The sequence below is a fragment of the Cupriavidus sp. 01L43 genome (assembly GCF_056399925.1).
The window spans coordinates 222,894-277,824 of the sequence record NZ_JBFTSH010000003.1 but is presented as its reverse complement, the minus strand read 5'-3'; the positions used below and the strand labels follow the sequence as shown (position 1 = coordinate 277,824).

At 67.5% G+C, this 54,931-nt stretch carries 57 protein-coding genes (2 of these 57 only partly in view); 41 read left to right on the top strand and 16 right to left on the bottom strand.

What is annotated here, in order from left to right:
- From mrdA to AC1DP9_RS08210, 6 genes are all read left to right on the top strand, one after another.
- Window positions 1-994, top strand: the final stretch of a protein-coding gene (gene mrdA / locus AC1DP9_RS08235) for a penicillin-binding protein 2 (protein WP_477107025.1). 1,382 nt of this gene lie to the left of the window's left edge; only the last 994 of its 2,376 coding nucleotides appear in the window; the start codon falls outside the window, past its left edge; the stop codon is at window positions 992-994.
- A gap of 14 nt (window positions 995-1,008) precedes the next feature.
- Window positions 1,009-2,151 carry a rod shape-determining protein RodA gene (rodA, locus tag AC1DP9_RS08230; protein ID WP_454756722.1) on the top strand — a complete coding sequence of 381 codons (1,143 nt, stop codon included), beginning with the start codon at window positions 1,009-1,011 and terminating at the stop codon, window positions 2,149-2,151.
- A 49-nt stretch (window positions 2,152-2,200) separates the two neighbouring features.
- A complete protein-coding gene (locus AC1DP9_RS08225; protein WP_092291242.1) occupies window positions 2,201-2,872 on the top strand; it encodes a DUF484 family protein in 672 nt (223 codons plus the stop codon).
- 1 nt (window position 2,873) lies between these two features.
- Window positions 2,874-3,923 carry a tyrosine recombinase XerC gene (locus tag AC1DP9_RS08220; protein ID WP_477107024.1) on the top strand — a complete coding sequence of 350 codons (1,050 nt, stop codon included), beginning with the start codon at window positions 2,874-2,876 and terminating at the stop codon, window positions 3,921-3,923.
- A gap of 143 nt (window positions 3,924-4,066) precedes the next feature.
- Window positions 4,067-5,971, top strand: a complete 1,905-nt coding sequence (locus AC1DP9_RS08215) for a T6SS effector phospholipase Tle3 domain-containing protein (protein ID WP_477107023.1) — start codon at window positions 4,067-4,069, stop codon at window positions 5,969-5,971.
- On the top strand, window positions 5,971-6,651 hold the full coding sequence (locus AC1DP9_RS08210) for a T6SS immunity protein Tli3 family protein (RefSeq protein WP_477107022.1): 681 nt from the start codon (window positions 5,971-5,973) through the stop codon (window positions 6,649-6,651). Before AC1DP9_RS08215 ends, AC1DP9_RS08210 begins: the two co-directional genes overlap by 1 nt.
- Window positions 6,652-6,657: 6 nt before the next feature.
- On the opposite strand, the gene AC1DP9_RS08205 is transcribed toward AC1DP9_RS08210, so the two are convergent.
- Window positions 6,658-7,617, bottom strand: a complete 960-nt coding sequence (locus AC1DP9_RS08205) for a transcriptional regulator GcvA (RefSeq protein ID WP_092291246.1) — start codon at window positions 7,615-7,617, stop codon at window positions 6,658-6,660.
- Between the two features lie 195 nt (window positions 7,618-7,812).
- Here AC1DP9_RS08205 and AC1DP9_RS08200 point away from each other — a divergent pair, with 195 nt between their 5' ends.
- From AC1DP9_RS08200 to pcp, 9 genes are all read left to right on the top strand, one after another.
- Window positions 7,813-8,181: a DUF2917 domain-containing protein gene (locus AC1DP9_RS08200; RefSeq protein ID WP_477107021.1), complete on the top strand. Its 369-nt coding sequence runs from the start codon at window positions 7,813-7,815 to the stop codon at window positions 8,179-8,181.
- Window positions 8,182-8,299: 118 nt separating this feature from the next.
- Window positions 8,300-9,058 carry a lipoyl(octanoyl) transferase LipB gene (gene lipB, locus AC1DP9_RS08195; protein ID WP_477107020.1) on the top strand — a complete coding sequence of 253 codons (759 nt, stop codon included), beginning with the start codon at window positions 8,300-8,302 and terminating at the stop codon, window positions 9,056-9,058.
- Window positions 9,059-9,140: 82 nt separating this feature from the next.
- Entirely contained in the window at window positions 9,141-10,133 is a 993-nt protein-coding gene (lipA, locus tag AC1DP9_RS08190) for a lipoyl synthase (protein ID WP_092291252.1), read from the top strand.
- Between the two features lie 337 nt (window positions 10,134-10,470).
- Window positions 10,471-11,121: a 5-oxoprolinase subunit PxpB gene (gene pxpB / locus AC1DP9_RS08185; RefSeq protein WP_092291254.1), complete on the top strand. Its 651-nt coding sequence runs from the start codon at window positions 10,471-10,473 to the stop codon at window positions 11,119-11,121.
- Window positions 11,118-12,137 carry a 5-oxoprolinase subunit C family protein gene (locus AC1DP9_RS08180; protein WP_092291256.1) on the top strand — a complete coding sequence of 340 codons (1,020 nt, stop codon included), beginning with the start codon at window positions 11,118-11,120 and terminating at the stop codon, window positions 12,135-12,137. Before pxpB ends, AC1DP9_RS08180 begins: the two co-directional genes overlap by 4 nt.
- Before the next feature lie 34 nt (window positions 12,138-12,171).
- Window positions 12,172-12,912, top strand: a complete 741-nt coding sequence (pxpA, locus tag AC1DP9_RS08175; protein ID WP_092291258.1) for a 5-oxoprolinase subunit PxpA — start codon at window positions 12,172-12,174, stop codon at window positions 12,910-12,912.
- A gap of 66 nt (window positions 12,913-12,978) precedes the next feature.
- Window positions 12,979-13,719: a DUF969 domain-containing protein gene (locus AC1DP9_RS08170; RefSeq protein ID WP_092291261.1), complete on the top strand. Its 741-nt coding sequence runs from the start codon at window positions 12,979-12,981 to the stop codon at window positions 13,717-13,719.
- Window positions 13,720-13,722: 3 nt separating this feature from the next.
- Window positions 13,723-14,673, top strand: coding sequence for a DUF979 domain-containing protein (locus tag AC1DP9_RS08165; RefSeq protein WP_092291263.1), 951 nt, complete (start codon window positions 13,723-13,725; stop codon window positions 14,671-14,673).
- 18 nt (window positions 14,674-14,691) lie between these two features.
- The gene (gene pcp, locus AC1DP9_RS08160; protein ID WP_092291265.1) at window positions 14,692-15,354 is read left to right on the top strand and encodes a pyroglutamyl-peptidase I; all 663 of its coding nucleotides are present in this window, start codon (window positions 14,692-14,694) and stop codon (window positions 15,352-15,354) included.
- Window positions 15,355-15,370: 16 nt separating this feature from the next.
- Here the strand turns inward: pcp and AC1DP9_RS08155 are convergent, their stop codons facing one another.
- Genes AC1DP9_RS08155 through AC1DP9_RS08135 form a run of 5 tightly spaced genes read right to left on the bottom strand, consistent with a single transcriptional unit; the run spans window position 15,371 to window position 20,365 of the window.
- The gene (locus tag AC1DP9_RS08155; protein ID WP_477107019.1) at window positions 15,371-16,681 is read right to left on the bottom strand and encodes a VanZ family protein; all 1,311 of its coding nucleotides are present in this window, start codon (window positions 16,679-16,681) and stop codon (window positions 15,371-15,373) included.
- 21 nt (window positions 16,682-16,702) lie between these two features.
- Window positions 16,703-17,404, bottom strand: a complete 702-nt coding sequence (locus AC1DP9_RS08150; protein WP_477107018.1) for an ABC-type transport auxiliary lipoprotein family protein — start codon at window positions 17,402-17,404, stop codon at window positions 16,703-16,705.
- A gap of 50 nt (window positions 17,405-17,454) precedes the next feature.
- Entirely contained in the window at window positions 17,455-18,396 is a 942-nt protein-coding gene (locus tag AC1DP9_RS08145) for an MlaD family protein (RefSeq protein ID WP_177219855.1), read from the bottom strand.
- Complete coding sequence (locus AC1DP9_RS08140) at window positions 18,396-19,238, bottom strand: ABC transporter ATP-binding protein (protein ID WP_092291271.1); 843 nt, start codon at window positions 19,236-19,238, stop codon at window positions 18,396-18,398. Before AC1DP9_RS08140 ends, AC1DP9_RS08145 begins: the two co-directional genes overlap by 1 nt.
- Window positions 19,235-20,365, bottom strand: a complete 1,131-nt coding sequence (locus AC1DP9_RS08135; RefSeq protein ID WP_092291273.1) for an MlaE family ABC transporter permease — start codon at window positions 20,363-20,365, stop codon at window positions 19,235-19,237. The genes AC1DP9_RS08140 and AC1DP9_RS08135 overlap by 4 nt, the downstream gene beginning before the upstream one ends.
- Before the next feature lie 198 nt (window positions 20,366-20,563).
- Between AC1DP9_RS08135 and AC1DP9_RS08130 the strand changes: the two genes are divergently transcribed.
- Genes AC1DP9_RS08130 through AC1DP9_RS08120 form a run of 3 tightly spaced genes read left to right on the top strand, consistent with a single transcriptional unit; the run spans window position 20,564 to window position 23,169 of the window.
- Entirely contained in the window at window positions 20,564-21,472 is a 909-nt protein-coding gene (locus tag AC1DP9_RS08130) for a biotin--[acetyl-CoA-carboxylase] ligase (RefSeq protein WP_477107017.1), read from the top strand.
- On the top strand, window positions 21,469-22,299 hold the full coding sequence (locus AC1DP9_RS08125; RefSeq protein WP_477107016.1) for a type III pantothenate kinase: 831 nt from the start codon (window positions 21,469-21,471) through the stop codon (window positions 22,297-22,299). The genes AC1DP9_RS08130 and AC1DP9_RS08125 overlap by 4 nt, the downstream gene beginning before the upstream one ends.
- A 45-nt stretch (window positions 22,300-22,344) precedes the next feature.
- Window positions 22,345-23,169: an SPOR domain-containing protein gene (locus tag AC1DP9_RS08120; protein ID WP_477107015.1), complete on the top strand. Its 825-nt coding sequence runs from the start codon at window positions 22,345-22,347 to the stop codon at window positions 23,167-23,169.
- A gap of 13 nt (window positions 23,170-23,182) precedes the next feature.
- Here AC1DP9_RS08120 and rfaE2 read toward each other — a convergent pair whose 3' ends face one another.
- The 6 genes from rfaE2 to AC1DP9_RS08090 form a co-directional block, all read right to left on the bottom strand.
- Entirely contained in the window at window positions 23,183-23,677 is a 495-nt protein-coding gene (rfaE2, locus tag AC1DP9_RS08115) for a D-glycero-beta-D-manno-heptose 1-phosphate adenylyltransferase (RefSeq protein ID WP_211944262.1), read from the bottom strand.
- A 22-nt stretch (window positions 23,678-23,699) separates the two neighbouring features.
- Window positions 23,700-24,554 carry a ferritin family protein gene (locus tag AC1DP9_RS08110; protein WP_092291283.1) on the bottom strand — a complete coding sequence of 285 codons (855 nt, stop codon included), beginning with the start codon at window positions 24,552-24,554 and terminating at the stop codon, window positions 23,700-23,702.
- A gap of 217 nt (window positions 24,555-24,771) precedes the next feature.
- Window positions 24,772-25,962 (bottom strand): patatin-like phospholipase family protein, encoded by a 1,191-nt coding sequence (locus AC1DP9_RS08105; RefSeq protein ID WP_477107092.1) that lies wholly within the window; start codon window positions 25,960-25,962, stop codon window positions 24,772-24,774.
- Between the two features lie 70 nt (window positions 25,963-26,032).
- A complete protein-coding gene (locus AC1DP9_RS08100) occupies window positions 26,033-26,905 on the bottom strand; it encodes a PhaM family polyhydroxyalkanoate granule multifunctional regulatory protein (protein ID WP_477107014.1) in 873 nt (290 codons plus the stop codon).
- A gap of 59 nt (window positions 26,906-26,964) precedes the next feature.
- Complete coding sequence (locus AC1DP9_RS08095) at window positions 26,965-27,804, bottom strand: enoyl-CoA hydratase/isomerase family protein (RefSeq protein WP_477107013.1); 840 nt, start codon at window positions 27,802-27,804, stop codon at window positions 26,965-26,967.
- A gap of 88 nt (window positions 27,805-27,892) precedes the next feature.
- Entirely contained in the window at window positions 27,893-28,873 is a 981-nt protein-coding gene (locus AC1DP9_RS08090; protein WP_092291289.1) for a fumarylacetoacetate hydrolase family protein, read from the bottom strand.
- 114 nt (window positions 28,874-28,987) lie between these two features.
- Here AC1DP9_RS08090 and AC1DP9_RS08085 point away from each other — a divergent pair, with 114 nt between their 5' ends.
- The 4 genes from AC1DP9_RS08085 to AC1DP9_RS08070 all read left to right on the top strand — a co-directional run bounded on the left by AC1DP9_RS08085 (window position 28,988) and on the right by AC1DP9_RS08070 (window position 32,270).
- Window positions 28,988-29,860 carry an IclR family transcriptional regulator gene (locus AC1DP9_RS08085; RefSeq protein WP_092291291.1) on the top strand — a complete coding sequence of 291 codons (873 nt, stop codon included), beginning with the start codon at window positions 28,988-28,990 and terminating at the stop codon, window positions 29,858-29,860.
- Window positions 29,861-29,900: 40 nt separating this feature from the next.
- Window positions 29,901-30,905 carry a DUF3108 domain-containing protein gene (locus AC1DP9_RS08080; RefSeq protein WP_477107012.1) on the top strand — a complete coding sequence of 335 codons (1,005 nt, stop codon included), beginning with the start codon at window positions 29,901-29,903 and terminating at the stop codon, window positions 30,903-30,905.
- 36 nt (window positions 30,906-30,941) lie between these two features.
- A complete protein-coding gene (gene pcaD, locus AC1DP9_RS08075; protein WP_477107011.1) occupies window positions 30,942-31,772 on the top strand; it encodes a 3-oxoadipate enol-lactonase in 831 nt (276 codons plus the stop codon).
- 240 nt (window positions 31,773-32,012) lie between these two features.
- A complete protein-coding gene (locus AC1DP9_RS08070) occupies window positions 32,013-32,270 on the top strand; it encodes a BTH_I0359 family protein (RefSeq protein WP_092291295.1) in 258 nt (85 codons plus the stop codon).
- 84 nt (window positions 32,271-32,354) lie between these two features.
- Here the strand turns inward: AC1DP9_RS08070 and AC1DP9_RS08065 are convergent, their stop codons facing one another.
- Window positions 32,355-32,747 (bottom strand): rhodanese-like domain-containing protein, encoded by a 393-nt coding sequence (locus tag AC1DP9_RS08065; RefSeq protein WP_092291297.1) that lies wholly within the window; start codon window positions 32,745-32,747, stop codon window positions 32,355-32,357.
- A 205-nt stretch (window positions 32,748-32,952) separates the two neighbouring features.
- Here AC1DP9_RS08065 and AC1DP9_RS08060 point away from each other — a divergent pair, with 205 nt between their 5' ends.
- The 5 genes from AC1DP9_RS08060 (at window position 32,953) to AC1DP9_RS08040 (ending at window position 38,760) form a co-directional block, all read left to right on the top strand.
- A complete protein-coding gene (locus AC1DP9_RS08060) occupies window positions 32,953-34,026 on the top strand; it encodes a homocysteine S-methyltransferase family protein (protein ID WP_092291299.1) in 1,074 nt (357 codons plus the stop codon).
- Window positions 34,027-34,063: 37 nt separating this feature from the next.
- The gene (gene metH / locus AC1DP9_RS08055) at window positions 34,064-36,811 is read left to right on the top strand and encodes a methionine synthase (protein ID WP_092291301.1); all 2,748 of its coding nucleotides are present in this window, start codon (window positions 34,064-34,066) and stop codon (window positions 36,809-36,811) included.
- Between the two features lie 148 nt (window positions 36,812-36,959).
- Window positions 36,960-37,352, top strand: a complete 393-nt coding sequence (locus AC1DP9_RS08050) for a hypothetical protein (RefSeq protein ID WP_441591460.1) — start codon at window positions 36,960-36,962, stop codon at window positions 37,350-37,352.
- A gap of 316 nt (window positions 37,353-37,668) precedes the next feature.
- On the top strand, window positions 37,669-38,301 hold the full coding sequence (locus tag AC1DP9_RS08045) for a response regulator (protein WP_061956399.1): 633 nt from the start codon (window positions 37,669-37,671) through the stop codon (window positions 38,299-38,301).
- Window positions 38,302-38,355: 54 nt separating this feature from the next.
- Window positions 38,356-38,760 carry a response regulator gene (locus AC1DP9_RS08040; RefSeq protein ID WP_092291305.1) on the top strand — a complete coding sequence of 135 codons (405 nt, stop codon included), beginning with the start codon at window positions 38,356-38,358 and terminating at the stop codon, window positions 38,758-38,760.
- A 29-nt stretch (window positions 38,761-38,789) separates the two neighbouring features.
- On the opposite strand, the gene AC1DP9_RS08035 is transcribed toward AC1DP9_RS08040, so the two are convergent.
- Entirely contained in the window at window positions 38,790-40,190 is a 1,401-nt protein-coding gene (locus AC1DP9_RS08035) for a CHASE3 domain-containing protein (RefSeq protein ID WP_092292089.1), read from the bottom strand.
- 282 nt (window positions 40,191-40,472) lie between these two features.
- Between AC1DP9_RS08035 and AC1DP9_RS08030 the strand changes: the two genes are divergently transcribed.
- Both AC1DP9_RS08030 and AC1DP9_RS08025 read left to right on the top strand, forming a co-directional pair.
- Complete coding sequence (locus AC1DP9_RS08030) at window positions 40,473-40,637, top strand: DUF1328 domain-containing protein (protein WP_092291307.1); 165 nt, start codon at window positions 40,473-40,475, stop codon at window positions 40,635-40,637.
- A gap of 83 nt (window positions 40,638-40,720) precedes the next feature.
- Complete coding sequence (locus tag AC1DP9_RS08025) at window positions 40,721-41,152, top strand: ElaB/YgaM/YqjD family protein (RefSeq protein ID WP_092291309.1); 432 nt, start codon at window positions 40,721-40,723, stop codon at window positions 41,150-41,152.
- A gap of 164 nt (window positions 41,153-41,316) precedes the next feature.
- Here AC1DP9_RS08025 and AC1DP9_RS08020 read toward each other — a convergent pair whose 3' ends face one another.
- Window positions 41,317-41,637 carry a DUF1840 domain-containing protein gene (locus tag AC1DP9_RS08020; RefSeq protein WP_477107010.1) on the bottom strand — a complete coding sequence of 107 codons (321 nt, stop codon included), beginning with the start codon at window positions 41,635-41,637 and terminating at the stop codon, window positions 41,317-41,319.
- 190 nt (window positions 41,638-41,827) lie between these two features.
- Between AC1DP9_RS08020 and argS the strand changes: the two genes are divergently transcribed.
- From argS to AC1DP9_RS07995, 5 genes are all read left to right on the top strand, one after another.
- Window positions 41,828-43,636, top strand: coding sequence for an arginine--tRNA ligase (gene argS, locus AC1DP9_RS08015; protein WP_092291313.1), 1,809 nt, complete (start codon window positions 41,828-41,830; stop codon window positions 43,634-43,636).
- Window positions 43,637-43,741: 105 nt separating this feature from the next.
- Entirely contained in the window at window positions 43,742-44,491 is a 750-nt protein-coding gene (locus AC1DP9_RS08010; protein ID WP_477107009.1) for an SPOR domain-containing protein, read from the top strand.
- 115 nt (window positions 44,492-44,606) lie between these two features.
- Window positions 44,607-45,245: a thiol:disulfide interchange protein DsbA/DsbL gene (locus AC1DP9_RS08005; RefSeq protein ID WP_092291317.1), complete on the top strand. Its 639-nt coding sequence runs from the start codon at window positions 44,607-44,609 to the stop codon at window positions 45,243-45,245.
- A 100-nt stretch (window positions 45,246-45,345) separates the two neighbouring features.
- Window positions 45,346-46,158 carry an SDR family oxidoreductase gene (locus AC1DP9_RS08000; protein ID WP_477107008.1) on the top strand — a complete coding sequence of 271 codons (813 nt, stop codon included), beginning with the start codon at window positions 45,346-45,348 and terminating at the stop codon, window positions 46,156-46,158.
- Window positions 46,158-46,991, top strand: coding sequence for a helical backbone metal receptor (locus tag AC1DP9_RS07995; RefSeq protein ID WP_477107007.1), 834 nt, complete (start codon window positions 46,158-46,160; stop codon window positions 46,989-46,991). Before AC1DP9_RS08000 ends, AC1DP9_RS07995 begins: the two co-directional genes overlap by 1 nt.
- Before the next feature lie 23 nt (window positions 46,992-47,014).
- Here AC1DP9_RS07995 and AC1DP9_RS07990 read toward each other — a convergent pair whose 3' ends face one another.
- Entirely contained in the window at window positions 47,015-48,091 is a 1,077-nt protein-coding gene (locus AC1DP9_RS07990) for an MBL fold metallo-hydrolase (protein ID WP_477107006.1), read from the bottom strand.
- A gap of 193 nt (window positions 48,092-48,284) precedes the next feature.
- Here AC1DP9_RS07990 and AC1DP9_RS07985 point away from each other — a divergent pair, with 193 nt between their 5' ends.
- The 7 genes from AC1DP9_RS07985 to AC1DP9_RS07955 all read left to right on the top strand — a co-directional run.
- Window positions 48,285-48,710, top strand: coding sequence for a MerR family transcriptional regulator (locus tag AC1DP9_RS07985; RefSeq protein WP_092292091.1), 426 nt, complete (start codon window positions 48,285-48,287; stop codon window positions 48,708-48,710).
- Between the two features lie 101 nt (window positions 48,711-48,811).
- Window positions 48,812-50,005, top strand: coding sequence for an isovaleryl-CoA dehydrogenase (locus AC1DP9_RS07980; protein WP_441591451.1), 1,194 nt, complete (start codon window positions 48,812-48,814; stop codon window positions 50,003-50,005).
- A 76-nt stretch (window positions 50,006-50,081) separates the two neighbouring features.
- Window positions 50,082-51,905: a bifunctional isocitrate dehydrogenase kinase/phosphatase gene (gene aceK, locus AC1DP9_RS07975; RefSeq protein ID WP_477107005.1), complete on the top strand. Its 1,824-nt coding sequence runs from the start codon at window positions 50,082-50,084 to the stop codon at window positions 51,903-51,905.
- Window positions 51,902-52,573 (top strand): carbonate dehydratase, encoded by a 672-nt coding sequence (gene can / locus AC1DP9_RS07970; protein ID WP_092291329.1) that lies wholly within the window; start codon window positions 51,902-51,904, stop codon window positions 52,571-52,573. The genes aceK and can overlap by 4 nt, the downstream gene beginning before the upstream one ends.
- 37 nt (window positions 52,574-52,610) lie before the next feature.
- A complete protein-coding gene (locus tag AC1DP9_RS07965; RefSeq protein ID WP_092291331.1) occupies window positions 52,611-53,807 on the top strand; it encodes an acetyl-CoA C-acetyltransferase in 1,197 nt (398 codons plus the stop codon).
- A 40-nt stretch (window positions 53,808-53,847) separates the two neighbouring features.
- On the top strand, window positions 53,848-54,528 hold the full coding sequence (locus AC1DP9_RS07960; RefSeq protein ID WP_092291333.1) for an SDR family oxidoreductase: 681 nt from the start codon (window positions 53,848-53,850) through the stop codon (window positions 54,526-54,528).
- Window positions 54,529-54,549: 21 nt separating this feature from the next.
- Window positions 54,550-54,931, top strand: the 5' end (the start) of a protein-coding gene (locus AC1DP9_RS07955) for an acyl-CoA dehydrogenase family protein (protein ID WP_092291335.1). It continues 749 nt past the right edge of the window; only the first 382 of its 1,131 coding nucleotides appear in the window; it begins with the start codon at window positions 54,550-54,552; its stop codon lies beyond the right edge, outside the window.

Here is a 54,931-nt window from a genome sequence, read left to right as displayed (position 1 = left end):
GACCATCTCGCTGGGCATCGGGCAGGGCTACAACAGCTTCACGATCCTGCAACTGGCCAATGCGGTGTCGATCATCGTCAACAATGGCGCGGCGATGAAGCCCCACCTGGTGAAGGCGGTGGAGGATTCGGTCTCGCGCCAGCGGACGCTGACCGTGCCCAAGGAAAGCTATCGGATTCCGCTCAAGCAGGCCGATATCGACGTGATCAAGAAGGCCATGGTGGCCGTGACGCACTCGGGCACTGCCGCGCGCGTGTTCGCGGGCGCGGCCTACGAATCGGCCGGCAAGACCGGCACGGCGCAGACCTACACGCTGGCCAAGGGCGAGAAGTACAACCACCATGCCATCGACGAGCGCAAGCGCGACCACTCGCTCTATACCGCGTTCGCGCCGGCGGACAACCCGAAGATCGCGCTGGCGCTGATCGTCGAGAACGCCGGCTTCGGCGCGGCCGTGGCGGCGCCGATCGCGCGGAAGGTGATGGATTACTACCTGCTCGGCAAGTGGCCCGAGGAGTTGCAGGCCAACGCGCCGCCGCCGGCCGAGCGCGAGCGCGCGGGCGGCAAGCCGCCGGTGGACACGCCGAGCGTGTTCACCACCGGCCTGACGGCGAACGTGGCGACGGCCACGGTGATGGCCAATGCGCCGGTGAGCGCGGCCTCGGGCGCGGACGCCAGTGCTGCGGGGGCGAGTGCAGCCCTGGCGGGGGCTTCCGGCGCCACCGTGGCATCGGGCGCCGGCGCGCGCGGCGCGTCGGAATCGATCGCCGCACAGCTTGACCCGGCCGCCATCGCGCCGGCCTCGGCCGTGGCCACGCTCGACGAACGGATGCTCCAGGCGCTTGGCCACAGCAAGCCGGCCGCGCCGGCTCCGGTGCCGGCCCCGGCACCCGCCGCGCGCCCCGCACCCGCCTCGGCGCCTGCGCCGGCCAAGCCACGCGTCCGGCCGGTCAGCACGACGGCACCCGCCCCCCGTAACAATGCTTCAGAGTAAAGGAGACGGGCACCATGGATAAACGCCGCGTCGTGTCCGTGATCCGGACGGCCCTCACGGGCTTCGACAAGCCGCTGGCCCTGATCGTCTTCCTGCTGTTCGCCACCGGTATCGTGGCGCTGTACTCGGCCGCCATCGACATGCCGGGCCGCGTGGAAGACCAGCTGCGCAACATCCTGCTCTCGTACGCAGTGATGATGGTGATCGCCTACATGCCGACCCAGCTGCTGATGCGGGTCGCCGTCCCCCTATATACAGTGGGCGTGGCGCTGCTGATTGCCGTGGCGATGTTCGGCCTGATCCGCAAGGGCGCGCGGCGCTGGCTCAACGTGGGCATGGTGATCCAGCCGTCCGAGATCATGAAGATCTCGATGCCGCTGATGCTGGCGTGGTACTTCCAGAAGCGCGAGGGCGTGGTCAAGTGGTTCGACTTTGTCGTGGCGCTGGTCATGCTCGGCATTCCGGTGGGGCTGATCGCCAAGCAGCCTGACCTTGGCACGGCGCTGCTGGTGCTGGCCGCCGGCCTCTATGTGATCTATTTCGCCGGGCTGACCTGGAAGATCATCCTGCCGCTGCTGGCCATCGGCGTGGTGGCGGTCACGCTGCTGATCTCGTATGAAAGCCAGATCTGCGCCCCGGGCGTGAACTGGCCGATCCTGCACGACTACCAGCAGCACCGCGTCTGCACGCTGCTGGACCCCACCACCGACCCGCTCGGCAAGGGCTTCCACACCATCCAGTCGATTATCGCCATCGGTTCGGGCGGCGTGACCGGCAAGGGCTGGCTCAAGGGCACCCAGACCCACCTGGAATTCATCCCCGAGAAGCACACCGACTTCATCTTCGCGGTGTTCTCGGAGGAATTCGGCCTGATCGGCAACGCGGTGCTGCTGGTGCTGTACCTGATGCTGATCTTCCGCGGGCTGTATATTGCCGCCAATGCGCCGACGCTGTTCTCGCGGCTGCTGGCGGGTTCCATCACGCTGATCTTCTTCACCTACGCTTTCGTGAACATGGGCATGGTGAGCGGGATCCTGCCCGTGGTGGGCGTGCCGCTGCCGCTGCTCAGTTACGGCGGGACGGCGCTGGTGACACTGGGCATGGGGATCGGCATCCTGATGAGCATTTCGCGCCAGAAGCGGCTGATCCAGACCTAGCAGTGCCGTTTGCTACACTGCCATCCGAAAAATACTCCGGTAGAAGCTTATGAACGCCCAAGATGTCGCCGCCTGGCTGCAGAGCAATCCGCAGTTCTTCGAGGAACACGCCGAACTGCTGGCCGCGGTGCAGCTGACCAGCCCGCATAGCCATCGCGCCGTGTCGCTGCAGGAGCGCCAGATGGAAATCCTGCGCGAGAAGAACAAGGGGCTGGAGCTGAAGCTGGCCGACCTGGTCCGCCACGGGCACGACAACGACCGCACCCAGCAGCGCATGCACGCCTGGCAGCTCCGCCTGCTGGCCGAGGCCGACTCGCACGCGCTGCCGTACACGGTGCAGGACGGCCTGCAGCAGGTGTTCGACGTGCCGGCCGTGGCGCTGCGCGTGTGGAACGTCGGCGAAGCCTTTACGCACATCGAAGTGGCGCAGGGCGCCAGCGACGACCTGCGCCTGTTTGCCGAAGGGCTGCGCGCGCCGTATTGCGGCCCGAACAGCGGCTTCGAGGCCGCCGCGCTGCTCGAGCGTGATGACATCGCCTCGCTGGCGATGGTGGCGCTGCGCGTGCCGACCCGCCCGGACGAAGACGCGCTGGGCGCCACCTTCGGCCTGCTGGTGCTGGGCTCGCCCGATGCGCGCCGCTTCCACGAAGGCATGGGCACGGCCTACCTGGGCCAGATCGGCGAAGTCGCCGGCGCCGCGCTGAACCGCCTGCGCGACTGACATGTCCCGCCGCCCGCCATCGGATAGCGAGGCACCGGACCCCAAGCCGGTGCCCGATCCGCTGGTGGTGCGCTACCTCGACTGGCTGGCCACCGGCCGCAAGCTGGCCGAACACACGCTGGCCAGCTACGGCCACGACCTCTCCGTGCTCCAGACCCACGCCGCGCGCCACGCGCCGGGCGTGGCGCTGCTGGCGCTCGAAACCCATCACATCCGGTCCTTCGCCGCGCGCATGCACGGCGGCGGCCTGTCCGCGCGGACCATCGCCCGCACGCTTTCCGCCTGGCGCGGCTTCTACCTGTGGGCGGCGCGCCATGGCCATGGCGTGGCGGTGAATCCTGTCGATGGGGTGCGCGCGCCCAAGCGCGGCCAGCCGCTGCCCAAGGCGCTGTCGGTGGAGCATGCGGTGGCGCTGGTCGCCCATCGCCCCGGCGACTCGGCCGAGGCGCGGCGCGACCAGGCGGTGTTCGAACTGTTCTATTCGAGCGGGCTGCGGCTGTCGGAGCTGGTGCAGCTCGACCTGCGCTACACCGAGGATGGCGCGTACCGCTCGATCGGCTGGATCGACCTGGCGGGCGCCGAGGTCACCGTGATCGGCAAGGGCTCGCGCCGGCGCTCGGTGCCGGTCGGCAGCAAGGCGATGGAGGCGCTGCGGGCGTGGCTGGCCGTGCGCGACACGCTGCTGCGCCCCGGCGCAGCGCCCGAGGACGCCCACGCGCTGTTCCTCGGCACGCGCGGCAAGCGGCTGTCCGGGGCGACCGTGCAGTCGCGCATCCGCAAGCAGGCGCTGTCGGCCGGCGTGCCGACCCACGTGCATCCGCACATGCTGCGCCACTCATTCGCCACGCATATGCTCCAATCGTCAGGCGACCTGCGCGCGGTGCAGGAGATGCTCGGCCACGCCAGCATCGCCACGACGCAGGTCTACACCTCACTCGACTTCCAGCATCTGGCCAAGGTCTACGACCAGGCCCACCCGCGCGCGGGGCGTGCAAAGACTGCCGCCGCAAAGCCTGCGCCGACACCATCGGAAAAAGACGAAGAAAGCTGAGTCACCCGGCCGGACCCCATAGCCGCCAAGCCATCTTCGCCGACGCGAGTTTCGGCATTTTACGATTGTAGTGACCGGATCCTCGCTTCTAGCATGCCGAATACGCAGCTTTTCAGGCTGCGGTGGCATGGAAGCGAGGTCATATGGCTGATGTTTTTGAAGAGGACGATGGGCGGTCGGCTCAACCCGCGCCGGCTAACGAATCGAAGCGGAACAAGCTCAATATCGCCACGCGCGTCGTGCCGATGCAGATCGACGCGCAGGGACGGCCGTACTGGGAGTCGTTCCTGACACCGGAAAGCTTCGAGGTCCGGGCGGAAGCACAGATTCCTTCGCACCTGCCCGGAATTATTATCTTTGTGCACGGGGTCAATTCGGAAGGGGAGTGGTATGACGCGGCGGAAGGCGCGCTATGCGACGGGTTGAATCAGCGATTGAATCGCGCAGACCTCGAAGCAACCACCTACACGGCGGTTGATAGCGTAACAAAACAGCAGGATGGGCGCCGTGTCGTAACAGCAGGATATTCCCCCGTCATCCGCTTCTACTGGGGCTATCGAGCTCCCGATGGTCAGGAAGAAAACTATACGATCCCGCTACGAAATATCCGGGGCACTGATTACAGTGCGCCGCAATGCACGAGTCAGGGCGGGCCATGGTATTGGGGCGGTGGTCCTTTCCAGAACGGCACAAATAATCTTCAGCAACTCTGGAGCGAGGCCGGTTTCCGCCGGCATGTCCTGGGTGTGGATATGCAGGCGCTCAATACCGAGACGGAGCGCCAATTGCAGGACGCGCCGCCACGCACCTATTACGCCCATGCGGTGCAGCGTCTGGCCGGGCTGATCGACAAGATTCGCCGGCATTCGCCTAATGACACGATCTCGATTTGCTCGCACAGCCAGGGAACGATGATTGCCATGGCCGCCACGGCCTTGTGCGAGACGCGCGCGCCGGACGCGCTGTTCATCATGAATTCGCCGTTCGCACTCGACGACAAAATCACCGACTCCCTCACCTGTGGCAATGAACGACCTACCGAACGGGCAAGGGTCAATACTTTCCGCAATATCGCCAACCGGATCAAACAGGAAAAGCGGGCGCTCTCACCGGCGCAGATAAAGTGCTTGCAAGTCGGTGCGACCGAGGACATGAATTTCTGGCGCCCCGATCTCGAAAATCACTTCGGCATGCCCGAGCGCGACAACCATGGGCGGTTATACGTGTACTTCAGCCCCCATGACCGGGTGATGGGTTGCACGGCCTTGCAGAGTATTGGCTGGCAGGGCTTGGATGCCAATCTGCTGGCGGAGTTGGGCGATACGGTCAAACAAAGGATGCTGGCGCGAGGTACGCCTTGCGGCGACGCGCCGGGCGTCAAGAAGTTTGGGTCGCTACCGCCGATCCCGGATCCACCTCCCGGGGTCAAGTCCGACGATTTCTGGGACGGTAATCGCGGGGTACTGGGTGGATTGATGAAGCTTTGGGCGGTACCTGACAAGAACAAGACGGTGACGATCAACGCCGAGGCAGTGCCGAATCCATTGACGGCTGAGGAGGTGCAGCGCTTCGATAGGCCAAAACATACTGCCGCAAAATGGGGCGAGGTTGACCCGGAAACCGGTGAGCGTCTCGATACGACATTCTCATATCTCGCATCGATCTACGAGCCGGAGGAATACAGGGAAGAGCCAGACATCTACAACGATGGGCGACCCAATCGCAGAATTGAGACCCGGGAAGAGATGCGGAAGCGCATCGACCAATATCAACCCGAGCCGACGGATCACAGCAGCTTGCCTGAAAATGCCGAATTCATGAAGCGCGTGGTCGCCTATGACCTGCCCGTTGGCTTCTGCGATGCATATAAGGACCCCACATTCTGGACCCGATTGCTGCAGGAGGCCGATTGGACCTCCTTGCGGGACCCGTATTTCCTTACCGGCAACCTGATGAAGCCCGCCATGCCGTCGCTTATCGACGGCGAAACCGTGGCAGCTGAAATCACCCGCGCTCAGGCTGAAAAGATCAAACGGAGGGAATTCTGATGCGAAGCGCCATCACCGCCGCCGCACTGGGCGCCCTTTTGATTGCCGGTTGCGCCACGCCGCCCTCTTATGTCGGCCCACCGCTGGACGCCGTCTACGATGTGGCGCCACAGGTGATCTATCGCATCGACGACCATCGTTTTATGACACTAGAGAACTATTGGGATTGCCACCATGGGACGACGTACTACAACGACACGAAGCAAGGGATTCGCAAAAGACTTGGGCGCAACGGCATCGAGAACTTTCAGGGCAGGCTCATCAATGCGGATGCAACCGGCCTGAACCTTGTCATTCCGTCGTCCCAGCCGCCAGAACGGACGTGCAGCGACCGAGGCTGCTCCATCTCGTTGCTCTATTCGACCGATGGCGGCAAAACCTTCAAAGGCTGGCGCTATATGGTGAGCTTCGACCCATTCAAAGACTCGAAGCGGTTCACCATTGCGGCGACTGAAGACGCTATGTATATATCGAAATTGCACAGCGAGACTACCGGCAGAATTATTACCGCGCGATATCCGTTGATTCCCGGTTTTGTCTACGGCAAGGAAGACCTGCCCAATGGTCTGCGCATTGAGTTTGATACCAAATTGCCGTCTGGTCTCCGCTCCCCCACCGGTCAGGAACGCTTCTCCTGTGACCCGTCCATTCGCCCCACCAACCCTCCGGTTGTGAGGTAAGGGGTGCTAGTCAGACCACTGCGACAAAATGTTGCGAAAGCGCTCCATCTCGGGCAGCAGCCACTGGCGGAACGCCTGCACCTTAGGCAATTCCAGGCTGGCCTGCGTGCTGACGAAGTACAGCAGCCACGGGCAGACGATGCTCACGTCGAACAGTCGCACCACGCGGCCGGAGAGCAGGTCGTTGTAGGCCAGCGAGGAGCGGATCAGCGCGATGCCCTGGCCCTCGGCGGCGGCCTGCAGCAGCAGCGAGGAATCCTGCAGCAGCAGGCCCTTGCGCGGCTCCGGCCAGTCCAGCCCGGCGGCTTCGAACCACGGTTGCCACGGATCGCCCTCGCCGCGCAGCAGCGGCATGCCGGCCATGTGCGCCGGCTGCTCGGGCAGGCGGCCGCCGTTGAAATCGGGGCTGCACACGGGAAAGAACACATCGTCGAGCAGCCGTTCCACGTACAGGCCGGGGTAGTCACCGTTGCCCATGCGCAGCGCGATGTCCACTTCCTCATTGGCGAAGTCGACCAGCGAGTTCGAGGACAGCAGCTCCACGTCCAGCTCTGGATGCTGCTCGATAAAGCTGCCAATGCGCGGCGTGAGCCAGCGCGCGGCGAAGGACGGCATGGTGCTGATGGTCAGCCGCTTGTCGCGGTTGCCGGCCTGGAGCACGCGCGTGGCATCGGCGATCTGCAACAGCGCGTCGCGCACGCGCTCGGCGTAGACCCGGCCGTTGGCGGTCAGCATCACCCGCTTGCCGCGCCGCTCGAACAGCAACTGGCCCAGTTCCTCCTCCAGCGCGCGGACCTGGTGGCTGACGGCGCCATGGGTGACGAACAACTCCGCCGCCGCGCGGGAAAAGCTCTCGTGGCGGGCGGCGGCCTCGAAGGCGCGCAGCGCGGAGAGCGCCGGCAGGCGCGGGAAATCGCGCTTCCAGCGCTGTCCATTGTCGGGATTCCAGCTGCCGCTCCAGACCATGATGCGAGTTCTCTATGTGAGTTTGGCTAACAAGACACAAGAATATATATCGTTTTGATAGTGCTAGGGCAATCACTAGAATGCAATGCACCGGAACCGCTTGTCAGCGCCCCCTAACTGGCCCGGTCCAATATCCAGGCCAGTTCCGGCGCATCTGACCAGTCAGCGGGCACCCGGCACACGGAGAAAGCCATCATGAAAGCATTGCTCACAACGACAGTGTTCACCCTCGTCCCTGGCGAAGTCACCAGCCTCTCGCTCCATGCTGCCCAGCGTCTGTTTGTGGAAGACGCCAAAGCCACGGACGTGTGGGTGACCCGCGAGAACGACTCGGAGGATTACTGGCTCCGTTGTGGCGGCAGCCTGTTGCTCCGGCGCGGCGACGAGATCGTGATCAGCGTGGACTCGCGCGCGACCCGCCCGGTCAGGTTGGCGCTGATTGCCGAAGCACGCCGCCCGGCGGCGACCGTGGCGGACCTGCCACATTTCGTGTTCCGCGCCGTGAGGCGTTTGGTTCGAGGGACCGAATGGACACCGGGCCAGGATCAGGTCACGGCCTCCTGAACTGAGGCTGGTCTGGCCGCCCAGACCGGACCGGGAGGCCGAATGCGAGACCCCGCCATGACCGGGGTCGCCCACCAGGGGCCGGCGGATGCCGGCCCTTTTCGTTACACTCTCGGGCATGCATGCCATTCAAGTCATCGAACGGGGTCTGGAGCCGTACGCGCCCTGTTTCGACGCCATGCGCGCCTATACCGAGGCCCGCACGCCCGACACGCCGGACCAGATCTGGCTGGTCGAGCACCCGCCGGTCTACACGCTCGGCCAGGCCGGGGACCCCGCGCACCTGCTCTCGCCCGACGCCGCCATCCCCGTCGTCAAGATCGATCGTGGCGGACAGATCACTTATCACGGCCCGGGCCAGGTCGTGGCCTACCTGCTGCTCGACCTGCGTCGTCGCCACCTGATGGTGCGCGAGCTGGTGACCGATATCGAGCAGGCGGTGCTGGACACGCTCGCGGCGTATAATCTCGCAGCCGAACGCAAGCCCGGCGCCCCCGGCATCTACCTGTCGGACGGACCGCACCAGGGCGCCAAGATTGCCGCGCTCGGCCTCAAGATCCGCAACGGCTGCAGCTATCACGGCGTCAGCCTCAACGTGCAGATGGACCTCTCACCGTTCCTTCGCATCAACCCCTGCGGCTATGCCGGACTGGAAACAGTCGACATGGCCAGCGCGGGCGCCACCGTGCCGGGGGCAGGCGAAGCCGGGGGAACGCCATCGACGCTGAGTGCCACGACGAATGCCACGAAGGGCGCCGTCACTGCGGCCCACTACCCCGAAATCGCGCGACGCCTGGCGGCGGCCCTGTGCGAGGTGCTGGCGGCGCGCGAAGCGCGTGCCCCGGCGCGTGGGAATGCCGCCGCCGAGGCCGCCTGAGCACAGCGATGGCGTACCCGGCCCCGATTCACAGCCAAGTCCACAGCCAAACATGCACGCGGCCAAGCGTGCGGAGAACAGTATGAGCGACGCCCTGATCGCCACGTCCAGCGAAGCCCCGCAATCCCCTGCCGAGTACGATCCGACCCGCAAGCAGAAGTCGGCCGACAAGACCGCGCGCATCCCCATCAAGATCGTGCCGGCCGAGAAGCTGAAGAAGCCGGAGTGGATCCGCGTGAAGGCGGCCACCGGCAACTCGCGCTTCTACGAGATCAAAGACATCCTGCGCGCGAACAACCTCGTCACGGTGTGCGAGGAAGCGAGCTGCCCGAACATCGGCGAGTGCTTCGGCAAGGGCACGGCCACGTTCATGATCATGGGCGACAAGTGCACGCGCCGCTGCCCGTTCTGCGACGTGGGCCATGGCCGCCCCGATCCGCTCGACGTGAACGAGCCGGGCAACCTGGCGCGCACCATCGCCCAGTTGAAGCTGAACTACGTGGTGATCACCAGCGTGGACCGCGACGACCTGCGTGACGGCGGCGCCCAGCATTACGTGGATTGCATCTCGCAGACCCGCGCGCTGTCGCCGGCCACGCGCATCGAGGTGCTGGTGCCTGACTTCCGTGGCCGTCTGGACAAGGCGCTGGACGTGCTCCAGGCCGCCCCGCCCGATGTGATGAACCACAACATGGAAACCGTGCCGCGCCTGTACAAGCAGGCGCGTCCGGGCGCCGACTACGCGCACTCGCTCAAGCTGCTGCAGGAGTTCAAGCGCCGTAATCCGCACCTGCCGACCAAGTCGGGCCTGATGGTGGGCCTGGGCGAGACTGACGAGGAAATCCTCGAAGTCATGCGCGACATGCGCGCCCACGATATCGACATGCTGACCATCGGCCAGTATCTGGCGCCGTCGAACCATCACCTGCCGGTGATGCGCTACGTGCATCCGGACACCTTCAAGATGTTCGAGGAAGAGGCCTACAAGATGGGCTTCACCCACGCCGCCGTGGGCGCCATGGTGCGCAGCTCGTACCACGCCGACCAGCAGGCGCATCAGGCCGGGTTTGCCTGAAGCAAAACAAAGCACGCAGGTAGCAGGATCAAAGAAGGCCGGGACACGCTCCCGGCCTTTTTTATTGCCTATTGTTCCGACAGGCAGGCAAGCGGCGCCTTGAATGTCTGCGCACCGCCTTTCAACCACCTTTCACAATAAGCGCAGCAAAAATCACTTATTCCCCGTCTTGGCGACATCTTGTCGCTAACGGTGCATAACATCCTAGGGACAACCCCGAGTGCTGGGCGTTGGCATGTTTCGTTATGATGAATTTATCGATAAATCGTCGATGAAATACGGCTGAGTCACATTCGGTCCGACGCCATCCGACCTCTTCCTCACAGGTTGCCCCCACATGCCCGATTGCACCGTCCATCGCCTGGCCGAGCAGGCGCTGCTCTATAGCGTGGCGCCGCCCGCTTCGCTCGATGTCCAGCGCCGCATCTGGGCCATGGCCGAGCGCGCCGCCGACTGGCGCGGCGTAGTGGACGTGGTGCCGGGCATGAACAATCTCACCCTGGTGTTCGACGACACCGCCGACGTGGCCGCGCTGGAGCGCAATCTGAAGGTGGCGTGGGCCTCCGGCGAGACGCGCAACGCCACCGGCAAGCTGGTGGAGATTCCCGTGCGCTACGGCGGCGAGTTCGGCCCCGATCTGGCCGATGTGGCCGCGCACACGGGCATGACGCCGCAGGAAGTGGTGCGCCGGCATGCGGCCGGCGAGTACGTGGTGTATTTCCTTGGCTTCCAGCCCGGCTTCGCCTATATGGGCGGGATGGTCCCCGAACTGGCCACGCCGCGCCGCCGCGAGCCGCGCCTGGCCGTGCCGGCCGGTGCCGTGGGCATCGGCGGCGAGCAGACCGGCATCTATCCGGCCGTGCTGCCCGGCGGCTGGCAGTTGATCGGCCATACCGACGCCCAGCTCTTCGTGGCGGACCGCGATCCGCCGTCCCTGTTCGCGCCGGGCGACACCGTGCGCTTCATCGTCGAGGAGTATCTGGCGTGATCGAAATCATTCGTCCCGGCGCGCAGGCGTCCGTGCAGGATCTCGGCCGGGTGGGCTTCCGACGCTTCGGGGTGGGCCGCTCGGGCGCGGCGGACAGTCTGGCGCTCCAGGTGGGCAACCGGCTGCTCGGCAACGCGGCCGGCGCCGCCGGCATCGAATTCACGCTGGGCCGCGCGGCCATGCGCTTCCATGTCGATATGCGCGTGGCGCTGGTCGGGGCCGAGTGCGGCGCCAACCTGGACGGCGTGCCGGTCTGGTGCTGGCATGCCTTCGATGTGCATCGCGGCGAGACCCTGACGCTGCCGTCCCCGCGCGGTGGCACCCGCACCTACCTCTGCGTGGCGGGCGGCATCGATGTGCCGCTGGTCATGAACTCCCGTAGCACGGACCTGAAGTCCGGCTATGGCGGCTTCGAGGGCCGCGTGCTGCGCGAAGGCGACAAGCTGCCCGCCGGCCGTCCGGGCCTGGACGAGGAACGCGACTGGCTCGGCGTGGCCGCACCCGGCTGGGCGCTGCCCGTGAACCGCATCGACGACGCCTGGGCCATCCGCATGCTGCCCGGCCCCGAATATCCCGATTTCGAACCCGCCGCGCAGGCCGCGCTGTGGCAGTCCGACTGGACCATCACGCCGCAGAGCAACCGCATGGGCCTGCGCCTGCAGGGCCCCGCGCTGGCGCGCCGCGCCGAGCGCAGCGGCGACCTGCTCTCGCACGGCGTGGTGCCGGGCGTGATGCAGGTGCCGCCGGCCGGCCAGCCCATCGCCCTGATGAGCGATGCGCAGACCACGGGCGGCTATCCGAAGATTGGCGTCGTGATCGGCGCCGACCTCTGGCGGCTGGCGCAGGTGCCGCTCGGCGCGTCCGTGCGCTTCGTGCAGGCCACGCTGGACGAGGCCGCCGCCGCGCAGGCGGAGCTGGACCGCTACCTGCGGCAGATCGACCAGGCGCTGCAATGGCAGGGCGATGGCATGAAGATCGCCGCGCGCCGCCGCACCACCACGCGCTTCGTGGCGTAACCGGGCTGGACCCCACCGTACAAGGAGAACCCCCATGCAAATCGACCTGAACGCCGACCTGGGCGAAGGCTGCGGCAACGACGAAGCCCTGCTGGCGCTGATCAGCTCCGCCAACGTGGCCTGCGGCTGGCACGCCGGCGATGCCGCCACCATGCTCCAGACCGTGAAGTGGGCCATCGCCAACAACGTGGCGATTGGCGCGCACCCGAGTTTCCCGGACCGCGAGAACTTCGGCCGCACCGAGATGCAGCGCGACCCGGAAGCCGTCTACGCCGACGTCCTGTACCAGATCGGCGCGCTCGACGCCATCGTGCGCGCCCAGGGCGGCCAGCTCGCCCACGTGAAGCCGCATGGCGCGCTCTACAACATGGCCGTGCGCGATGAAAAACTCTGCGCCGCCATCGTACGGGCCGTGCGCGACTACAACCCCGACCTCGTCTTCTTCGGCCTGGCCAACAGCCGCATGATCACCATGGCGCGCGACGCCGGGCTGCAGGTGAAGGAAGAAGTGTTCGCCGACCGTGGCTACAACCCCGACGGCACGCTGGTCAAGCGCGGCACGCCGGGCGCGCTGCACGACGACGAGGAAGTTGCCCTGGACCAGACCCTGTCGATGGTGCGCGACCAACGCGTGCGCGCCATCGACGGCACCTGGGTACCGATCCGCGCCGAAACCGTGTGTCTGCACGGCGACGGCGCCCACGCGCTTGCCTTCGCGCGCCGCATCCGGGAACGGCTCGGCGCGGAAGGCATCGCCATCCGGGCTGGTGCCTGACGGGCGCCCGCCCGCCGGCGCTGGCTTTGCTCCACCGTTAGCTTCACCTTCTATCTGGTGTTACCCATGGAATCGGCTGTCAATCTTTGGCCCCTGCTCGGGGTCGGCGTCATCGTCATCGGCTTTGTCCTGCGGTTCAATCCCATGCTGGTGGTGGCGCTTGCCGCCATCGTCACGGGGCTGACCGCTTCCATGCCGCTGATGCAGATCTTCACCGCGATCGGCACGGCCTTCGTCAAGGCGCGCAACCTGCCGCTGATCATCCTGCTGCCGCTGGCCGTGATCGGCCTGCTCGAGCGCCACGGCCTGCGGGAGCACGCGCAGGCGTGGATCTCGCGCATCGCCTCGGCCACGGTGGGCCGCCTGCTGATCGTCTACCTCGCCGTGCGCGAGCTGACCGCCGCCGTGGGGCTGACCAGCCTGGGCGGGCATCCGCAGATGGTGCGTCCGCTGCTGGCCCCGATGGCCGAAGGTGCGGCCGAGAACCGCTTCGGGCACCTGCCCGAGCCGGTGCGCCAGCGCGTGCTGGCCTTCTGCGCCGCCACCGACAACGTGGGCCTGTTCTTCGGCGAGGACATCTTCGTGGCCTTCGGTGCCATCGCGCTGATGCACACCTTCCTGCTGTCGTCGAACATCGACGTGGAGCCGCTGCACATCGCCGTCTGGGGCATTCCCACCGCGATCTGCGCGTTCCTGATCCACGCGGTGCGCCTGAAGCGGCTGGACGGCTGGCTCGAGCGCGAACTGGGCAAGACGCCGGCGGGGACGCCGGCCACGTCCGCCGCATCCGGCAAGGTTGGGGAGTAAGCCATGATCGTATCCATCGACTATCTCTACTGGCTGGCCGGCTTCGTGCTGGCGATTACCGCCCTGATGACGTTCACGGACAAGACGCACCCGCGTCGCCTGTCCACCGGCCTGTTCTGGGCGCTGTACGCGGCCATCTTCCTGATTGGCGACAAGATCCCGCCGGCCATCGTCGGCATCGCCGCCGTGCTGATGGCACTGATCGCCGGCTTCGGCGGCGTGGGCCACGGCAAGCACGGCACGCTGCCCGAGTCGGAGCGCCGCGCCAGCGCCAAGCGGCTGGGCAACAAGCTGTTCATCCCGGCGCTGCTGATTCCGCTGGTGACCGTGATCGGCACGGTGCTGTTCAAGGACGTGAAGCTGGCCGGCGTGCCGCTGCTCGATCCGAAGAACGTGACGTTCGTGTCGCTCGGCATTGGCTGCCTGGTTTCGCTGGCCGTGGTGTGCTGGCTGACGCGTGACACCGTGACGCAAGGCATGCGCGAGTCGCGCCGGCTGATCGAGTCGCTGGGCTGGGCGCTGGTGCTGCCGCAGATGCTGGCGATGCTGGGCCTGGTCTTCGCGGACGCCGGCGTGGGCAAGGCCGTGGCGCACCTGGCCACCGCCTACATCAACATGGACTACAAGCTGGTGGCCGTGGCGGTGTACTGCGTGGGCATGGCGCTGTTCACGGTGATCATGGGCAACGGGTTTGCCGCGTTCCCGGTGATGACCGGCGGCGTGGGCGTGCCCATCCTGGTGGGCATGTTCGGCGCCAACCCGGCCGTGATGGCGGCCATCGGCATGTTCTCGGGCTACTGCGGGACGCTGATGACGCCGATGGCGGCCAACTTCAACATCGTCCCGGCGGCGCTGCTGGAGCTGGACGACAAGAACGCGGTCATCCGCGCGCAGGTGCCGTCGGCGCTGGCCATCCTGGCGGCCAATATCGTCCTGCTGTACTTCCTGATGTAACTGATGGAGACACGCACTATGCGTACCGCCCAGCGAACCGTATTACTTACCGGCTTCGAGCCGTTCGACAAGGAACCGGTCAACCCGTCATGGGAGGCGGTGCGGGCGCTGGACGGCCAGCAGGTGGGCGATGCGATCATCGTCGCCCGCCAGCTGCCGTGCGTGTTCGGCGCGGCCATCGAGGCGATGTCGGCGCTGCTGGCGTCGGTAAAGCCGGATGTGGCGATTGCGGTGGGGCAAGCTGGTGGCCGCACGGAATTGTCGATCGAGCGCGTGGCGATCAATGTCGACGATGCGCGCATCGCCGACAACGCCGGCGCGCAGCCGATCGACCTGACCATTGCCGCCGATGGCCCGGCCGCCTACTTCGCCACGCTGCCGATCAAGGCCATCGTGCGCGACCTGCGCGCGGCGGGCGTGCCGGCGATGGTGTCGCAGACTGCCGGCACCTTCGTCTGCAACCACGTGTTCTACGGGCTGATGGATGGCATCGCGCGGCACGGCCTGACCGGCACGCGCGGCGGCTTCATCCACATTCCCTATCTGCCGGAACAGGCGGCGCGGCATCCCGGCGCGCCGAGCCTGGCGCTGGACACGCTGATCGCCGGCCTGCGGGTGGCGGTGCAGACCACGCTGACCACCGACGCGGATATCCGCGAGCAGGGCGGCCAGCTCCACTAAATCGATTCGATTGGGATCAGGGCTGGCCCGGACCCGGGCCGGCATCCACCTGCCGGTCCGTCGCCGCCGCCACGGCGCGCGCCGTGGCACGGCGCCGGGCCAGCCGCTGCAGCCGCCGGCGCATGCTCATCTGCTCCACGCGCCACAGCACATAGAAGAACGCCGCGAACGGCCACAGCCAGCCCAGCCACTGGGCCAGGCTGTTGAAGTGCACGAAACGTCCCATGCGCCAGCCTTGCTCCGAAATCCACGCATAGGGATTCGGCGGCAGCACGTTGGTCAGCACCACCAGCCCCGCCAGCGCCACGATGGCCAGCAGCGCGCGCAGCCAGCGCGGGAGGCGCAGCAGCAGCACCAGCACCAGCGAACTCGTGGTCAGCGCGAAGCGGCCCCCCTCGGACAGCCAGTTGAAGGTGTTGTCGTCCGCGAACTGCAACTCGGCCACGGTGGCCTTGAGCAGCAGCGCGAAGGCGAGCAGCCCGGCCAGGATGCGCAGCATCGGCGCGGTGCGCCGCATCGCCAGCGAGGCGAACAGCCCCGTGCCGATCCAGCTGCACGCGGTCACCATGGTTTCCAGCATCAACTGGGCCTGCATGTCGTCGGGCCGCAGTCCCACGTTGTTCTGCCAATCGAGCAGGGCGGGGAAGTAGCCCTGCAGGATCTCCATCGGCCAGGAATCGGGGTCGGTCAGCCATTCCCGCACGATGCCGCCCATGCCGAACAGGTGCTCCTGCGGAAAGATCTGCGCGAACGGCCACAGCAGCACCAGCAGGATCGCAAAGCTCGCATGGGGCTCGAACCACGCCATGCGCAGGCGCGTAAGCGTGCCGCGATCGACCAGCGCGCTGGTGAACGGCGCCACCATGGCCGCGCCCAGCAGCGCGCCGAGCGCGTTGGTAATCAGGTCGATATTCGACGAGATGCGGCTCGGCAGCCAGGTCTGCAACGCCTCCATGACCGCCGACAGCAGCGCGCCGGCCACCAGCGCGATCAGCGTGGCGCGCGCGCCCGAGATGCGCGGGTGCAGCGCCAGCACGACCAGCGCCCCGAACGGGCAATAGCCGAGCACGTTGGTAATCAGGTCGAACTCGGTGATGTAGCGCGGCTTGGGCGCGGTCAGGAAGGCCAGCGGCGAGATGCCGTTATTGACCCATCCCGTGAACGGATAGAGGCTGGCGTAGGCCACCAGCAGCGTGAAGCAGATCAGGCCGACGCGCGCCAGCGGCGAGTGGCGCGGCAGCCAGCCGTCCAGCTCCGGCTGGCGCGGCTGCTGCGGTGGCTGCGGCGGCGGGGGCGGGGGAGATGTCGGGGGCGCGACCAGAGTCATGCGTGCGAATACAGGCCGCCGTTACGGCCGGGGCGGATTCGGTGACGGCGGCGCCGTCGGCAGCGGCACCGCATTGGCGCCGGGCGGGTTGGCGGCGGGCAGCGCGGCCGGGCCGGATGCCGTGGCGGCGGCCAGCGGCAGTGTGGCAGCCCAGTCGAGGATGGCGGCGATCACCGCGTCGCTGCTGGTGGAGAGCGCCTTGACGCCGCCGGCGCCATCGGCGCTGGAGGCGGGCTGCTCGGCCACGAAGGTCTTCTGGCCGATCAGGCCCTTGTGATAGACGGTGGCGCGCGCCCGCACCACGCCCCGGCTGGCGGTGGCGCTGTCGAACACCTGCTCGAAGGCGAGCAGGTCCACCTTGAGCGCCGGCACCGAGCCATCGCCGAACCACGTCAGCGCGCCGCGCCCGGACACCGCGTCGCGCAGGCGCGCATCGAACAGGCGGGGTGGCGAATCGACCCAGCGCTGCGTGGCATAGGCCTGCAGCCGCTGCGCCTGCGAGTATTGCAGGCGGTAGTAGAGCGACTGGTTGTCCATCCATACCGGGCCGTCGGTCTGGGCCACGCGCAGCTTGGGCAGCGGTGCGGGCGACTGCGACGGCGTGCCGGCCATCGGCCCGAGGTCATAGGTCAGCGCGGACGGCCCCGGCGACAGCGCGCTGCATCCGCCCAGTGCGAGCAGTGCGGCAAGGGCGGCGATTCGTACGAGTCCTACAGGCGTCATGGCGGAGTCCCGGTGGAAGTTGGGGCGAAGGGCAGGGCGATGGTCGATGATCATGGCGCGCTGAACCCCGCTTCGCCCGGGCCCGGCGTGGGCGAGGGGCCGCCGAACAGCACGCTGCTGGGCCGGTCGTTGAAGGTGCCGGCGGCGCGGTCGATGGTGCGCGCGGTCTGGCGGGCGTCGCGCGCCAGGCCGTTCAGTTGCGGCAGGGTTTCCTCGCTCAGGATGCCGGCGGCCGACTGCACCGAGTCCGCCGCGCCCTGGAGGTTGGTGCCCACGCCGTTGACCGTGCGCAAGACCGTGCCGTTGGGGCTGGCCAGCTCGTCCGCCAGGCGCCGCGTGGAGACCAGCGTGGCGTTGAGGTTATCCACCGCCTGCGGCAGCTTGGCGGCGGCCGGCTGGAGCGAGGCGGACAGCTTCGAGTAATCCTCGGCCGTCTTGTGCACGGAGCGGATGGCGGCCATCAGCTCGTCGCGGTTGGTGGTCTGGAACATCTCGTTGAGCGAGGACATCAGCGTCTCGGTCTGCGTCAGCAGCGAGTCGCCGCGCTTCTCCAGTTCCTCGAAGAAGCCCGGCCGCATGGCGATGCGCGCCGGCGCCCGTGCCGAGGTGGGCAGCGGCGGCGACGCCTTGTCGTTGCCGGCCTCGCGCGCGGTGTCATCGAGCTGCACGTAGGCGATCCCGGTCACGCCCTGGAAGCCCAGCGTGGCGTAGGTCGTGCGGGTGATCGGCGTGTCCTGGTTCACGCTGATGCGCACGATGATCTGCCCCGGCACCTGCGGATCGAACTTGATCGACACCACCTTGCCCACGTCGAGCCCCCGATACTTCACATCGGCCTGCGGCCCGAGGCCATTCACCGTGGAGCGGGTGATGAGGTCGTACGGCACGCGCACCGCGTGGTCGGAACTGAACCAGAACAGCGAGAACAGCACCAGCACGGCCAGTCCGATGGTGAAAACGCCGGCAAGGAAGGCGTTCGACTTGTTTTCCATCAGGTGTCTCCGGAAGGGGGGCGCGGCGCGTCGGGCCGGGTCGGGGCCGGCAGGGCCTGCAACGCGCGCTGGGCGCGGTCGCCCAGGAAGTATTCGCGAATGAAGGGGTGGTCCACCTTCACCAGTTCGGGGATCGGGGCGGCGGCCAGCACCTTGCGGTCGGCCAGCACGGCCACGCGGTCGGACAGTGCCACCAGGGTGTCGAGGTCGTGGGTGATCATCACCACGGTCAGGCCCAGCTCGCGCCGCAGTTCGCGGATCAGATCCACGTAGTCGTCGGACGCCATCGGGTCCAGGCCGGCCGTGGGCTCGTCAAGGAACACCAGTTCCGGCTCCAGCGCCAGCGCGCGGGCCAGCGCCACGCGCTTGACCATGCCGCCGGAGAGGTCGGCCGGCATCTTGTCGGCGTCCTTGGCGGACAGCCCCACCAGTTGCAGCTTGAGCAGCGAGGCCTGGCAGATCAGGTTGTCCGGCAGCGCGCGCAGCTCGCGCATGGGCAGCGCGATGTTGTCGATGACCGACAACGCCGAGAACAGCGCCCCGCGCTGGAACTGGAGCCCCCAGCGGTTGCGCAGCGCCTGCAGCTGCGCCGGCTTGAGCTTGGCGGGGCTTTCGCCGAAGACCTTGATGGTCCCCGACGTGGGCCGCTCCAGCCCCACGATCTGCCGCAGCAGCACGGTCTTGCCCGTGCCGGAGCCGCCCACGATGGACAGCACCTCGCCGCGATAGACATCGAGGTTGAGATGGTCATGCACCACGTTGTCGCCGTAGCGCTTGACCAGGTCGCGCACCTCGATGATCGCCTCGCGGCGGGCGGGGGAGGGATTGGCCGGATGGTTCATAGGCCTACGTCCTTGAACAGGATGGCGAAGATGGCGTCGGCGATGATGACTACGGTGATCGACGTGACCACCGAGGCTGTCGTGCCTTCGCCCAGGCTCTGCGTGTTCGGCCGGATGCGCAGGCCGAAGTGGCAGGCCGTCAGCGCAATCAGCATGCCGAACACCACGCCCTTGCCCAGCCCGAGCCAGAGGTTGGCCACCGGCACGGCCTCGGGCAGCTGGCGCAGGAAGAACGCGTAGCTGATGCCGAGCTGGAACTGCGCGGCGGTCATGCCGCCGAGCAGCGCCATCAGGTCGGTCCAGGCCACCAGCAGCGGCATGGCCACAGCCAGCGCGATCACGCGCGGCATGATCAGCCGGAAGCCGTGCGAGATGCCCATCACCCGCATCGCATCGAGTTCCTCGGTCACGCGCATCACGCCGATCTGCGCGGTGATGGCGGACCCGGAGCGCCCGGCGATCAGGATGGCGGCCAGCACCGGCCCCAGCTCCCGGATCACGGCCATGCCCAGGATATTGACGATGAACGTGCTGGCGCCGAAGGTGCGCAGCTGGTTGGCCGACAGGTAGGACAGCACGATGCCGATCAGGAAGCCCACCAGCGCCGTGATGCCCAGCGCCTTGTATCCCACGTTATAGACGTTGGCCGAAATCTCGCGCCATGGCCCCCGGTGCGGCGCGCGGGCGAAGCGCAGCAGGTCGAAGGTGAGCTGGCCGAGCATGGTCACCCCGATGGCGAACTGGGCGAAGAACGACAGCAGGCTCGCGCCGAGGATGGTGACCGGGTTGAAGCGATCCACCATGCGCTTCTTCCAGCCGTCGCGGCGCAGCGCGGCGATGCGGTCGAACACGCGGCGCTGGCCGTCGTTGAGTTCGACGTTCGCCGGCATCTTGCTGTTCCAGGCCTGCCAGATCAGTTGCGCGCCGATATGGTCGAGCCGGTTCACCCCGGCCAGCGACCACGCGGCGTGCTGGGGCGCCTCGGTCAATTCGTGCAACTGCGCGCGCAGCCCACGGGCTTCGTGGCAGCCGGCGAGCGCGAGTGCGGTCCAGTCCCCCTGCAGCGCGATGCTGCAGGCTCCGTCCTGGCGCGAAATCTCGATGGCCGGCGTCGATGGGCGATCCAAGGGTGAATCCAAAGGGGGGCGGCGATGTGATGGGGGAGTCTCGATTCTATGCTACCGGCCGTGACGTGGCGACCGGGCATCCTCTGACACGGCCACGCGGGGCTGTCCGACAGCCACGGGATCGGGCCAATCCGGCCAAATCGGGCGACGCGGCTACAATCGCGGCTAACTGCCCCAAGCCACCCTGACCCGCCCCGCATGATCGCGCCTCCCGACCGCTCCCACCCCAGCATTCCCAGCCTTGCCGACGATGCCGCCGCGCTGCCCGCGTGGCGCATCGACGCCGCCGCGCTGCGCGCCGCGCTGGACACCGGCCCCGCGCGCGGCTGGACCGTGGAAGTGGTGGAGGAAACCGGCTCGACCAACGCCGACCTGACCCAGGCCTGCCGCAGCGCCGGCTGGGTGGAGGGCTGGGTGGAGGGGGACGAGCGCGCGCAGGTGCGCGTGGCCTATCGCCAGACCGCCGGGCGCGGCCGTCAGGGCCGGCCCTGGCAGGGGCAGGCGGGGCTGACCTTCTCGGTGGCCATGCCGCTGGCGCTGCCGCCGGCCCGCCTGAGTGGCCTGAGCCTGGCCGTGGGACTGGCGCTGGCGGAGGCGCTCGAGGACGTGAACCCCGCGCTCGGCACCCGCGTGGGCCTGAAATGGCCCAACGACCTCCAGATCGACGGCCGCAAGCTGGCCGGCATCCTGATCGAATCGGTGCCGGCGCGGCCCGGCGCGCTCTGGGCGGTGATCGGCATCGGCCTGAACCTGGTGCGCGATGCCCGTATGGAAGCCGCGCTGGGCCGCCCGCTGGCCGGCGTGGCCGAGGCGCTGCCGGGCTTCGACCCCGCCCACCATCCCACCGAGATCCTCGGCGCGGTGCTGAACCGGCTGGCGGCGATGCGCGGCGTGTTCCTGGCCGAAGGCTTCGCGCCGATGGCGGCCCGCTGGTCCACGCGCGATGCCTTCCGCGACGAGCCGGTGCGGCTGCTGCACGACGGCACGCTGCTGGCCGAGGGCCTCGCCCGGGGCGTGGACGGCGACGGCCACCTGCTGCTGGAGACGGCGGACGGGCTGCAACGGATCGCCAGCGGCGAGGTGTCCTTGCGCGGAGCGGCGGCATGAGCGCGCGCCTGCTGATAGATATCGGCAATACCCGGCTCAAGTGGGCGTGGAGCACGGACGACACCGACGCGGCCGCGCCGGCCGGCACCCTGCCCACCCCGTGGCGCCACGCGGGCGCCGCCACGCATGCCGCGCCGGCGGAACTGGCGGCGCTGGTCGGCACATGGCGGGGGCTGGCGGATGGCGGCGTGCCGTCGGTCTGGATCGCCAATGTGGCCGGGGCGGCGATTGGCAAGGCAGTGGCGGCGACGCTGGCCGACGCCTTCGGGGCCGCCCCCACGCTGCAATGGGTACGCACCACGGCCGCCCACGGCGACCTCGTCAACGGCTACCGCGAGCCCACGCAGCTGGGCGTGGACCGCTGGGTCGGCAGCATCGGCGCGCATCGCTGGCTGCCCGGCGAGACGCTGCTGATCGTCACGGCCGGCACGGCCACCACGCTGGACATCGTCACCACGCAGGGCGATGGCGGGGCACGCTTCGAGGGCGGGCTGATCCTGCCCGGGGTGGCGCTGATGCTCGGCTCGCTGGCCCGCAACACGGCCCAACTGCCGGCGCTCGACGTGCTCGACACCGGCGCGGGCGCCGCGCGGGCGGTGCGAGCGTTGGGCGCTGACAACACTCACGACGCCATTGCCGCCGGCTGTCTGGCCGCCCAGGCTGGCGCCGTGGAGCGCTCCTGGCGGGCGCTGGCCGAACGCGGGCCGGTGCGCTGCCTGCTTTCGGGCGGGGCGCGACAGGCGCTCTCCGGCGCACTCGCGATGCCGTTCGAGATGCACGATAATCTCGTGCTGCTTGGACTGCACGCGATGGCCACCGGGGCCTGAGGCAGCCGCCAGGCGATCTTGCATCGCCCAACCGAACCGTCTTCCATGTCCCAGAAAGGCCCGACCGCCCTGCTGCTGATCCTGCTGCTCGTCAACGCGCTGCTGCTGGCCGCCGTGCTGGGCGGGTTCGGCCCGGACCCGCTGGCTGGCTGGATGGAAAGCCCGCGCGAGCCGCAGCGGGTGTCCCAGCAGGTGCGCGGCGAGCGGATGCGGCTTGAGCCGCCTGCCGATACCGCCACCGTACGCCCGGCCCCGGGCGCTCCGGCAGGCTCCCCGCGCGGCGCGCTGACGCCCACCCCCGCCGGCACGGTCTCGCTGGCCGTGGCCCAGCCGGCCCCGCGCGCCGATGCCTGCTTCGAGATCGGCGGTTTCTCGGCCCAGACCGTGGCGCGGGCGCGTGAAGACCTCGCCGCCATCGCCGCCGGGGCTTCGCTGCCGGTGCAGCAGTTCGAGCGGACCGAACAGGTGCGCTGGTGGGTCCACCTGCCGACCCAGCCCACGCGCGAGAACGCCGACCGCAAGCTGGCGGAGCTGAAGCGCCGCAAGGTGACCGATGTGTCCGTGGTGAGCAACGAGGACGATGAGGCGTCGTCGGCGTCTTATACCGTGTCGCTGGGGCTGTTCCGGGAGCGCGAGCGTGCCGACCGCTTCCTCGAATCGCTGCGCGCCCAGGGCGTGCGCACGGCGCTGATTACGGACGCGCCGCGGCCGGTAGCGCGCCAATGGCTGCGCGTGACGTCCTCGGACGATGCGGTGCGGGCAAGAATGGATGAAGTGCGCCTGCGGTATGGCGCGGAGTCGCTCCAGGCGTGCCGCGCCGGCACGCAGGCGCGCGGCGCGAAGCAGCCCGGATCTGGCGCCGAAGGTTGAACAGCGAGGCTGATCAGCCCTGCTGGCGCACCTTGGTCAGCAGCTTGGTGGTGGAGCGGTCGTGCAGGAAGGGGATGGCGTAGGCCTGGCCGCCCCAGCTACGGACGAGGCGGGTTTCCTCGAGGGTGTCGATGTCGTAGTCGCCGCCCTTCACATAGATGTCGGGGCGCACCAGGCGGATCAGCTCCACTGGCGTCTTTTCGCGGAACATCGCCACCAGATCGACCGAGGCCAGCGCTGCGAGCAGCGCCATGCGGTCCGACTCATGGTTCAGCGGGCGGTCATCGCCCTTGCCCAGCATCTTCACCGAACCGTCGCTATTCACGCCCACGATCAGCGCCGCGCCCAGCTCGCGCGCCTGCGCGAGGTAGGTGGCGTGGCCACGGTGCATGATGTCGAACACGCCGTTGGTGAAGACCAGCGGGCGCGGCAGGGCGGCCACGGCGGCGCGCAGCGCGGCCGCGTCGTCAGCGGGAACGAGCTTCGATTCGAAAGCGGGAGCGGTCATTGAACGGCGTGGGTCGCGGGGATCAGGCCGGTTGCTGGCCTGCTGCCACGAGGCTGGCGTTCAGTTCCTTGCGGTAGCGGTTCAGTTCCTGCACGGTGTCGAACGTGCGTTCGAACAGCAGCGACATGTTGTGCAGGATGCGCTCGATCACCTTCTTTTCCCACACTTCGTCGAAGCGGATCTGCTCGTCGAGCCAGTGCTCGAGCCAGTCCGGGTCCGGCAGGCGGGACTGCACGGTGTCGTTGGGGAACAACGCCTTGTTCACGTGCAGATTGGTCGGGTGGAGCGGCTTTTCCGTGCGGCGGGCCGAAGCCATCAGCACGCCGATCTTGGCGAAGGCGGCGCGCGCGGAGTCGCCGAACTGCGCCAGGTATTTCTTCATATAGCGCAGGTAGGCGCCGCCATGGCGGGCTTCGTCCTGCGACAGCGTGCGGTAGATGTGCTTGATCACCGGCTCGGTGTGCCATTCGGCAGCACGGCGATACCAGTGGTTCAGGCGGATCTCGCCGCAGAAGTGCAGCATGAGTGTCTCCAGCGGCGGGGCCGGATCGAACTCGAAGCGCACGGCATGCAGTTCTTCTTCCGTCGGCACGAGGTCCGGGCGGAAGCGGCGCAGGTACTCCATCAGCACCAGCGAGTGCTTCTGTTCCTCGAAGAACCAGATGCTCATGAACGCCGAAAAGTCGGAATCGTGGCGGTTATCGCGCAGGAACATCTCCGTGGCCGGCAGGGCGGACCATTCGGTGATGGCATTCATGCGGATGGTCTTCGCCTGGTCGTCTGTCAGCAGGCTGGGGTCGAAGGAATCCCAGGGGATGTCCTTGTCCATGTGCCAGCGGACCGATTCCAATGATTTGAACAGTTCGGGGTAGAGCATGGTAAGCCTTTGAAATTACGGGCGGATTCTACCAGATGGGAATTATTCTCGAATCTTTTCTCTAGTTCCTTTTTAGTGCGATTACTAGGGATTGCAACAGACGTTGCCCTTTTCTTGCGCTGTGCCGGCTGAGGAACCAGCGGGGCTGGCCCCAGGAAAGTGGACGAATTGCGACCTGAGAGGCCGAAAAGCGACGCCGGGACGGCTGCTCAGGGGGCTAGTAGGGCGTCAGCGCGGGATCGGTGGCGCGCGCGGTGGCGTGGCCGGTTTCGGGCACCACGCCATAGAGGAAGGCCGCGATGGCGTCCGCCTCCGCTGCGGCATCGCGCTCGCCCAGCGCCAGCAGGGCCTGGGTGAATTCGGGCTCGAACAGCAGGTAGCTCGCGAACGCGGCGCCGCGCGCCTCGGTACCGCCGAGCGGGGCGAGCATCGCGCGCACCGTACGCGGCAGCCGGTGCACATGCTGGGCGGCGATGGACTCGATCGGTTCGCTCGGAGAAATCGTCATGACTTCCACCGGGCGCCAGCCGTCGGTATCGCCGGCGGCCTCGGGCATGCGCGCGAGCAGCCGGTTGATGTGCATCAGCCGTTCGATATCGGCCTGCAGGCCATCGAGGAAGATGCTGGCCAGCGCCTGCCCGCCCACCTGCGCGAGCGACGGATAGCCGCCGGCCGGCACGGTATCGAACCAGCCCGGCCGCGGGCGCGACGCCGCGCCGATGGCCAGGATGCGCGACGCGCCGAGGTGGATGGCCGGCGAAAGCGGTGACATCTGGCGCATCGTGCCGTCGCCGAACCACTCGTGATGGCCTTCGATCTCGAGCGGCACGGCCGGGAACAGGAACGGAATCGACGAGGAAGCGAGCAGGTGGTCCACGCCGATCGGCGCTTCCACGGCCAGCCGCTGGTTGCGCTGCCACGGGTGGATGCGCCGGTGCGACTGGTAGAACGTGACATGGCGGCCGGTGCTGTACGACAGCGCGGTCACGGCGAAGGCCTGGAGCACGCCGGCGTCCAGGCTGGCCTGCACGCGGCCGGGTTCGAACAACTCGGTCAGGAAGCTGTCGAGCGGGGCGCTGTCGAACAGCGCGCGCGGGGCCTGGCGGGTGATCCAGCCGAACGCCAGCGACGAGAGCCAGCGCGCGCCCGAGGCGCCCACGCCCAGCACGCCGGTGCGATAGACGTCATCGGCATGAATGCCGTGCCAGAGCGCGGCGAGGCGGTCGGTGGCGGCCTGGAAGTCCGCGGCGCCCACCGCCATGCCGGCGCCGTTGATCGCCCCGGCCGAGGTGCCGGTGACGATGCCGAACGGCAACGGGCAATGCCCGAGCCCATGCCGCGTGGCGATGCGGGCGATGCCGGCCAGTACGCCGGCCTGGTAGGCCGCCCGCGCGCCGCCGCCCATCATGACCAGCGCCGTGCGCTGGCGCTGGCTGGCGCGGAGGGCCGGGTCGGCGTGCGTGACGCTCACAGGCGGCTCACTCGACGCTGTCCTTGGGGGTGCCCGGCGCGGCGGGTGCCTTCGCGGCGGGCTTTTTGGTCGACGGCTTTTTCGTGGCGGACGTCTTGGTGGCAGCCTTCTTCGCGGCGGGCTTCTTCGCCGCCGCGCGCTTGGCCGCCGGCTTCGGGCTTGCCTTGCCGTTCGGGGCGGGATTGTCCCGTGCGGCGGGCGCCACGCCCTCCGCGCCCGGGGCGGCCATTCCGCCCATGCCACCCATCGCGCCGAATCCGCCCAGGTTGCCGAACGGCGCTGCGGTGGCCGCCGTCGCACTGCCGGCGATCTGGCTGAACTGTTGCTGGAGCAGGTCCCACCACAGGCTCGCGTTGGGCGGCAGTGGGGCGGGACCGGCGGATTCGGGCGATGGGGCGGCTTCGGGTTCCTCGCCCTCGGCAGCTCCGGCGGTCACTTCAGGCGGCGCGTCGAAGTCCTCGTCGTCCTCGGCATTGGCCGCGTCGGCTTCCGCTTCGGAGACGGTCTCGGAGGCGGGGGACGGACGGAACGGGTGCGGCGGCGAGGTGCTCGGCGCGTTGGCCGCGCGCGCCACGTTCTCCATCGCGGTCTGCATGGCTTCCGGGGAGAGCGCGTTGCCGAAGGTTTGCAAGGCCACCAGCGTGGCGCGCTGTACCTCCAGCCCCTGGATGGTGGTGCGCAGCAGGCTCGCGTTCAGTTGCAGCCAGCCTTCCACAGCCTTCAGGTCGTGGATGCGCTTGTCGACCTCGTCGAGATCCATCGGCGGGGTCATCGCGCTCAGGCCGGGCATCATGCCGCCGCCCGGCAGGCTGCCGCCGGCGCTCCAGATGCGGCGCAGGAATTCGAAGCCATTGGTGAAATCGGGGATCTGTCCGAACATGGTCGCGCGCTCTCCGTGGGGTGGCCGCCAGGGCCGATCATTCCACCTTGGCTGGCCGGTTACTGGAATTCAGGCGGCCGCTTCTGGCGCAGGCTCGCCATGCCTTCATGTACGTCGGGGCCGCCAAAGCCCATGAATTCGAGTGCCAGCGAGGTATCGAACGCCGGGCCGGCCATGCGCAGCCAGTTGTTCAGCGCGTACTTGGTCCAGCGGATGGCCGTCTGGGACCCCGTCGCGAGCCGGTTGGCCACCTCGAACGCCTTGGCCACCAGCTGGTCTTCGTCCACTGCCAGCGATACCAGCCCGATGCGCTCGGCCTCCTCGCCGCTGAGCGACTCGCACAGCATCAGATAGTACTTGGCCTTGGCCATTCCGCACAGCAACGGCCACACGATGGCGGCATGATCGCCCGCCGCCACCCCGAGCCGGGTATGGCCGTCGACGATCCGCGCGGTCTTGGCGGCAATCGAGATGTCGGCCAGCAGCCCCGCCACCAGCCCGGCGCCCACGGCCGGGCCGTGCATGGCCGAGACGATGGGTTTGTCGCAATTGATGACGTTGTAGACCAGATCGCGCGCTTCATGCCAGACCCGCGTGCGGGTGGCGAAGTCGTTGGCCATCTCCTCGACCAGGGACAGGTCGCCGCCAGCCGAGAAGCCGCGCCCTTCGCCCCGGATGATGGCGACGCGGATGTCCGGATCGGCGGAAATGTCGCGCCAGATCTCGGCCAGCTCGCGGTGCATGCGGGCGTCGGCGGTGGCCAGCTTCTGGTTGGCGGACTGCGCCGCGCCCATGATGACCTCGAGCACGGGGCCGTGGCGGCGCAGCGTCAGGGACGCGTAGCGCGCCAGGCGCGGGGAGAGGGTGGTGTCCGGGGTTTCGGGGGTCTCTGCGGTCATGGGGCGGCTTCCGTGGCAAGGGAGGGTTCCGCCGGCATGGGATCAATTGTCCGACCGGTCGGTCGGACAATTATAGGCACATTGCGCGTCAGCGCGGCGCCACGAGCTGGTCGATGGCGCCGAAGATCGACTGGCCCTGGGCGTCGAGCATCTCGATGCGCACCGCATCGCCATATTTCATGAACGCGGTGACCGGCTGGCCGCCCTCGATGGTCTCGATCATGCGTTGCTCGGCGATGCAGCAGTAGCCCTTGCTGCGGTCCACGTTCGAGATCGTGCCGGAGCCGACGATGCTGCCCGCGCGCACGTTCCGCGTCTTGCAGATGTGCGCGATGAGCTGGCCGAAGTCGAACACCATGTCGGTGCCGCAGTCGGGCGCGCCCACCTTCTTGCTGTTCCAGTGCACGGTCAGCGGCCGGTGCACCTTGCGGTCGTGCCAGGCTTCGCCCAGTTCGTCCGGCGTGATGGCCACCGGCGAGAACGCCGTGGCCGGCTTGCTCTGGAAGAAGCCGAAGCCCTTGCCCAGCTCGGCCGGAATCAGGTTGCGCAGCGAGACATCGTTGGCCAGCATCACCAGGCGGATGCCTTCGCCGGCCTGCTCGGGCGTGGCGCCCATGCGCACGTCGCCGGTAATCACGGCCACCTCGGCTTCGAAGTCGATGCCGAACGCCTCGCTGGCGCAGACGATGTCGTCCTGCGGGCCGAGGAAGTCGTCCGAGCCGCCCTGGTACATCAGCGGATCGGTCCAGAACTCGGGCGGCATCTCGGCGCCCCGGGCCTTGCGCACCAGTTCCACATGGTTGACGTAGGCCGAGCCGTCGGCCCACTGGTAGGCGCGCGGCAGCGGCGCCATGCAGTCCTTCGGCTGGAACGGGAACGGGTGGCGGGCGCGGCCGGCGTTCAGGGCGTCGTAGAGGTCCTGGAGCTGGGGGGCGTGGAAAGCCCAGTCGTCGAGCGCGCGCTGCAGCGTGCCGGCGATGTCGGTGGCGAAGTGCGCGGTCTTGAGGTCGCGGGAGACGACCACGAGCTGGCCGTCGCGCGAACCGTCCTTCAGGGTTGCGAGTTTCATGGGGTGCGGGCAATCGTCGATATGCGGTGGCCGGTAGTCTACCGGACCCGGGGCCGCCGGGCCGCCGGCTGCCGTATAGAATGGCCGGCAACGCCGCTTCCACCTTCGCCCCGCATGACCGCACCCGACGATTCCCGCCTCGATGACGCCGCCGATCCTTCCAATGAGGACGATGGCAAGCGCGCGGGCATCCAGTCGATCGAGGTCGGCTTCCGGCTGCTCCAGGCGCTGGCGGCCTCGCCGCGCGCGATGATGCTGCGCGACCTGGCCGCCGCCGCCGACATGCCGCCGGCCAAGGCCCACCGGTACCTGGTGAGCTTCCAGCGCCTTGGCGCGGTGGCGCAGGACGCCGTGAGCGGGCGCTACGACCTCGGGCCGTTCGCGCTGCAACTGGGTCTGGCGGGGCTGAACCGGCTCGATCCGGTGCGCAAGGCGCGGCCGGTGCTGTCCCAGTTGCGCGACGAGATCGACCAGACCGTCGGCATCGCCGTGTGGGGCAACCACGGGCCGACCATCGTCCATTGGGAAGAATCGAGCCATCCGGTCAGCGTGAGCCTGCGGCTGGGCGATGTCATGCCGATGCTGAACTCGGCCACGGGGCGGCTGTATGGCGCCTACCTGTCGCGGCGCCAGACGCTGCCGCTGATCGAACGGGAATTCGCCACGCGCGGCGCCACGCCGCTGCCGGACATGCCCGCCTCGCTGGCCGACTACGACGCGATCTGCGCCGAAGTGCGCGCCCAGGGCGCGGCGCGCACGCGCGGCGGCGTGCTGCCGGGCATCAACGCGATCTCGCTGCCGGTGTTCGATGCCAACGGGCATTTGTCGATGGCGCTGATTGTGCTCGGCGCGCAGCGCGTATTCGATGCAGAATGGGGCGGTTCGGTGGACCGCCGCGTGCGGGACATCGCCCGACAGATCTCTTCGGAACTCGGATACCTTGGCGCAAGCCACTCGGCCGGACCCGCCGGCCACCCCTCGCGATAGCACGAAGCCACGCAGGCGACTCAGGCGGCGCTGGGTCGCGGTGATCGCGGTCGTGGTGTGCGTGGTGATTGCGCACCTGCTGGTGCTGCTCGGGCTGCTGCGCATGCCGTTGCCGGGCTTGCCCGAGATCAGCATTCCGCCATCGATGGAGGCGGTGCTGCTGCCGCCGCCCGCGCCGCCTGCCCCGGCCCCGCGCCCCCGGCCCCGCCCGGTGCCCAAGACCCAGCCTGCCCCGCAGCCCCAGCCCGCGCCGGCCGAGCCCCAGGCGGCGCCGGACCTGGCCACGACGCCGTCCGGCGAGACCGGCGCCGTGACCGGCACCGGCGGGGAGGGTGCCGCGCCAGCCGGCGCCACCGCCACCGCCGCGCCGGCCCCCCCGGCCCCGCCCGCGCCGGCATCGCCCCAGTACAGCCCGCCGCCCTCGGCCACCATGCATTACTCGAGCTACGTCAACGGCGTGCAGAACCCGGACGGCCTGATCCGCTGGGAGCAGGACGGCGGCCACTACCGGCTGGTGGTGGAGACGCGCGTGCTGTGGTTCCGCTTCGTGTTCCAGAGCGCCGGCCAGATGGGGCCGGGCGGGCTGACCCCGCTGCGCTACGAGGAAGCCCGCCGCAGCAAGAAGGAAGTGGCGCGCTTCGACCCGGCCGCCGGGCAAATCGTGTTTGAAACGCGTGGCGGCCAGGTGCCGATGCCGCAGAACTTCCAGGACCGCTTCAGCGTGTTCCTGCAACTGGTCGGATGGGTCGCCGCCGACCCCCAGCGCTATGCCGCGCCGGGCGTGACGGACACCTTCAATGTGGCCGATACCCGCGAGGTGGAGCCGATGCAGGTGCAATACGTGGGCGAGGAGACCATCGAGATCGGCGTGCACGGCATGGTCACGACGAAGCACTTCGTGCGCCTGCCACGGCATCCGGGCGATAAACGGCGCGTGGAAGTGTGGTTGGCGCCGGCGCTGAAATGGCTGCCGGCGCGTCTCCGTCAGACGGAACCCGATGGCACACAGATTGATCTCGTCTATCGTAGTACTGAGGGACGATGAGAATGATTCGTGCTGTGACACCCCGGAGACCGACATATGGCTGACACGACCCCCCGACGCATACGCACTGGCGACGTGGACCTGCAGGTCCGCATTGATGGTTCGGACGGCCCGTGGGTGGTCTTGGCGCACGCGTTAGGGGCGAATCTGTCGCTCTGGGACGACACGGTGCAGCATCTGGCGCCCCGTTATCGCATACTGAGGTACGACCTGCGCGGCCATGGCGGCAGCGACGCCCCGATCGGGTCTTATACGATGGCGCGGCTGGCCGATGACGTGGCCGCGCTGATGGACGCCCTCGAGATACCGCAGGCGCATTTCTGCGGGGTGTCGGTGGGCGGCATGATCGGGCAGACGCTCGGCGTGCGGCATGCGGAGCGGCTGCTGTCGCTGACGCTGGTCGACACGCACGACCATACGCCGATGACGGCGCACCCGATGTGGGCCAACCGCATCGGCCAGGCCGAGGCCCATGGCATGGCGGGCATGGTCAACGCCACGCTGGAGCGGTGGTTGACGGCCGGATTCCGGGAAGCGCATCCGGAGCCGGTCGAGAGGATCCGCAGGATGCTCCTGGGGACGCCGGTGGAAGGCTACGTCGGGGTGGCGCAAGCCATCGTGGCCTTCGACCTCTCGGAGGCCATCGGCCGGATTCATTGCCCCACGTTGGTGATCGTGGGCGAAAACGACGAGGGTGCGCCCGTTTCGATGGCGCAATCCATTGCCAGCAAGATCCACGGTGCGAAGCTCGAGATATTGCCCGAGGCCGCGCACTTGCCGTTCCTGGAACAGCCGGAACGCTTTTTCGCGGTGTTCGATGCGTTCCTCGGCAATGCGGCATGCGGCGGTCAATGCGACGTGCCGTAGTAATGGACTGAAAGATTTTGGAATACAGAACTGCTCGGCGCTCAAGAAACTTGCGTGCGGCGCCGATGCCCAACCTAGGAGGGCAGCAATTGCACGCAAGGTTTCGTCCGGCAGCAGAACTTGAATTACGGACGACTACCCTCAGCTTGGAGGTGAAATCGCGGCATTCACGCCGGTTTACGCCGGAAACCGCAATAATCAGCGGGATTGTCGCCAACCATGACGCCAGGAGGTAGCGCAATGCAAATGATCTACAACAGCGACAATTACTGCATTGTCGAGTTTGGAGCAGATGTCGAGCATGCGCCCCTTGCCTCGGGCGGCTACGAAATCGTCGACAAGAACCTGAAACGCGAAATTTTCCTCGGTGGCCATATGGCCGAGACCTTCCGCGCCGACGTGACGCGTCTGATCGAGAGCGAGCCATCCGTGGAAGAGGTGGATGAATTCCTCGGCAAGTTCGATACGGTGATGAACAACCCGCTGGTCATGCACTGATCCCGGCACCGTCTGCCCTACCGCGATACGACGACGCCCGCGCAAGCGGGCGTTTTTCATGGTGGGCGCGGGCCAGCGGCGTTGTCAATACTGCTCCCACGGCAGCCCGTCGTGGCGCCAGCCATTCAGGGTATTGCGATGCCGCTGCGGGTCCAGGTCGCCCTCGAAGCCGTGCAGGACGTTGTACACCGTGGTGAAGCCAGCGCCTTCCAGCGCACGCGCCGCCGCCGTGGAGCGGTTGCCGCTGCGGCAGATCAGCAGTACCGGGCGGGCCGAGGCATGGCCGGCCAGTTTCTTCACCGCCTGGACGAAATGCGGGTTCACCTCCCAGTCCGGCCCATCGTTCCAGGGCACGTTGTGGGCGCCCTGCGGATGGCCGACGAACAGGTATTCCATCTCGCTGCGGCAGTCGATGAACAGCGCATCGGGGGCGTTGTCGAGCAGGGCGCGGGCGTCGGCGGGACTCAGGTGTTGCATGCGGATGGCCGGTTGGGGCGGGTTGGGAACATGTGCGGTGGCGATTACGTCTCCCAGTGTAGGCCGCCACGCCCGGCACTGACAACCCGGGTGCGGCGCGGATTAGCGGGGTTTCCGATGTCCTTTCTGCCCGCAATGCCTTGATCACCCTGATAAAATCCCGCTCTTACCCAAAATTCGGCAGTTTTCCGCCCCCAGCCCCGTCATGAGCGCCACTCCCACACCTGTCCGTCCGTACACGCGGGCCGCCAACCTGCCCCGGTTGCTGCGCGACCGCATCCTGATCCTGGACGGCGCCATGGGCACCATGATCCAGCGCTACAAGCTTGGCGAGGCCGACTACCGCGGCGCGCGCTTCGTGGACCATCGCATCGACGTGAAGGGCAACAACGAGCTGCTGCTGCTGACGCGCCCGGACGTCATCAGCGAGATCCACGAGCAATACCTCGCCGCCGGCGCGGACCTGATCGAGACCAACACGTTCGGGGCCACGCGCGTGGCGCAGGAAGACTACAAGATGGCCGATCTGGCCTACGAGATGAACGTCGAGGCCGCCCGCCTGGCGCGCGCCGCCTGCGACAAGTTCAGCACGCCGGAGAAGCCGCGCTTCGTGGCCGGCGCCTTCGGCCCCACGCCGAAGACCGCCAGCATCAGCCCGGACGTGAACGACCCCGGCGCGCGCAACGTCACGTTCGAGGAACTGCGCCATTCCTACTACGAGCAGGGCAAGGCGCTGCTCGAGGGCGGCGCCGACGTGTTCCTGGTCGAGACGATCTTCGACACGCTGAACGCCAAGGCCGCGCTGTTCGCCATCGACCAGTTGTTCGAGGACACCGGCGAGCGCGTGCCCGTGATGATCTCCGGCACCGTGACCGACGCCTCGGGGCGCATCCTGTCCGGCCAGACCGTCGAGGCGTTCTGGAACAGCCTGCGCCACGCCCGGCCGATCACCTTCGGCCTGAACTGCGCGCTGGGCGCCACGCTGATGCGCCCGTACATCGCCGAACTGGCCAAGGTGTGCGATGCCGCGGTGTCCTGCTATCCGAACGCCGGCCTGCCCAACCCGATGAGCGACACCGGCTTCGATGAGACGCCCGAGGTCACCTCGTCGCTGGTGGAGGAATTCGCCGCGTCCGGGCTGGTGAACCTGGTGGGCGGCTGCTGCGGCACCACGCCCGAGCACATCGCCGCCATCGCCGCGCGCGTGGCCAACAAGGCGCCGCGCGCCTGGCCCGGCCAGTACCGCGACGACACCGCAACTGCCACCACGGCAGCCTGATCCATCGCCCGCCCCACACAAGACACATAGCCTTCCCATGAGCCAGCAAAACCTGCCCCCGCGTCCGATGCGCCTCTCCGGCCTGGAGCCGTTCACCATCGACGACGACACGCTGTTCGTCAACGTGGGCGAGCGTACCAACGTCACCGGCTCCAAGGCGTTCGCCCGCATGATCCTGAACGGCCAGTTCGACGAGGCGCTGGCCGTGGCCCGCCAGCAGGTGGAGAACGGCGCGCAGATCATCGACATCAACATGGACGAGGCCATGCTGGATTCGAAGGCGGCGATGGTGCGCTTCATGAACCTGATTGCCTCCGAGCCGGACATCGCGCGGGTGCCGATCATGATCGACTCGTCCAAGTGGGAGGTGATCGAGGCCGGGCTGCAATGCGTGCAGGGCAAGGCGGTGGTGAACTCGATCTCGCTCAAGGAAGGCGAGGAGCAGTTCCGCCACCACGCCGGGCTGATCCGCCGCTACGGCGCCGCCAGCGTGGTGATGGCGTTCGACGAGAAGGGCCAGGCCGACACCTTCGCGCGCAAGACCGAGATCTGCAAGCGCAGCTACGACCTGCTGGTGAACGAGCTGGGCTTCCCGCCCGAGGACATCATCTTCGACCCGAACATCTTCGCGGTGGCCACGGGCATCGAGGAGCACAACAACTACGCGGTGGACTTCATCGAGGCCACGCGCTGGATCAAGCAGAACCTGCCGTACGCGAAGGTGAGCGGCGGCGTCTCGAACGTCTCGTTCTCGTTCCGCGGCAACGACCTGGTGCGCGAGGCCATCCACACCGTGTTCCTGTACCACGCCATCGCGGCGGGCATGGACATGGGCATCGTCAACGCCGGCCAGCTCGGCGTGTACGACCAGCTCGACCCGGAACTGCGCGAGCGCGTGGAAGACGTGGTGCTGAACCGCCGCGACGATGCCACCGACCGCCTGCTGGAAATCGCCGACCGCTTCAAGGGCGGCGGCGCCAAGCGGGAAGAGAACCTGGCCTGGCGCGGCACGCCCGAGCAGCCGGTGACGGTGGCCGCGCGGCTGGCGCACGCGCTGGTGCACGGCATCACCAACTTCATCGTCGAGGACACCGAGGAGGCGCGCCAGGAGATCTTCGCGCGCGGCGGTCGCCCCATCGAGGTGATCGAAGGGCCGCTGATGGACGGCATGAACGTGGTCGGCGACCTGTTCGGCGCCGGCAAGATGTTCCTGCCGCAGGTGGTCAAGAGCGCGCGGGTGATGAAACAGGCCGTGGCGCACCTGCTGCCGTTCATCGAGGAAGAGAAGCGCCTGGTGGCCGAGGCCGGCGGCGACGTGCGCGCGCGCGGCAAGATCGTCATCGCCACGGTGAAGGGCGATGTGCATGACATCGGCAAGAACATCGTGTCGGTGGTGCTTCAGTGCAACAACTTCGAAGTCGTGAACATGGGCGTGATGGTGCCCTGCAACGAGATCCTGGCGCGGGCCAAGGTAGAGGGCGCCGACATCGTCGGGCTGTCCGGCCTGATCACCCCGTCGCTCGAGGAAATGGCCTATGTGGCGTCCGAGATGCAGCGTGACGACTACTTCCGCATCAAGAAGATTCCGCTGCTGATTGGCGGCGCCACCACCTCGCGCGTGCACACGGCGGTCAAGATCGCCCCGCACTACGAAGGCCCGGTGGTCTACGTGCCCGATGCCTCGCGCTCGGTCAGCGTGGCCTCCAGCCTGCTGTCGGACGAAGGCGCCAAGAAATACCTGGATGACCTGCGCGTCGACTACGACCGCATCCGCACCCAGCACGCCGGCAAGAAGGCCACGCCGATGGTGACGCTGGCCCAGGCACGCGCCAACAAGACGCCGGTGGACTGGAGCGGCTACGTCGCGCCGAAGCCGAAGTTCATCGGCCGTCGCGTGTTCCGCAACTACGACCTCGCCGAACTGGCGAACTACATCGACTGGGGTCCGTTCTTCCAGACCTGGGACCTCGCCGGCAAATTCCCGGACATCCTCAACGACGAGATCGTGGGCGAGTCTGCCCGCCGCGTATTCTCGGACGGCAAGAGCATGCTGGCTCGCCTGATCCAGGGCCGCTGGCTGACTGCAAACGGCGTGATGGCGCTGCTGCCGGCCAACACGGTCAACGACGACGACATCGAGATCTACACCGACGAGACCCGCACCAAGGTCGCCCTGACCTGGCACAACCTGCGCCAGCAGAGCGAGCGCCCGGTGGTGGACGGCGTGCGCCGCCCTAACCGCTGCCTGGCGGACTTCATCGCCCCGAAGGACAGCGGCGTGGCCGACTACATCGGCCTGTTCGCGGTCACGGCCGGCATTGGCGTGGACAAGAAGGAGGCCCAGTTCGAGGCCGACCACGACGACTACAGCGCGATCATGTTCAAGTCGCTGGCCGACCGGTTGGCCGAAGCCTTCGCCGAATGCCTGCACGCGCGCGTGCGGACGGACCTGTGGGGCTACAACGCCGGCGAGACGCTGAGCAACGACGAGCTGATCGCCGAGTCGTATCCCGGTGTCCGCCCGGCGCCCGGCTATCCGGCCTGCCCGGAGCACACGGTCAAGGGCGCGATGTTCGAGTTCCTCGACGCCGCCGAGATCGGCATGGGCATCACCGAATCGCTGGCGATGACGCCGGCGGCCTCGGTGAGCGGCTTCTATCTCGCGCATCCGGACGCCACGTACTTCAGCGTGGGCAAGATCGGCCAGGACCAGCTCGACGACATGGTGGCGCGCCGTGGCGAAGACCGCGCCACGCTGGCACGCGCGCTCGCGCCGAACCTGTAACGGGCCTCACCACTGCTTACAGGGCATTACAAGTCCTCACAGACCGCGCCGGAAAGACTCCTTAGACTGAGCCTCAGTTCACGTGACACCGCGTGAATGCCGCGACGAATGTTTCGTCGCGGAGCATTCCAGAATAGGAGTCTCTTCCATGAACAAGCTGCTGATCTCCCTGTCCGCCCTGTCGATTGCTGCCGCTTCCTCCGTGGCGATGGCCCAAGGTACCGGCGTCACCGCCGGTGCGCAAAACGGACTGGGCGCCTCGGTGAACGCGCCAGGTGTGAGCGCGGGCGCCAACGCATCGGGCGGCCTGAGCACGCAAGGTGGCGCCGCCACGACGACCGCGCCGACGGCCGCCGACAGCAAGGCAGACCTCGGCGCCCATGCCGGTGCCGAGGCTGGCACCAAGGCCGAGACCAAGTCGAAGAGCAAGCAGGGCAGCCACGCCAAGGCCAAGAGCAAGAAGGGCGAGTCGAAGGACGGCGTGACGCCGCTCGGCGCCAATGCCGGGGCGGGGGCGGACGCCGGTACCAAGATCCAGTAGTCGATCGCTATCCCAGCGCTCGGTGCAAGGCGGGGGCCGGGGCGGTACCCTCCAGGCCGCCTCACCCCCAAACCGGGACGCAGGACGTGGGATGCATGACCAGAACGGGCGCTTCGGCGCCCGTTCTGGCGTTCTGGCGCCTTGACGTACTTGTGTGCCGGGACGCCCGATTTGGCGCAGTGCAGCACGCTTGTGCCGTGGCGCATCATGTCAGCCTGACACTGACATATTTGCTGCGGCGCCGGCACTACAATGCAGAAACCGGCGCGGGCCGTGTTTCTTCAGCCCGGCCGGCCCCTCACCGTGGGAGACACCGATGATCCGCGTCTTGATCGCCGACGATCATGAGATCGTTCGCGCCGGTCTGCGCCAGTTCATTTCAGAGGAACCCGACATCAAGGTGACGGGCGAAGCCGCCAGCGGCGACGAAGTGATGGCGCAGTTGCGCGACAGCGAGTTCGATGTCCTCGTACTCGATATTTCCATGCCGGACCGGAACGGCATCGACGTACTCAAATTGATCCGGCAGCGCCTGCCCAACCTGCCGGTGCTGATCCTGTCGACCTATCCGGAAGACCAGTACGCGATCAACCTGATCCGTGCCGGCGCGTCGGGCTACCTGACCAAGGAATCGGCGCCGGACGACCTCGTCAAGGCGATTCGCACGGTGGCCCAGGGCCGCCGCTACGTCAGCCCGACCGTGGCCGACCTGCTGATCGGCGGGTTGGACAAGCCGACCGAGCAACCGGTGCACCAGACCCTCTCCGAGCGCGAGTTCCAGATCTTCTGCAAGCTGTCGCGCGGGCAGTCGGTCTCGGTCATCGCCGACGAGCTGTTCCTGAGCGTGAAGACCGTGAGTACCTATCGCTCGCGCATTTTGGAAAAAATGGGCATGAAGACCAACGCCGACCTGACGTACTACGCCATCAAGAATGGCCTGGTGGAGTAGCGTCCCGTCGTCCCCTGTCAGCAATCAGACCTTTTCCCCGCCCCCTATCGCACCATGCCGGAGCAAGCCACGGCCTCCTCGACCCGATCGCTGCGCGTCCTCCTGATCGAGGATTCCGCGGTCCTGCGGGGCATGCTGCTGGAATACCTGACGGCTTTCCCGTTCGTCGAATCCGTGGACTGGGCCGATACCGAGGCCATGGCCATCCGGCTGGCCGCGAGCGGACACTATGACGTGGTGATCGTCGACCTGCAGCTCAAGCAGGGCAACGGCATCAACGTGCTGCGCGAGATGCAGCGCGCCGGGCTCTCCGGCATCCGCATCGTCTACACCAATCATGCGCAGGTCTCGATGTACCGCCGCCAGTGCACGGAGGCCGGGGCCGACTATTTCTTCGACAAGTCGCTGGAACTGGAGCAGGTGTTCCGCGTGATCGAGGAATACGCCACCTCGGCCTGACGGCCGCGGCGCGACTTCGGCCTGACGGCCTACAGCTCGGCTTCCTTCTCTGCTTCCTCCGGCGGCGCCAGTACCGATGTGGTGAGCGGCACCTCGACGCGCACGCTCACGCCCTGGCCCGGCGCGGAATCGATCTGCATCGTCCCGCCCAGCGCCAGCACGCGCTGCTCCATCCCCAGCAGGCCATGGTGGCCGGCCGTGCTGCCGGCGTCGAAGTCTGGCGGCAGCCCCTTGCCATCGTCGCGGATGGTCATGGTGAGATGGTCGTCGGTGCAGGCCAGCGCCACGGACACGTGGCGCGCCTCGGCGTACTTGCTGGCGTTGGTCAGCGATTCCTGCACGATCCGGTATAGCGCGATGGCCGCGCTGTCGCGCAGCGGCGGCAGGGAATCGGGTAGCTCCACGTCGGTTTCCCACTGGTTGCGCGCGCCGCCGTCTTCCACTGACTGGATGATGGCCTCGCGCAGGCCCAGGTTCAGCAGCACGGTGGGGCGCAGGTCCTCGATCAGCTGGCGCTTGATCTGGATGCCCTGGTCCACGTGCAGCATCACACGGGTCAGCTTGTCGCGGGCCTCGGGGTGGGTCTCCTGCACGCGCATGCGCACCCAGTGCAGGTCGAGCTTGATTGCCGTCAGGATGGCGCCCAGCTCGTCATGGAGTTCGCGCGCCAGCCGGGTCTTCTCGTCCTCGGTCACGCGCTGCAAGTGGGCCGCCAGCGCGGAAAGCTGCCGCGTGCGCGCGCGCACCTTGCGGTCGAGCCGGGCGCTTTCTTCTTCCAGCTGGATACGGGCCGCCTCGGCCATCGACATCCGGCGCGAATGGCCGAGCCCGACCGTCACCAGCAGCAGGATGTTGATCGCCGTCAGCAGCCCGATGCCGTAGCGCGAGAGCTGGAGGTCATGCTCGGCGGCCTCCAGGTTGTGCGTGACGGTGCCGGACTCGCGCACCTGCAGCTGCTCCAGCCCGCGCCGGGCGGCTTCCATGGTCTGGCGGCCGAAATCGGTGCGGATCAGGTCCATCGCCACGTCCACATCGCGCTTGCCGTAGACCAGCGTCAGGGCCATCTCGTTGAGCTTGCGCGTGACGAACTGGGACGCCTCGCCAAACTGGCGCAGGCCCTCGGCGTCGTTGGCGTAGTGCTGGCGGATGCGCGCCATCAGGGCGTTGATCTGCGGCAGCGCCTTGTAGTACGGCTCCAGGTAGCTGTCCTGGCCGGTCAGCAGGAAACCGCGCTGGCCCGCCTCGGCGTTGACCAGTTCGCCCATCAGCGCGCCCAGGTCGCTCTGCAGTTGCTGGGAGCGGATGGCCTCGGTATAGCCCTCGCGCAGGCGCAGGTTGCCCGTCTCCGAGGCGATCAGGACGGCCAGGGTCAGCACGATGCCGCCGGCGAGCAGCAGGGTATTTCTGAGAAGTAGGGAGTGCTTGGCCATCACGAATACCAGGAAATACCGGTTTGGGCGGACGCGCGGGCGCACGTGCGGCCATGGAATCACATCGACATGGCAGGGTCAATCGTACAGACGGCCCCCGAGTGGCGCACCCGGTGCGGCGCGGTGTGCATTGTAGGACTTGGCTGACACGGGAATCGGTCGGGGGTCGGTGTCTGGCGCCGGGGCATGACCCTACGATGAGGCTATGAGCTTGCGCACCGTGGCGCAAGCCGGGCGCACCGCAGCAACCGGGGTGCGCCCGCTAACCTCGGGAGACTGGCCATGCTGCATTACGCACTCGTTTTCTTCGTTGTCGCGCTGATCGCGGCGATCTTCGGCTTTGGTGGCATTGCCGCCGGTGCCGTCGAAATTGCCAAGATCCTGTTCTTCATCTTCCTGGTCGTGGCGCTTGTCACCTTCGTGATGGGCCTGATCCGCAGAAGGTAAGGGGCACGCACGCGGCACGCGCCCACGCCGGATCGGCCGGCGGGCGCGGTGCTCAGTACCCCGAACCGCAATGAGGAGTCCCTATGCTCACGCAGAACCCCAAAGTCCGGAAGGAAATCAATCACTTGCATGACAGCGCCGATGCTGCCGTGCGCCAGCTGAAACATGCCGCCCGGGATACCCGCGACGCGGCGCGTGACGCCGCCGTACCGGTTTCGGGCGAGGTCAAGGCCCTGATCGCCCAGCTCCAGCAGACCATCGACGTGCTCACGCACGAGGGGTCGGAAGAGGGCCTGGCGGCCGGCCGCCGCCTGCGCATGCGGGCCAACGAGATGGCGGAACGGATTCGCGCCCGGGGGACCGATGGCATGCACTGGGCCCGGGAACACATGGATGAAGCCGTGGATCACGGCCGTGCGCGTGTGGCCGAAAGCCCGCTGAAGGCGGTGGGGATTGCCGCGCTGATCGGCGCCTGTATCGGACTGCTGCTGGCGGGACGCCGCAGCGACGAGTAACCGAATATCCTGGCCCGGCACGCCGGGCCTGTACCGTTTTACCCCTGCAGCAAAACCCCCTTTCCGGATATATCCCTGATCCGGGACGCCCGGCACCTCGATGGTGGCCGGGCATTTTTTTGCCTGTTTTTTGCCTGTTTCTTGTCGACTACGGCCCGCGGCCGTCAGACGCCCCACATCACGTTGGCGCCTTCCCGCTCGGACGCGCGCAGCATGTCCAGGAACGGGTAGGCGCGCTGGCCCAGGTGGAGGGGTTCTTCCTCGTCCTCGTCGCGGGCGTCGGAGTAGACAGAGGTATCGGCGGGGTGCACCTTCTTCGCATCCTGCACGGCGGCCTCGAGTTTCTTGATGGCGCGCGGGAGTTCCTCGGACGTGATCACCCCGCGCTCGCCCATGTGCTTGCCGATGATGCCAAGCAGCGTGAGGGCAAGATCCTTCATCATGATCAGGTCCTGCGCCGCGTGGGATTTGAAGGTGATCAGCATGATGTTTCCTTTCACGAGTGACGAAGTTCCGCACAAGCCGCGCGGCACGGTCGCATGATGTCAGCATAGCACCTGATAAAATTCCGCGTTTCCCGATTTCCGGTGCCGGTCACGCGACGCGCGGCGCACTTGCCGCAACGCCTCCGGACCGTTCATCGCTCTCTTTAGCGCCTTCAGGGCAAAGACATCCATGCTGCCTGTTCAGACCTCCAATCTTGCCGCCGCGTTCACTGACGCCGTGCGCGCGCTCGCCCCGGCCGACGCCGCCCTGCCCGCCGTCACCTTCGAGCGCCCCAAGGTGGCCGCCCACGGCGACCTGGCGTGCAATATCGCCATGCAGGTGGCCAAGGCGCTCAAGAGCAATCCGCGCGAACTGGCCCAGAAGATCGTCGCCGCCGTGCAGGCCGACCCCCGTGCCACGGCGATCGTCGCCCAGGCCGAGATTGCCGGCCCCGGCTTCATCAACCTGCGCCTGACCCCCGCCGCCCGCGCCGACGTGCTGCGCGCCGTGCTGGCCGAAGGTGATCGATTCGGCGCCCGGCCGGCCGGCGAGCATGGCCAGGTGCTGGTGGAGTTCGTCTCCGCCAACCCGACCGGGCCGCTCCACGTCGGCCACGGCCGCCAGGCCGCCCTGGGCGACGCGCTGGCCAACCTGCTGGCCTGGAACGGCTGGGCCGTGCACCGCGAGTTCTATTACAACGACGCCGGCGTGCAGATCCAGACGTTGGCCATCTCGGTCCAGGCCCGCGCGCGCGGCCTGAAGCCGGGCGAGGCCGGCTGGCCCGAGTCCGCCTACAACGGCGACTACATCGCCGATATCGCCGCCGACTTCCTGGCCGGCAAGACGGTGGCTGCCAGCGACGGCGAGCCGGTGACCGCCTCGGGCAACATCGACGATATCGACTCGATCCGCAAATTCGCGGTGACCTACCTGCGTAACGAGCAGGATATCGACCTCCAGGCCTTCGGCGTGAAGTTCGACCGCTACTACCTGGAGTCGTCGCTGTACAGCGATGGCCGCGTGGAAGGCGCCGTGCAGTCGCTGGTGGCCAAGGGCAAGACCTACGAGAGCGAAGGCGCGCTGTGGCTGCGCACCACCGACGACGGCGATGACAAGGACCGCGTCATGAAGAAGACGGACGGCACCTACACGTACTTCGTGCCGGACGTGGCGTACCACACCACCAAGTGGGAGCGCGGCTTCGCCAAGGTCATCAACGTGCAGGGCAGCGACCACCACGGCACCATCGCCCGCGTGCGCGCCGGCCTGCAGGGGCTGGACATGGGCATTCCCCAGGGCTACCCCGACTACGTGCTCCACAAGATGGTCACGGTGATGAAGAACGGCGAGGAGGTGAAGATATCCAAGCGCGCCGGCTCGTACGTGACCGTGCGCGACCTGATCGAGTGGAGCAACGGCGGCGACGAGACCATCCGCGGCCTGCTGGACGCCGGCGTGGCGGACTGGCCGGCCCACTTCACGCGCGGCCGCGACGCCGTGCGGTTCTTCCTGCTGTCCCGCAAGGCCGACACCGAATTCGTGTTCGATGTGGACCTCGCCCTGAAGCAGAACGACGAAAACCCGGTGTATTACGTGCAGTACGCCCACGCCCGGATCTGCTCGATCTTCGAGGCCTGGGGCGGCGCCGGCTGGGAAGCCCGCCTGCCGGAACTGGCCGGGGCCGACCTGGCCGCCGTGACCGCCGCGGACGTGAGCGCCCAGGCTATCGCCCTGGGCCGCCGCCTGGCCGAGTTCCCGGACATGCTGGCGGCTGCCGCCGGCGAGCTGGCGCCCCATGCGGTGGCGTTCTACCTGCGCGACCTGGCCGGCGACTTCCACGCCTTCTACAACGCCGACCGCGTGCTGGTGGACGACGAGGCGGTCAAGCGCGCCCGGCTGGCGCTGCTGGCGGCCACGCGCCAGGTGCTCAAGAACGGCCTGGCCGTGATTGGCGTCTCGGCGCCGCAACGGATGGACCGCGAGCCCGCCGCCAACTGAGCCGCAACGCCCCTGTGACGGATTCTTGGGCCACTTTTCAGAGTGGTCTCAATCGTGCCTGCCGGGACAGGCCCTATAATCCCCGGCAACACCGAAGAGGACTTCATGCAACAGCAACGCAAGCGCGCCGCGCGCCCAACCCGTACCCATGTCCGGATGCAGCGCGGTGGTACGTTCCTGGGCCTGGTGCTCGGGCTGATCGTCGGCCTGGCCATCGCCGTGGTGGTGGCCCTGTATATCACCAAGTCGCCCGCGCCGTTCCAGCAGAAGGGCGCCAACGGCAATGTCCAGCAGCGCCCGAGCGAGCCCGGCAACGTGGCCACGCCGCTGCCGGCGCCGACGCAACCGCAGCAGCAGGCCGAGGGCCCGAGCGACCCGAACCGGCCGCTGTGGAGCAAGACGCCGGCCAAGCCGGTGGGCCAGCCCGACGGGCAGCCGGCTACCCCGGCGCAGCCGCCGGTGGCGACCACCCGCCCGGCTGACCAGCCCGCCAACGGCGCGGCCAGCGCCGCCAAGCCGGCCGATGCCTCGCGTCCGGCCGAAAAACCCGCCACGCGCCCGGCCGAGAAGCCGGTAGCCGACCCGATCGCCGAGATCGCCCAGGCTGACGCCAACAAGGTGGGTTACCTGCTCCAGGTGGGCGCCTTCCGCTCGCAGGACGACGCGGACCGCCAGAAGGCCAATCTGGCCATGCAGGGCTTCGAAGCCAAGGTCACGGAGCGCGATGTCAACGGCGTGAAGATGTACCGCGTGCGTCTGGGGCCGTTCAACCGTATCGAGGACATGAACCGGGCGCGCGACCGCCTGCAATCGAACGGTTTCGAAGCTTCGGTGATCCGCTTTACAAAGCAGTAACATGGCGGGCGGCGCCGCGGAGGAACCGGGCGCCGCCGCACTTGTCTTACCGGTCGGCTCGCTGCGTGCGGGCCATCCCCCTGATCTCTCTGACCTATCAGAAGGCCCTTCGAAGATGAAGAAAATCGCCGCTTTCCTCGCCACCGTCGCCGCCGTGGGCGGTCTGCTGATGACTGCGCCCGCAGCCATGGCCGCACCGGCCGAGGGCAAGGACTACACGGTGCTGAAGTCGCCCCAGCCGGTACCGGCGGGCAAGATCGAAGTGACCGAGTTCTTCTGGTACGGCTGCCCGCACTGCTACGACTTCGAGCCCGAACTGGAAGCCTGGGTCAGCAAGCAGGGCAAGGACGTGGTGTTCAAGCGCGTGCCAGTGGCCTTCCGCGACGACCTGCTGCCGCACACCAAGATCTTCTATGCGCTGGAGTCGCTGGGCAAGCTGGACGCCCTGCACGGCAAGGTGTTCGAGGCGATCCACAAGGACCGCAAGCGCATGCTGACCACCGACGAAATCGCCGATTTCATGGCCAAGAACGGCATCGACCGCAAGCAGTGGCTCGATACCTACAACTCGTTCACGGTGACCACGAACGCCCAGCGCGCCAACAAGATCGCCGATTCGTACAAGATCGAGGGTGTGCCGACCGTGGTGGTGCAGGGCAAGTACGAGACCTCTCCGAGCATTGCCGGCACCAAGCCGGCTGCCATCCAGGCCATGGATTTCCTGGTCACGGGCGTGCGCGCGAAGAAGCTCTGATCCGCGCGGCATGACCCAGACGGCCCGGTGCGCGAGAAGCGTACCGGGCCGTTTTGCTTGATCCGGGCCGTTCTCCCTCCGAATTCACTATATTGATCCGATGCGACCCCTGAAAGTCTTCCTTACCGGCGCATCGAGCGGCATCGGCCAGGCGCTGGCGCGCGCCTACGCGGCGCAGGGCGCCGTGCTCGGGCTGGTGGGCCGGCGCGAAGAGGCCTTGCGCGACTTCGCCGCCTCCCTGCCCAACCCCAACGCGGTGCGCATCTATGCGGCCGATGTACGCGATGCGGACGCCATGCACGCCGCCGCCACCGATTTTCTCGACCATTTCGGCTGCCCCGATGTGGTGATCGCCAACGCGGGGATCTCCGTGGGCACCGTGGCCAGCGAGCGCGAGGACCTGGACGACTTCCGCTTGGTCATGGACACCAACTGGTTCGGCACCCTGACCACCTTCCAGCCTTTCCTGCACCCGATGCGCGAGCGCGCGCCCGGCGTCGGCGGCTGGCGCGGCACGCTGGTCGGTATCGCCAGCGTGGCCGGCGTGCGCGGCCTGCCCGGCGGCGGGGCCTACAGCGCCTCGAAGTCCGCCGTGGTGAAGCTGCTGGAAAGCCTCCGGCTGGAGCAGGCGCGGCACCGCATCCGCGTGGTGACCATCGCGCCCGGCTATATCCGCACGCCGATGACGGCGCACAACCCGTACCGCATGCCGTTCCTGATGGATGCCGACGTGTTCGCGCGCAAGGCCATCCGCCGGATTGCCGCCGGCACGCGCTACAAGGTGATTCCGTGGCAGATGGGGGTGGTGGCGTCGATCCTGCACGTGATGCCGCTGTGGCTCTACGACAAGCTGTTCGCCCGCGCGCCGCGCAAGCCGCGCAAGGCAGACCGCGCCGGCGGGGGAGCCGCCTGATGTGGACCGACGCCCTCGGGCAGGCCCACGGCCCGGCCAGTGGCGAGGTCCGCATCGCCTCGCTGGTGCCGTCCGTGACCGAGCTGCTGTTCGATCTCGGCCTGGCCGACCAGATGGTGGCCCGCACCGGCTTCTGCATCCATCCCGAACCGGCGGTGCGGGCGGTGGAGAAGGTCGGCGGGACCAAGGACGTCAAGCTGGACAAGCTGCGGGCGCTGGCGCCGACCCACGTGGTGGTCAATATCGACGAGAACCGGCGCGAAACCGTGGACGAGATCCGCACCTTCGTGCCGCACGTGATCGTCACCCACCCGTGCGCGCCCGAGGACAACTTCGCGCTGTACCGGCTGCTCGGTGGCATTTTCAACAAAGTGCAACAGGCGGAGGGGCTGGCGCAGGCGCTGCAGGCCGAACTCGATGCGATCCGCGCCCGTCGCTGGCCGGCACGCACCGTGCTGTACGCGATCTGGCAGGACCCGTGGATGACGGTGTCGCGCGCCACCTATATCAGCAGGATGCTGGCGCTGGTGAACTGGGCCACCTGGCCCGATGACGGCGCGGACCTCGCGGCCTGCGTCGATGGGGATTGCAGCCGGCCGAATGCGCCCGGCGAGCGCTATCCCACCTTTCGCTGGAGTGACGCGCTGGTGCGCGAGCTGGACGCCGTGCTGCTGTCGACCGAGCCGTACCGCTTCACCGAGGACCATGCCGATGCGCTCGAGCGCCAGATCGGCAGGCCGGTGATGCTGGTCGATGGCGAGATGCTGTCCTGGTACGGCAGCCGCGCCGTGGCCGGCGTGCGCTACCTCAGGACGCTTGCCGAGTCGTTCTGACTCGTCCTAATCCGTTCTGATCCTCAGGCCGTCCGGAAGCGGATGATCCCGTCATCGCCGCATCCGCGCACAAGTTGCCCGCGATGCCAGAGCGCGTGCAGGTGCGCCAGCGCCTCGCCCATCGCGAAGGTCAGCTGGTGGATGTCGAACTGGCGCCGGAAGATCACGCCGACGATGTCGTGCGCATGGCACGGCTTCTCGGCGCAGGCGGCCAGCGTCTCGGCCAGCCGGTCCACATGGTGCTCCTGCAACTGGCGGATGCGGGTATGCAGGTTGCGGAACGGGCGGCCGTGCGACGGCAGGATCAGTACGTCAGCCGGCAGGTCTTCGTACTTGTTCAATGAGTCGAGGTAGAGCTGGAGCGGATTGGCCTCCGGCTCCATGTCGAACACGCTGACATTGGTCGAGATGCGCGGCAGCACCATGTCGCCCGAGATCAGTACATTGGTGGCGGCGTTGTAGAGCGCCACGTGCTCCGGGGCATGGCCGAAGCCGGTGATCACGCGCCAGCCGGCCGTGGCCGGATCGGCGCCGATGGTCACGGTGTCCTCGTCCATCAGGCGGCGGTATTGCGTCGGCACCTCGGGCACCATCGACGGATAGTAGGCTTTGCGGCCGCGCAGTTTTTCGAGGTTGTCCGGGTCGGTCAGGCCGTGGCGGGCGAAGTGGCTCGCCGCGAAGTCACCGCCGGCATTCGAGCCGACGCCGCTGCCGCCGGACATCACGCGCGCGGTCATGTAGTCGCCCAGGCTCATCCACAGCCGCACGTCCCAGTGCTTGCAGAGCCAGTGCGCCAGGCCCACGTGGTCCGGGTGGCAATGGGTCACCAGCACGCGCAGCACGGGCAGGCCGTCCAGCTCGTTGGCGAAGATGGTCTCCCAATGCCCCTTGATGATGTCGTTGGTGATGCCGCAGTCGATGATGGTCCAGCCGTCCCGCCCGTCCAGGCGGTCGCGCAGGAGCCACAGGTTGATATGGTCGAGCGCGAAGGGCAGCGGCATGCGCAGCCAGTAGACGCCGGGCGCCACTTCCTGGCGCGTGCCGGGCGCCGGCATGGTCTCGTCAAACGGGTAGTGGAGCTGGCTTTCGAGTGCGTTCATGGGGCTTGTCTCGGTCGAATCTGGCGCCTTCGGGTGCAGCGGGGCACCGGGCGCTCTGTGGGGTCATGTTGTCCAGTCATTGTCAGCGGCGGCACTTGACGCTAACGTTAACGTCAATCGTCGCGGCCTGCTCGTCATCTTAGACCAAAACTTGACCGTACAACGAACGACCGTTCACTTTCCTGGGCGCACCATGCCGGCACAGCCATCCTCCGCCACCTACACCATTACCGACCTCGCGCGCGAGTTCGACGTCACCCCGCGCGCGATCCGGTTCTACGAGGATCAGGGCCTGCTCTCGCCTGACCGCGAGGGCCCGGGCGGCCGCAAGCGCGTCTATAACGGACGCGAGCGCACCCGCCTCAAGCTCACGCTGCGCGGCAAAAGGTTAGGGCTCACTCTCAACGAGATTCGCGAAATTCTGGATCTCTACGAGTCGCCACGCGATACCGCGCCGCAGTTGGAGCGTTTCCTGGGCGCCCTGTCGCAGCATCGGGACGTTCTGGAGCGCCAGATGGAAGACCTCCAGGCCCAACTTGCCGAGATCGACCAGCACGAGCGCCATTGCCGGGCGCTGCTAGCGGCACATGGCGAAGCCCCCAAGACCAGAACCGCCTGATGCCGCACTTTCAGCCATCCGCCTTCGGATGGAATTGACGTTTACGTAAACGTCAATAAAATACGCCCCACAACACCGACACGAACAGACAGGAGACCGACATGACCGAACTGCCAGGCCTGAGATTCGATCTGGGCGAGGACATCGAGATGCTGCGCGCCTCCGTGCGCAGCTGGGCGCAGGCCGAACTGGCGCCGCGCGCGGCCGAGATCGACCGGTCGGACCAGTTCCCAATGGATGCCTGGAAGAAGATGGGCGACCTCGGCGTGCTGGGCATCACCGTGGCCGAGGAGTACGGCGGCGCGAACATGGGCTACCTCGCCCATATGATCGCGATGGAGGAGATCAGCCGCGCGTCGGCGTCGGTCGGGCTGTCCTACGGCGCGCACTCGAATCTGTGCGTGAACCAGATCCACCGCAATGGCTCCGCCGCCCAGAAGGCGAAATACCTGCCCAAGCTGGTGTCGGGGGACTGGATCGGCGCGCTGGCGATGAGCGAGCCGAACGCGGGCTCGGACGTGGTCAGCATGAAGCTGCGGGCCGACAGGGTTGGCGGACCCGGGGGCGACCGCTACGTGCTGAACGGCACCAAGATGTGGATCACCAACGGGCCGGACTGCGACGTGCTGGTGGTCTACGCCAAGACCGAGCCGGACCTCGGCGCGCGCGGCATGACGGCCTTCATCGTCGAGAAAGGCATGAAGGGCTTCTCGGTGGCGCAGAAGCTGGACAAGCTGGGCATGCGCGGCTCCCACACGGGCGAACTGGTGTTCGAGAACGTGGAAGTGCCGGTGGAGAACATCCTCGGCGCCGAAAATGGCGGCGCCAAGGTGCTGATGAGCGGGCTCGACTACGAGCGCGCGGTGCTGTCCGGCGGCCCGGTCGGCATCATGCAGGCGTGCATGGACGTGGTGACGCCGTACATCCACGACCGCAAGCAGTTCGGCCAGAGCATCGGCGAGTTCCAGCTGATCCAGGGCAAGGTGGCGGACATGTACACCACGCTCCAGGCCGCGCGCAGCTATTTGTATACCGTGGGCAAGAACCTGGACTCGCTGGGCAGCGGCCACGTGCGCCAGGTCCGCAAGGACTGCGCCGCGGTGATCCTGTACACGGCGGAAAAGGCCACGTGGATGGCCGGCGAGTCGGTGCAGATCCTGGGCGGCAATGGCTACATCAACGACTACCCCACCGGCCGGCTGTGGCGCGATGCCAAGCTGTACGAGATTGGCGCGGGCACGTCGGAGATCCGCCGGATGCTGATCGGCCGGGAGCTGTTTGCCGAGACGATGTGATCTATCGTCAACCCAGCCGACGCTAGCGAACCCCTTTACAATTCCCTGACCCCTTACCGCAGCCGCCGCCTCGAACATGTCGCACTTCCCCAAGCTGCTCTCGTCGCAGATTGCCTACGATGTGGCGCGGACCATGCTGGACGGCTTCGACAAGCACTACCGGCTGTTCCGCGAGGTCAGCCACGCGGCCAAGCTGCGTTTCGAGGCAGGGGATTGGCACGGGCTGCAGCAACTCCAGCGCGATCGCATCGCGTTCTATAACGAGCGCGTGCGCGAGACCACGGTGATCCTCGAGGACGAGTACGACGCCGCGCGGATCGAGGACGGCATCTGGCAGCAGATCAAGCTGCACTACATCGGCCTGCTGACCAGGCACCACCAGCCAGAACTGGCCGAGACCTTCTTCAACTCGGTCTGCACCCGCATCCTGCACCGCTCGTATTTCAATAACGATTTCATCTTCGTGCGGCCAGCGATCTCGACCGAGTACATCGAGAACGAGGAATCGCCGATGCGGCCCACCTATCGCGCCTACTACCCGGGCAGCCGCGAGGGCATGGCCGCCTGTTTCGAGCGGATGGTGCACAACTACCAGCTGGAGCGGCCGTTCGAGGATCTGGCGCGGGACATCGGCTACGTGGTGCGCGCCTTCGCCGAGCACCTGGGCGAGGCGCGGATTGCGCCGAACTTCCAGATTCACGCGCTATCGTCGCTGTTCTTCCGCAACAAGGCCGCCGTCATCGTCGGCCGGGTGCTGAACGGCGACCAGACCTACCCGCTGGCGATCCCGATCATCCACGGCCCGACCGGCCAGCTCGTGCTGGACACCGTGCTGCTGCGCCCGGAACAGTTGCTGATCCTGTTCTCGTTCTCGCACGCCTATTTCATGGTCGACATGGAGATTCCGTCGGCCTACGTGACCTTCCTGCGCGACATCCTGCCGCGCAAGCCGCGCGGGGAGATCTACACCGCGCTGGGGTTGCAGAAGCAGGGCAAGAACCTGTTCTACCGCGACTTCCTCCACCATCTGCAGCATTCGTCGGACAAGTTCGTGGTCGCGCCCGGCATCCGGGGCCTGGTGATGCTGGTGTTCACGCTGCCGTCGTTCCCCTACGTGTTCAAGGTCATCCGCGATGCCTTCGCGCCGCCCAAGGAAACCACGCGCGCGCTGGTGGAGTCGAAGTACCAGCTCGTGAAGCAGCACGACCGGGTGGGGCGCATGGCCGATACGCTCGAGTACTCCGACGTGGCCTTCCCGCTGTCGCGCTTCGACGAATCGCTGGTGCGCGAGCTGGAAGCCCACGCGCCGTCGATGATCGAGTACCAGCGCGGGCGGGATGGCGGGCAGGAGATCGTGGTGCGCCACGTCTATATCGAGCGCCGCATGACCCCGCTCAACCTGTGGCTCCAGGAGGGCACCGACGAGCAGGTCGAGCACGGCATCGTCGAGTACGGCAACGCGGTCAAGGAACTGATCGCCGCCAATATCTTCCCGGGCGACATGCTCTACAAGAACTTCGGCGTCACGCGCCACGGGCGCGTGGTGTTCTACGACTATGACGAGATCGAATACCTGACCGATTGCAACATCCGCCGCGTGCCCGAGCCGCGCAACGAGGAGGAAGAAATGTCGGGCGAGGTGTGGTACACCGTACGTCCGCACGACATCTTTCCGGAAACGTTCCGCACGTTCCTGCTCGGCGACCCACGCGTGCGCGCCGCCTTCCTGCGGCACCACGAGGATTTCTTCGATGCTGCCATGTGGCAGCACCATAAGGACCGGCTGATAGCCGGACACGTCCATGACTTTTTTGCCTATCAGAGTAAAGACCGCTTTATCCACCGCTACGGCCCCGGCGCCGACGACCACCACACAGATCTTCCAAGGAGGGCGGCATGACTGATGCCATCGCGCAACTGTTCAAGAACAACCGCGACTGGGTGGACCGCGTCAACGCGGAAGACCCCACCTTCTTCACGCGCCTGGCCAACCAGCAGGCCCCCGAGTACCTGTGGATCGGCTGTTCCGATTCGCGCGTGCCGGCCAACCAGATCCTCGGACTGGCGCCGGGCGAGGTGTTCGTCCATCGCAATATCGCCAATGTGATCTCGCACAGCGACCTGAACGCGCTGTCCGTGCTCCAGTTCGCCGTGGAGGTGCTCAAGGTGCGTCACATCACCGTGGTGGGCCACTACGGCTGCGGTGGCGTCAAGGTAGCGCTCAAGCGCGAGCGCGTGGGCCTGGCCGACAACTGGCTGCGCCACGTGCAGGATGTGGCCGACAAGCACGCCGCCTACCTCGGCACGGTGCTGCGCGAGGACGATGCCCACACGCGGCTGTGCGAGCTGAACGTGATCGAACAGGTCAACAACGTCTGCCAGACCACGGTGCTCCAGGACGCCTGGGACCGTGGCCAGGCCGTGACGGTGCATGGCTGGGTCTACGGCGTGTCCGATGGCCTGCTGCGCGACCTCGGCATGGCCGCCAGCAGCAATGAGGAATTGCACGAACAACTGGCCGCGGCCTATCGCCAGTACGGCGACCCCCCGCAGGCCTCGATCCGCTGATTTCAAGACAGTACGAACCGGTATTCAGGAGACAACCATGCAAGACCCGATCGTCATCGTATCCGCCGCCCGCACGCCCATGGGCGCGTTCCAGAGCGAGTTGAGCAGCCTGACGGCGCCGCAACTCGGCGCCGCGGCCATCCGCGCCGCCGTGGAGCGCGCCGGCCTGAAACCGGAGCAGGTGCAGGAAGTGGTGTTCGGCTGCGTACTGCCGGCCGGGCAGGGGCAGGCGCCTGCGCGCCAGGCGGCGCTCGGCGCCGGGCTGCCGCTGGACGTGGCCTGTACCACGGTCAACAAGATGTGCGGATCGGGCATGCGCGCGGCGATGACGGTCTTCGACGGCCTGCTGGCCGGTTCGTTCGAGATCGCCATCGCGGGCGGCATGGAAAGCATGACCAACGCGCCGTACCTGATTCCGAAAGGGCGCGGCGGCTACCGCATCGGTCACGGCATGATCTACGACCACATGATGCTGGACGGCCTGGAAGACGCCTACTCTCGTGACGAAAAAGGCGGGGGCCGCGCGATGGGCACCTTCGGCGAGGACTGCGCCGCCAAGTACGCGTTCACCCGCGCCCAGCAGGACGAATTCGCGATGGAGTCCGTGCGCCGCGCCCAGCAGGCCACCGAGAGCGGCGCCTTCCGCTGGGAAATCACGCCGGTCACGGTGTCGGGCAAGGGCGGCGACACGGTGATCGACACCGACGAAGGCCCGCGCCGCATCAAGGTGGACAAGATCCCGTCGCTGAAGCCGGCCTTCGCCAAGGACGGCACGATCACGGCGGCCTCGTCCTCGTCGATCAACGACGGCGCCGCCGCGCTGGTGATGATGCGCGAATCGACCGCGAAGTCGCTCGGCCTGCAGCCGCTGGCGCGCATGCTCGGCCATACCTCGCACGCGCAGGCGCCGGGCTGGTTCACCACGGCGCCGGTGGAAGCCATCGCCAAGCTCTACCGCAAGCTGGACTGGACTACCGACAGCGTGGACCTGTTCGAGATCAACGAGGCCTTCGCCGTGGTGCCGATGGCGGCCATGCACGACCTCAAGATTCCGCGCGACAAGGTCAACATCCACGGCGGCGCCTGCGCGCTGGGCCATCCGATCGGCGCCTCGGGCGCGCGCATCATGACCACGCTGATCGGCGCGCTGCGCAAGACCGGCGGCAAGCGCGGCGTGGCCAGCCTCTGCATCGGCGGCGGCGAGGCCACGGCGGTCGGCATCGAAATCGTCTGATCCTTCCAACCTCGCCTACCCACACGACAGGAGTCCTCCCATGCCCACAGCCCTCGTCCTTGGCGCCTCGCGCGGTCTCGGTCTCGAGTTTGTCCGCCAGTACCGTGCCGACGGCTGGCGCGTCATCGCCGCCGCCCGCAGCGACGAGGGCGTGGCAGCGCTCAAGGCGCTCGGCGCCGAGGCCCACCAGCTGGACCTGACCGACGCCGGCGCGCTGGCCGGGCTGGGCTGGAAGCTGGATGGCGAGTCGTTCGACGTGGCGATCTACAACGCCGGCGTGATCGGCCCGCGCAGCGAAGGCGCGCAACCGGTCACGCGCGAGGACTTCGACGGCGTGATGCACACCAACGTGCTCGGTCCGATGATGGCCCTGCCGCTGATCCTGCCGTTCGTCGAGACCGGCAACCACGGGCGTGGCGGCGTGCTGGCCGTGCTGTCGTCGCGCATGGGCAGCATCGGCGCGATGGACAGCAACCGCAGCTGGCTCTACCGCGTCAGCAAGGCCGGCGCCAACGCCGCCCTGAAGGCCGTCTCGCTGGACGCGCGCCATGCGATCTGCGTGGCGCTGCATCCGGGCTGGGTGCAGACCGACATGGGCGGCCCCAAGGCCGACCTCACGCCGCAGCAGAGCGTGACCGGCCTGCGCCGCACGCTGGCCGGCCTGACCCAGCGCGACAACGGCAGCTTCCACAACTACGACGGCACCCCGCTCCCCTGGTAAGGGGAGGGAGACAAGGACACCATGCTGCTGACCCCCGAACAGGAAATGATCCGCGACGCCGTGCGGCAGTTCGCGCAGGACGTCATCGCCCCGCAGGCGGCGCAGTGGGACCGCGACAAGACCTTTCCGAAGGCCGTGCACAAGGAGCTGGCCGCGCTCGGCTGCTACGGCGTGGCCGTGCCGGAAGAGCTGGGCGGGGCAGGGCTGGACTACCTGTCGCTGGCGCTGATCCTCGAGGAGATTGCCGCCGGGGACGGTGGCACCTCCACCGTCATCAGCGTGAACAACTGCCCGGTGTGCAGCATGCTGATGGCCTTCGCCAACGACGCGCAGAAGCAGCAGTGGCTGGCCCCGCTGGCGCGCGGCGAGATGCTGGGCGCGTTCTGCCTGACCGAGCCGCACG

Excerpts from the sequence above, each read along its gene's own strand:
- AC1DP9_RS08150 (WP_477107018.1), bottom strand. The coding sequence starts at position 17,404 with ATGACGCCTGTAGGACTCGTACGAATCGCCGCCCTTGCCGCACTGCTC.
- AC1DP9_RS08170 (WP_092291261.1), top strand. The coding sequence starts at position 12,979 with ATGGAATCGGCTGTCAATCTTTGGCCCCTGCTCGGGGTCGGCGTCATC.
- aceK (WP_477107005.1), top strand. The coding sequence starts at position 50,082 with ATGTCGCACTTCCCCAAGCTGCTCTCGTCGCAGATTGCCTACGATGTG.
- AC1DP9_RS08125 (WP_477107016.1), top strand. The coding sequence starts at position 21,469 with ATGAGCGCGCGCCTGCTGATAGATATCGGCAATACCCGGCTCAAGTGG.
- AC1DP9_RS08145 (WP_177219855.1), bottom strand. The coding sequence starts at position 18,396 with ATGGAAAACAAGTCGAACGCCTTCCTTGCCGGCGTTTTCACCATCGGA.
- pcaD (WP_477107011.1), top strand. The coding sequence starts at position 30,942 with ATGGCTGACACGACCCCCCGACGCATACGCACTGGCGACGTGGACCTG.
- AC1DP9_RS08140 (WP_092291271.1), bottom strand. The coding sequence starts at position 19,238 with ATGAACCATCCGGCCAATCCCTCCCCCGCCCGCCGCGAGGCGATCATC.
- AC1DP9_RS08050 (WP_441591460.1), top strand. The coding sequence starts at position 36,960 with ATGAACAAGCTGCTGATCTCCCTGTCCGCCCTGTCGATTGCTGCCGCT.
- AC1DP9_RS07980 (WP_441591451.1), top strand. The coding sequence starts at position 48,812 with ATGACCGAACTGCCAGGCCTGAGATTCGATCTGGGCGAGGACATCGAG.
- pxpA (WP_092291258.1), top strand. The coding sequence starts at position 12,172 with ATGCAAATCGACCTGAACGCCGACCTGGGCGAAGGCTGCGGCAACGAC.
- AC1DP9_RS08025 (WP_092291309.1), top strand. The coding sequence starts at position 40,721 with ATGCTCACGCAGAACCCCAAAGTCCGGAAGGAAATCAATCACTTGCAT.
- AC1DP9_RS08010 (WP_477107009.1), top strand. The coding sequence starts at position 43,742 with ATGCAACAGCAACGCAAGCGCGCCGCGCGCCCAACCCGTACCCATGTC.
- AC1DP9_RS08200 (WP_477107021.1), top strand. The coding sequence starts at position 7,813 with ATGAAAGCATTGCTCACAACGACAGTGTTCACCCTCGTCCCTGGCGAA.
- rfaE2 (WP_211944262.1), bottom strand. The coding sequence starts at position 23,677 with ATGACCGCTCCCGCTTTCGAATCGAAGCTCGTTCCCGCTGACGACGCG.
- rodA (WP_454756722.1), top strand. The coding sequence starts at position 1,009 with ATGGATAAACGCCGCGTCGTGTCCGTGATCCGGACGGCCCTCACGGGC.
- AC1DP9_RS08000 (WP_477107008.1), top strand. The coding sequence starts at position 45,346 with ATGCGACCCCTGAAAGTCTTCCTTACCGGCGCATCGAGCGGCATCGGC.
- AC1DP9_RS07995 (WP_477107007.1), top strand. The coding sequence starts at position 46,158 with ATGTGGACCGACGCCCTCGGGCAGGCCCACGGCCCGGCCAGTGGCGAG.
- AC1DP9_RS07985 (WP_092292091.1), top strand. The coding sequence starts at position 48,285 with ATGCCGGCACAGCCATCCTCCGCCACCTACACCATTACCGACCTCGCG.
- AC1DP9_RS08130 (WP_477107017.1), top strand. The coding sequence starts at position 20,564 with ATGATCGCGCCTCCCGACCGCTCCCACCCCAGCATTCCCAGCCTTGCC.
- pxpB (WP_092291254.1), top strand. The coding sequence starts at position 10,471 with ATGCCCGATTGCACCGTCCATCGCCTGGCCGAGCAGGCGCTGCTCTAT.
- AC1DP9_RS08060 (WP_092291299.1), top strand. The coding sequence starts at position 32,953 with ATGAGCGCCACTCCCACACCTGTCCGTCCGTACACGCGGGCCGCCAAC.
- AC1DP9_RS08120 (WP_477107015.1), top strand. The coding sequence starts at position 22,345 with ATGTCCCAGAAAGGCCCGACCGCCCTGCTGCTGATCCTGCTGCTCGTC.
- argS (WP_092291313.1), top strand. The coding sequence starts at position 41,828 with ATGCTGCCTGTTCAGACCTCCAATCTTGCCGCCGCGTTCACTGACGCC.
- AC1DP9_RS07990 (WP_477107006.1), bottom strand. The coding sequence starts at position 48,091 with ATGAACGCACTCGAAAGCCAGCTCCACTACCCGTTTGACGAGACCATG.
- AC1DP9_RS08005 (WP_092291317.1), top strand. The coding sequence starts at position 44,607 with ATGAAGAAAATCGCCGCTTTCCTCGCCACCGTCGCCGCCGTGGGCGGT.
- AC1DP9_RS08090 (WP_092291289.1), bottom strand. The coding sequence starts at position 28,873 with ATGAAACTCGCAACCCTGAAGGACGGTTCGCGCGACGGCCAGCTCGTG.
- AC1DP9_RS07960 (WP_092291333.1), top strand. The coding sequence starts at position 53,848 with ATGCCCACAGCCCTCGTCCTTGGCGCCTCGCGCGGTCTCGGTCTCGAG.
- AC1DP9_RS08105 (WP_477107092.1), bottom strand. The coding sequence starts at position 25,962 with ATGATGGGCGGCGGCGCGCGGGCGGCCTACCAGGCCGGCGTACTGGCC.
- lipB (WP_477107020.1), top strand. The coding sequence starts at position 8,300 with ATGCATGCCATTCAAGTCATCGAACGGGGTCTGGAGCCGTACGCGCCC.
- AC1DP9_RS08045 (WP_061956399.1), top strand. The coding sequence starts at position 37,669 with ATGATCCGCGTCTTGATCGCCGACGATCATGAGATCGTTCGCGCCGGT.
- AC1DP9_RS08070 (WP_092291295.1), top strand. The coding sequence starts at position 32,013 with ATGCAAATGATCTACAACAGCGACAATTACTGCATTGTCGAGTTTGGA.
- AC1DP9_RS08040 (WP_092291305.1), top strand. The coding sequence starts at position 38,356 with ATGCCGGAGCAAGCCACGGCCTCCTCGACCCGATCGCTGCGCGTCCTC.
- AC1DP9_RS08215 (WP_477107023.1), top strand. The coding sequence starts at position 4,067 with ATGGCTGATGTTTTTGAAGAGGACGATGGGCGGTCGGCTCAACCCGCG.
- AC1DP9_RS08100 (WP_477107014.1), bottom strand. The coding sequence starts at position 26,905 with ATGTTCGGACAGATCCCCGATTTCACCAATGGCTTCGAATTCCTGCGC.
- AC1DP9_RS08030 (WP_092291307.1), top strand. The coding sequence starts at position 40,473 with ATGCTGCATTACGCACTCGTTTTCTTCGTTGTCGCGCTGATCGCGGCG.
- AC1DP9_RS08225 (WP_092291242.1), top strand. The coding sequence starts at position 2,201 with ATGAACGCCCAAGATGTCGCCGCCTGGCTGCAGAGCAATCCGCAGTTC.
- pcp (WP_092291265.1), top strand. The coding sequence starts at position 14,692 with ATGCGTACCGCCCAGCGAACCGTATTACTTACCGGCTTCGAGCCGTTC.
- AC1DP9_RS08020 (WP_477107010.1), bottom strand. The coding sequence starts at position 41,637 with ATGCTGATCACCTTCAAATCCCACGCGGCGCAGGACCTGATCATGATG.
- AC1DP9_RS07965 (WP_092291331.1), top strand. The coding sequence starts at position 52,611 with ATGCAAGACCCGATCGTCATCGTATCCGCCGCCCGCACGCCCATGGGC.
- AC1DP9_RS08220 (WP_477107024.1), top strand. The coding sequence starts at position 2,874 with ATGTCCCGCCGCCCGCCATCGGATAGCGAGGCACCGGACCCCAAGCCG.
- metH (WP_092291301.1), top strand. The coding sequence starts at position 34,064 with ATGAGCCAGCAAAACCTGCCCCCGCGTCCGATGCGCCTCTCCGGCCTG.
- AC1DP9_RS08065 (WP_092291297.1), bottom strand. The coding sequence starts at position 32,747 with ATGCAACACCTGAGTCCCGCCGACGCCCGCGCCCTGCTCGACAACGCC.
- AC1DP9_RS08110 (WP_092291283.1), bottom strand. The coding sequence starts at position 24,554 with ATGCTCTACCCCGAACTGTTCAAATCATTGGAATCGGTCCGCTGGCAC.
- AC1DP9_RS08035 (WP_092292089.1), bottom strand. The coding sequence starts at position 40,190 with ATGGCCAAGCACTCCCTACTTCTCAGAAATACCCTGCTGCTCGCCGGC.
- AC1DP9_RS08155 (WP_477107019.1), bottom strand. The coding sequence starts at position 16,681 with ATGACTCTGGTCGCGCCCCCGACATCTCCCCCGCCCCCGCCGCCGCAG.
- can (WP_092291329.1), top strand. The coding sequence starts at position 51,902 with ATGACTGATGCCATCGCGCAACTGTTCAAGAACAACCGCGACTGGGTG.
- AC1DP9_RS08085 (WP_092291291.1), top strand. The coding sequence starts at position 28,988 with ATGACCGCACCCGACGATTCCCGCCTCGATGACGCCGCCGATCCTTCC.
- AC1DP9_RS08095 (WP_477107013.1), bottom strand. The coding sequence starts at position 27,804 with ATGACCGCAGAGACCCCCGAAACCCCGGACACCACCCTCTCCCCGCGC.
- AC1DP9_RS08165 (WP_092291263.1), top strand. The coding sequence starts at position 13,723 with ATGATCGTATCCATCGACTATCTCTACTGGCTGGCCGGCTTCGTGCTG.
- AC1DP9_RS08210 (WP_477107022.1), top strand. The coding sequence starts at position 5,971 with ATGCGAAGCGCCATCACCGCCGCCGCACTGGGCGCCCTTTTGATTGCC.
- lipA (WP_092291252.1), top strand. The coding sequence starts at position 9,141 with ATGAGCGACGCCCTGATCGCCACGTCCAGCGAAGCCCCGCAATCCCCT.
- AC1DP9_RS08205 (WP_092291246.1), bottom strand. The coding sequence starts at position 7,617 with ATGGTCTGGAGCGGCAGCTGGAATCCCGACAATGGACAGCGCTGGAAG.